This is a genomic window from Saccharopolyspora gloriosae (genome assembly GCF_014203325.1).
GTDB classification, from domain to species: domain Bacteria; phylum Actinomycetota; class Actinomycetes; order Mycobacteriales; family Pseudonocardiaceae; genus Saccharopolyspora_C; species Saccharopolyspora_C gloriosae.
Window position 1 is genome coordinate 980,010 of the sequence record NZ_JACHIV010000001.1, and the last position, 56,228, is coordinate 1,036,237.

A 56,228-nucleotide genomic window follows, 5' to 3' on the forward strand; every position below is an offset into this window, starting at 1 on the left:
GAGCGGGGCGTGACCCCCGAGCAGGTCCGCGAGCTGGTGCTCGGGGTGCCCGCCCCGGTCCTGCGCACCATCGCCGAACCCGCCGAGGAGAAGCGGCATCCGCGTTCCGGCTACCACGCGGCGTTCTCCGGCCCCTACACCGTGGCCGCCGCGCTGATCGGCGGTGGCGGGCTCGGCGTGTTCCACGAGGACTTCACCGACGCCGCCGCGGCCGACCCCCGCCGGTTGGAGCTGGCCGGACGGGTCCGGGTCGTCGCCGACGAGCAGGCCACGGCCGGATTCCCGCGCCAGTTCCCCGCCGTGCTCACCGCCGAGCTCGCCGACGGGACTTCGGTGACCGAGCGGATCACCGAGAACCGCGGCGGACCGCGGCGCCCGCTGTCGTCCGAGGAGCTGGCGGCGAAGTTCACCGGCAACGCGGAACGGGCCGTCGGGCCGGACCGGGCCGCCGGCATCGTCACCTCGGTGTGGGACCTGCGCGACGACCGCGCGGTCGGCGAGGTGATGGCCGGCGTCCAGGACGCGCTCGCCCCCACCGGCTGAGCGGTCGATCGAACCCCGACAGGACAACGACGTCTCGTCCGCTCCGAACGAACGGAGCGAACGATTCCCCATCGGAATCAAGGGATTACGCGCATGAGCACACGGTTTCGCTTCGTGACGCTGGGGCTGGTGGTCGGCCTCATCATCATCAACTACATCGACCGCAGCGCGGTCTCCTACGCGGTGGAACCGCTGGAGCAGGCGTTCGGGATCACCACCGCGCAGTACGGGATCATCAGCTCCGTCTTCTCCATCGGCTACATGGTCGCCGCGTTCGTGTCGGGGCCGCTGGTGGACCGGTACGGGACCCGCCGGGTGCTGCTCACCGCGATCGCGCTGTTCTCGGTGACCACCGCCCTCATCCCGGTCGCCGGATCGTTCGCCGGGCTGCTGGTCATTCGGCTGCTGCTGGGGATCGGCGAGTCGCCCGCTTTCCCCGCCGCGACCCGCACGGTGAGCCGGTGGCTGCCGGTCCGCGAACGCGGCGTCGCGCTCGCGCTGTGCGGCGGGGTCGCGGTCTCCGGCAGCCTGCTGATCTCGGGGCCGCTGCTGACCTGGCTGACCGATCTCGTCGGCTGGCGCGGGATGTTCTGGACCTTGGCGCTGATCGGCGTGGTGTGGGCGATGTTCGCCGTGGTGCTGCTGCGCGACCTGCCGGAGGAGTCCTCTCGGGTCAACGACGCCGAGCGCGCGCTCATCGCGGAGGGGCAGGAGTCGGACTCCGCGTCGGGCCGGTCCTCGGTCCGGTGGCGCCCGCTGCTGACCAACCGGAACCTGTGGGTCGTCGCGGGTGGCTACTTCGCGTGGGGCTTCATGTTCTGGGGCTTCATGTACTGGCTGCCGTCGTTCCTGTCGAACGCCTACGGGCTCTCCGTCGAGGAGGCCGGTTCGTTCTCCATCGCGCCCTGGGCCTGCGGCATCGTCGGCGCGCTGGTCGGCGGGTACGTCGTGGACCGCGTGTACCGGCGCACCCCGCGCATCCGCACCCGGTTCGCCGTGATGGGCGTGGCGCTGCTGCTGGCCGGGTGCTCGCTGATCCCGCTGGCGATCGCCCCGACGCTCACCGTCGCGCTGATCTCCATCTCGCTCGGCGTCGGCTTCGGGTTCATCACCGGCGGGATCTGGTGGGTCGCCGCGATCGACGCGGCCCCCGACCAGCCGGGCAGCGCGGCGGGCTTCGCCGACGCGGCCTTCGCCTCCTCCGGCATCGTCGCCCCGTCGGTGATGGGCTTCATCGTCGCCGGTACCGGCAGCTTCACCAGCGGCTTCGTCGTGATGGCCGGGCTGGCCGTCGCGGGTGCGCTGCTGATGCTGCTGGTCCCGCGCGAACCCGCTCCCGCCGCGGCACCCGCGAACGCCGCCGCGGGCGAGCGGGCATGAGCGGGTCCGAGCGCGCCGACGCGGTCCGGTCCGCCGTCGGCGGGCTCGGCCGGTGGGTCTCCGAGCTGCGCTGGCCGGAGGTCCCCGCCGAGGTCCGAGAGCGGCTGCTGACCGTGCTCGTCGACTCCGTCGCGGTCACCGCGCTCGGGTCGCGGGCGCCCGAGCAGCGGGCGCTGGTCACCGCCTGGGATCCGCCGGAGGGCCCGGCACCGCTGTTCGGGACGGGCCGCACCACCTCGGTCGACGCCGCGGCCTGGCTGAACGCGATCGCCGCGGTGCGCCTCGAACTCGACGACGGTCACCGGCTCGCCGCGGGACATCCGGCCGCGCACGGCTTCCCCGCCGTGCTCGCGCTGGCCGCGCGGCGGGGCGCGAGCGGCGCCGAGCTGTGCGCCGCGCTGCTCGCCGCCTACGAGGTCGCCGCCCGGTTCGGCCGGGCCACCCGGCTGCGGCCGGGCACGCACCCGCACGGCAATTGGGGCGTCACCGGCGCGGCGGCGGGCTGCGCCCGGCTGCTGGGACTGGGCCCGGCGGAGACCGCCGTCGCGATCGACGCGGGCGGCGGGCTCCCCGTCGCCGGGCCGTTCTCCGCCGCGCTCGACGGCAACCCGGTCCGGGACGCGTGGGTCGGCGCCGCCAACCAGTCCGGCCTGGTCGCGGCCCGGCTCGCCGCTTCCGGTGGCGGGCACCTCACGGGTGTCGCCGCGGACGCGCTCGGCGACCTGCTCGGCGAGCTCGACCCGGCGGTGCTCGGCGCCGAGCAGGGGCGGCGCTGGGAGGTGCTCGGCGGCTACTTCAAGCAGCACTCCTCGTGCTCGTTCACCCACGCCGCCATCGACGTCGCGCTGTCCTTGCGGCAGCAGGTCGGGCCCGATCCGGATCAGGTGCTCGTCGAGATCCACTCGCTCGGGGCCGGGCTCGCCCGGACGGACTGGCCGACTCCGCTGGCAGCCCGGTTCTCGCTGCCGTACGTGGTCGCGACCGCGCTGCGCCGCGGGCGGGTCGGTCCGGCCGAGTTCGCGGCGGACGCGCTCGCCGACCCCGCCACGGCGGCGCTGGCCCGCCGCGTGACCGTCCGGGCGGCCCCGGACCTCGACGCCCGGCTGCCCGCCGAGCGACCGGTCCGGCTCACGGTGTCCACATCGGACGGACGCATCGTCGCGGAGGCGCCGAACCCGATCGGCGACGCCGCGCACCACCCGTTCAGCGCCGACGACCGCGTCCGCGTCCTCGGCGACCTGCTCGGCGACACCGACGTGGTGGCCGGGGTCCGGGAGCGCTGCGCGGTGCTGCCGGACGCGGCCGACGCCGCGGCGGACCTGCGCGCGCTCGGCGCGCTCACCCACGCCCGATGAGGAGGAACGCCATGCTCGTCCAGGCCGTCACACCGATCGTCGTCGGACCGCAGGAGGTCGCCCGGCGCCAGGCCCGCTACGACGCGCTGTCCCCGGCGGGGGTGCGCGTGGTGCTGTCCGACCTGCCCCCGCACGGCCCGCGCGCACTCAACACCGAACAGCACGTGCACCGCTCGACGGAGCTGGTCGCCGAGGCCTTGGCCGCGGCACCCGAGTGCGACGCCGTCCTCCCGGACTGCGTCCTCGACCCGGCGGTCCCCGCCGACGGCGGCACGATCGGCGGCCGTCCGGCCCTGGGCCTGCTCCGGCTCACGGTCGGCGCCGCCGTCGCCGCGGGCCACCGCATCGCCGCGGTCACCCGCAACGAGGCCATCGCGGCGGAACTCCACCGGCGCATCGCCGACTACGGCTGGGAGGGCTCGTTCCACGAGGTGGCGGTCCTGGACCTGACGGTCGACGACATCACCGACCCGGCCCGCTGGTCGGACGCGATGCGCGCACCGTTGGAACGAGCGGGCCGAGCAGGCGTCACAGCAGTGATCAACGGCTGCTCAGCCGTCGACACGACCACCCGCCCCGACAACGCCCCCTTGGTCCTGGACCCCATCAAAACCGCCCTGGGAGTACTAGGAGCCCTCGCCTAGGCGCTGTTCGGAGCAGTGCGCCGCCGAGCCCGCTCACCGGCCGTCGTGGCGGTACCCGACCACCGCCGGGTCGCCGGTGTCGGTGCGGCTGGTCCCGAAGGTCCGCGCCAAGGACCGGTGCAGCGGCACGGGGCGCAGGACGACGCCGTCGAGGTAGGCGCGGCTCGCGGTCCGCACCGCCAGCCGGACCGCGGGCCGAGGACGAGGCAGTCCGTGGGTTTCCCGCAGGTTCGCGGGGCTGATCGCGGACAGGGCCTCGCGCCCGAACGGCCGGAGGCGGGCGGGCAGGACCCGGGCGGTGAAGTCCTCGGCCAGGGCGTCGGAGACCGCCCGGCCGGCCGCGCTCGGCGCGAATTCGCGACGCTCGTAGTCGAGTGCCCAGGCCCGCATGTCCTCGCGGGTGACGGGGATGTCGTGGAGGCGTTGCCGCTCGGCGACCGCGCGCCAGAACCGCCAGTGCGCCTCGAGCTCGGTCGGTGAGAAGGGCCGCGCGCCCAGGGCGGCGGCGATGTTCGCGGGGTCGAGGGCCAGGGTGCTCAGCGTGTAGAGCGCGTCGTCGTTGCGGATCGGGAAGTGGGCGTGGATCTCGTTCATCCGCTCGATCCAGGCGATGCCCTCCGGCGAGTCCGGCCCGAAGTCGAGGAAGCGGCCGAAGAAGACGATGGTGTCGTCGTTGCGCAGCGCCGTGTTCCGGACGATGTCGCCGGTGCCGCGGCGCCACAGGATCCGGGCCATCGTCGGTACGGCGACCTGCTTCATGAACGCCACCGTGAACAGGGCGAGGACCAGGCGCCGGTCGCCGTGCAACGTCTGCAGGCTGGACCGGGTGATCTCGGTGTGGTCCGCGACCGGGTCGAGCCGGGCGATGCGCCGCCGCTCCAGGCCGCCGATCCGCCAGCTCCGTCGTGGTGTTCGGGCCGGGCCCGGTGCACTCTTCATCGAGCGGTCTCCGTCCTCGACGCATTGTTGACACGGACTCGTGTCAACTTCACGATGCTATCCGACACGGCCTCGTGTCAAGATGAGGTCATGTCCCGCACCGTGACCCGACCGCACCGCGGCGTCAGCGCCGCGGACCGGACCGCCGCACGCCGTGCGCGCCTGCTCGCCGCGGGGCGCGACCAGATCGCCGAGAACGGCACCGCCGGCGTCTCCGTCGACGCGGTGTGCCGCCGGGCGGAGCTCACGAAGCGCTACTTCTACGAGAGCTTCGACGGCAGGGACGCCCTGCTGGTGGCGCTGTTCGACGAAGCGGTGTCGTCCCTGGGCGCGGCACTCGCCGAGGCCCTCAGCGCCGCCCCCTCGGCGTTCGAGCTGCGGGTGCGCGCAGCGGTGCGCGCCGTGCTCTCGACGCTGTCCGCGGACCGGGGGTGGTCGCGGTTGTGGGCAGAGGCGCATGCGCACCCGGCCCTGCGGGGGCGCCGCAACGCCGCGCTCGACGGGTTCGTCGCGGTCCTGTCCGACGAGCTGGCCGGGCCCGGCGGCGGAGCCCAGGACCCGGCGACCACCCTGCTGGTCCTCGTCGCGGGGGTCACCGAGCTCGTCGAGCGGCGCCTGCGCGACGACCTGGACATCGGCGACGACGCGCTCGTCGACCAGCTCGTCCTGATCGGCGTCGCGGCGTGCGCCCCGCTACGGCCCGATGGCGCCGGACGCGATCAGGACGGGTAGAGCCGCAGCTCGCGACGACCGTCCAGGTCGACCTCGACCACGGCCCGGCCCCGCGCGTCGGCGATGACCTCGTCCGCGCACGCGCCCGCGACCCGGTACGCCGAACCCGGCACGAGCCGGTCCACCGCGAGCGCCGTCCGGACCGGGCCCGCTCCCGGGCGGAGGACGAGGTCGAGCGCACGACCGTCGGTCACCGCCCGGGCGACGAGCACGTCCGGGTAGGCGGCCTCGGCCAGCCGCGGTCCGGTGCGCCACGCCTGCGGGACTCCTCCGTGGCCGAGCAGGTCCCGCAGCGCGTGCTGCCTGCCGAACCGGCCGAGGACCGCGTAGAAGTTGACCATCGGCGACGCGTCGGCGAAGCGGCGGGAACCGCTGCGCTCCTCGACCGGCTCCCGTTCCGCCAGCAGCGCGGCGGCCGCGTCGGCCATCTCGCCGTCGCCGATCTCGCGGGCCGCCATCGTGATCGCGACCTGGGCGAAGGTGTCCCGGCCGAGCCGGTAGGAGCCGACGTCCACCCGGTTCGACGCACGGGGAGGCAGGGCGGGGACCCCGTCGCGCAGGGTGAGCTCGTTGCGCCGCAGCAGCCACCACGCCCGCTGCGCGAGGTCGGGGAAGGCCGCGTGCATCCAGTAGACGGTGTTGAGCTGCACCGCCGTGCCCGACCAGAAGTTCCACGACAGCCCCAGGTGGCGAGCGCGGACGCCCACGATGCGGCCGTCGGGTCGCAAGAACTCGTGCTCGTAGGAATGCCGGAGCCGTTCGCGCAGGTCCTCGACGTGGTCCGTCCCGTGGGCGCGATCGTGGCCGAGCATCGCGTTGATCCCGAAGGCGTTGCAGACGGTGTAGACCCAGTTCGGCTCGCAGGGGATGAGCGCGTAGTCCGACCGGCGCATGCCGTCGTGGATCTGCCGCGCGACGGCGTGGTGGTCGTACGGGTACGCCTCGTCGGCGGACCAGCGATAGGTGAGCGCGCCCGGTTCCGCGTAGCGCAGGTCGTTGAGCAGCGCGTAGAAGCCGAGCATCGTGCCGTGCCAGCCGGTCAGCATGATGTTCTCGTCGGTGGCCAGCGGGTCGCGCGTCGTCGAGAGGTTGCCCCAGAGGTTCTCCGTCCGCCAGTAACCCCACACGCGGCGGTCGAGCATCTTCTCGATCGCGTTGCGCTGGGCCTCGGCCAGGTAGCCGGAGAAGGCGGGGGTGCGGGTGTACTGCGACATCGCCAGGCCGGTGCCGAGCGAGGTCAGCTGGTACCGGAGCGCGCCCTCGCGGTACTGCTCCAGGACGATGAACCCGTCGAACCTGTCGAGCGGCTGCAGGGCGACGTCGAGCGCGTAGCGCAAGTGCGCCAGATCCTCCGGGGAGCTCTCCCGCACCGGCGGGCCCGATTCGAGGTCGGGCGGGCCGCTGACGACGAACGACGTCCGCGCGAGTTCGGCGTTCAGCACCGACCGTCGCCGGTGCCGGCCACGATGCCGCACGAGGTGCGCGGCGAGCGAGAGCGCCAGCGCGGCCACCGGCAGGGCCGGTACCAGGTATGCCGCCGCACCGGCGACCTCCCGCGACGAGACCGTGAGCGCCGCGACCGCCGCGCCCGCCACCCACACCAGCGGCGGCAGCACGACCGGCCCCGCGTACCACCACAGCGCCAGGGACAGCACGAACGCGACGGCGGTCAGCGCCGCCGCCGCGAACGACCCGTCGAGCAGGAAACCCCCACCCGGCAGGGCCAGCCCGTGGCCGAAGGCGACCGCCGCAGGCCCGGCGCCGAGCCACCCCGGCAGAGATCCGGCCAGCCACACCACGGCGTAGGCCGCCAGCGCCCGTCGCATTCGTCGCGCCGTCACCGGGCCGAACGCGGGCACGTCGGGCAGCAGCACGGTGACGGCCCGGTCTCCGTCCCGCGTCGCCGCGGGCTCTCCGGCGGGAATCGGCGCGCTCATCGGCTTCCTCCGGTCTGCAGGCGGGGCATGGGGCGGCGAGCCGGGGGCGCGAAGGGGGTCGGCGGCGGCGCCGCCGAAGGGCGCAGCCGGAACCACAGCTCACGCACGTGAGCGACCACCAGGGCCAGAGCGACGCAGCACGCCATCACGGTCCTCCTCGTCGTCCGGGGAACTTCGACAGCCTGATGTTGAAACGGTGCCGTGTCAACTATGCTCGGCCCATGTACCCAATGGGAGCGCCGGGCGCGGCGCTCGTCGTCGTGCTGGTCGCCGCCGCCGCGGTCGGAGCGGTCCGCCTCATCGCGGGGCGGCGGATCGACACCGTCTGGACCACCCGGGAGGCCGACGCGGCGCACCTGGTGATGAACCTGGCCATGGCCGTGATGTTCACGTCGCTGTGGGGATCGACGGCACGGTCGTGGGTCCTCGCCGTCGTGGTGGCCGGGATGCTCGGCATCGGCGTAGCCCTGGCCCGGCCGCCCGCGGGGCCGGGGCGCCGGGCCGGACTCACCAACCACCTGATCGCCTTCGCCGCCATGGGCCTGGCGGTGCTCGTCGGCCACTCCCCGGGGCACGACCACGGGCACGACGGGGCTCCCGGCGGAGCCGTGTCCGTGGTCGTCGTCCTGCTCGCGGCCTGGTTCGCCGTCGATCTCGTCGCCACGGTCGTCGTCGCCGTCGTGGGGCCGCCGGCCCGGTTGTTCCCGGCCGGCCTCGCGCCTCCGGCCGGCCGAGACCGCACGGCGCTGCGGGTGGCTTCCTTCCCGCACGCGGTGATGGCCGCGGCGATGACCGCGATGCTCCTGGCCGTGCTGTGACCACGGCGATGAGCGGAGTCCGACGCCGGGTCGTCCGGGGTGATCCCGCTCGATCGGCCGCCCGCGCCGTCGTCCTGCACGAGACGTTCGGCGGCGAGTCCGGGCGAAACACTCGTTGGTCGGCGCGAATGCGAAACGGCGCCCCTCCCGAGTTCGGGAATGGGCGCCGCGCTTGCCGGTAGTGCTCGGAGCGGGCGACGGGAATCGAACCCGCGTAGCCAGTTTGGAAGACTGGGGCTCTACCATTGAGCTACGCCCGCATGCCTGGTCAGGACGTTCCTCGATGGTGCACCGAAAGGCATCGAGTTCGATGTCTTCGACGGTGATCGCCGGGGTGTTTCCGACCTTGCGTGCTCTAGCTTAACCGGTCGCGATAGGCTCTCCGCAACGCACCCGTGCGGTCGGGGTGCGTTGCAGGTGGGACGGGGTGTGGCGCAGTTTGGTAGCGCACTCGCTTTGGGTGCGAGGGGTCGTGGGTTCAAATCCCGCCACCCCGACGGTCCTCCGGGAGGCGTGGTCGTGCGGCCGCGCCTCCTTTTTGCGTTCCGGCCGCGGGCGACGGAGATCACGCAACGTGATTCCTGCGGGTGATCCGTTCGGCATTCGGTAACGGCCGGCAGCGGCCGGTCGATTTCGTGGGCGTGCACGTTCACGTTGCTGTGTCGAGGGTCGCGCGACGCGTCCGGCTCCCCGCCTTGCTGGTGGGGGTGCTGTTGATGCTCGCGGTGGTGCTGCTGATCGGGGTGTCGCTGTTCGTCGACGGACCCGGCAGGCAGATCGTCCCGCCGACGGTGGGGATCGGGACGGCGGTGATTCCGACACCGCTGGGCTCGGCGGCCGTGCCGGCGGTGGGCGGTGCGGGTGACGTGGTCGGTGAGGCGGTCTTCTCGGCCCGCGGGGCGCGCTGAGGCAACCCCCGGCCCGGCCTCGGTCTCGCCTGGGCAATAGACTCGGAGGTCAGCCCGGCGTCGCCGGAGTGCACCCGATGTGGGGTCGCGCTCCCGCCGGCACCGCCGGGGTCCGAAGCACGTTCGCACTAGGAGACCACGTGAAGAGCACCGTCGAGCACCTGAGCCCGACGCGCGTACGGATCAACGTCGAGGTGCCGTTCGACGAGCTCAAGCCGAACTTCGACCGCGCGTACAAGGCACTCGCCAACCAGGTCCGCATTCCGGGCTTCCGGCCGGGCAAGGTTCCCGCCCGCGTGCTGGAGAGCCGCATCGGCCGCGGTCCCGTGCTCGACGAGGTCGTCAACGAGGCGGTTCCGGCCAAGTACATGGAGGCCATCAACGGCACCGAGGTCCGCACCCTCGGGCGTCCGGAGATCGAGGTCACCAAGATCGAGGACGGGGACCAGATCGAGTTCACCGCCGAGGTCGATGTGCGCCCGGAGATCACCGTTCCGGCGTTCGGTGAGCTGTCCGTGTCGGTGGACGACGTCGAGACGACCGAGGACGAGGTGCAGGAGCAGCTCGACGAGCTGCGCGCCCGCTTCGGCACGCTGACCGGTGTCGAGCGCCCGGCCGAGCAGGGCGACTTCGTCAGCATCGACCTGTCGGCCACGGTCGACGGCGAGGACGTCGAGGAAGCGCGCACCAGCGGCCTGTCCTACGAGATCGGGTCCGGCCAGCTCATCGAGGGCATCGACGACGCGCTGATCGGTGCGTCCGCGGGTGACACCAACACCTTCACCACCAAGCTGGTGGCCGGCGAGTACGCGGACCGCGACGCCGAGGTGACCGTCACGCTGGACACCGTCAAGGAGCGGCACCTGCCGGAGGCGGACGACGAGTTCGCCCAGATGGCCAGCGAGTTCGACACCGCCGAGGAACTGCTCGCCGACCTGCGGGAGCGCCTGGCCCGCGTCAAGCGGATGCAGCAGGGCATGCAGGCGCGGGACAAGGTCCTCGAAGCGCTGCTGGAGACCGTCGAGGTCCCGCTGCCGGAGAACGTGGTGGCGTCCGAGGTCGAGGTGCGCGAGCACGACGCGATCCACCCGTTCGACCACGACGAGGCCAAGTTCGCCGAGTGGCTGGAGTCGCAGGGCCAGACCCGCGAGCAGTTCGACGCGGAGACCCGCGAGGAGGCGGAGAAGGCGGTCCGCACCCAGCTGGTGCTGGACACGATCGCCGACGCCGAGAACGTGTCGGTCTCTGACAACGAGCTCACCGAGCGGATCATCTACCAGGCCCAGCGCTTCGGCGTCAGCCCGGACCAGTACGTCCAGCAGGCGCAGCAGTCGGGCCAGCTCGGCGCGATCTACGCCGACGTGCGGCGCAGCAAGGCGCTGTTCTCGGTCGTGCGGCAGGCCACTGTGGTCGACGGCTCCGGCAGCGAGCTCGACCTGGACGAGCTGTTCGGCTCGCAGGACGACGACGGTGCTCCGGAGGTCGTGCAGGGCGAGGTCGAGCAGGCCGAGTCCTCCGACGAGACCGCGGGTTCCACCGCGGCCGCGAAGTCGGAGTGACGACTCTTTCGCGGTGATTTCGCTGTGAGCAGAAGGAATCCGCGAGCGGCGAGAGCAATGCACAAGCTCTGAGCGAACGTGGGCGGTACCGGGAAGCTGGTGCCGCCCACGTTCGTTAGGGTCGGTTGCAAGCGGATCACCGGAAACGGAACAAGCCAAGGCATTCCCAGCGGTCCGGCGGCCGGCGAACGGTGTGGCCGGGTCCATTGTGGAAGCCCTCATCGTGGAAGAAGGCAGGGGAGACGTGACGCAGCACCTGACTGTTCCGGCGTCGGACACGACGCCGCACATGCGGTCGACGAACGGGCTCTCGCTCAACGACTCGGTTTACGAGCGCTTGCTGCGGGAGCGGATCATCGTCCTCGGCTCTCAGGTCGAGGACACCATGGCCAACCAGATCTGCTCGCAGCTGCTCCTGCTGGCGGCCGAGGACCCGGAGCGGGACATCTCGCTCTACATCAACTCGCCGGGCGGTTCGGTCACCGCGGGCATGGCGATCTACGACACCATGCAGCTGATCAAGCCGGACGTGGCCACCGTCGCGATGGGCTTCGCGGCGTCGATGGGCCAGTTCCTGCTCTCCGCCGGTGCGCGGGGCAAGCGCTTCACGCTGCCGCACGCGCGGATCATGATGCACCAGCCGTCGGCGGGCCTGGGTGGTACGGCCTCCGACATCGCGATCCAGGCCGAGGTGTTCTCCAAGCACAAGCGGGAGATGGCGGAGCTGATCGCGGCGCAGACCGGGCAGACCGTGGAGAAGATCACGGCCGACTCCGACCGGGACCGCTGGTTCACCGCCGAGGAGGCCCGCGACTACGGCTTCGTGGACCACGTCGCCACCGCAGCCAACCTGCCCAGCTGACCGCGCGCCCGGACCTAGTAACGAGGAGTCACCTGTCGTGAGCTCATTCCAGCTTCCGCAGTCCCGGTACGTGCTGCCCTCCTTCGTCGAGCGCACCGCGTACGGGGTGAAGGAGTCGAACCCGTACAACAAGCTGTTCGAGGAGCGCATCGTCTTCCTCGGCGTCCAGGTCGACGACGCGTCGGCCAACGACGTGATGGCGCAGCTGCTGTTCCTGGAGTCCGACGATCCGGATCGCGAGATCCAGATCTACATCAACTCGCCGGGTGGTTCGTTCACGGCCCTGATGGCCATCTACGACACCATCCAGTACGTCCGCCCGGACGTGCGCACGATCTGCCTGGGCCAGGCGGCGTCGGCCGCGGCCGTCATCCTGGCGGCGGGCACCAAGGGCAAGCGGCTCGCGCTGCCGAACTCGCGGATCCTGATCCACCAGCCGTCGACCGAGGGCATCTACGGCCAGGTCTCCGACTTGGAGATCCAGGCCAACGAGGTGCAGCGGATGCGGGACCTGATGGAGTCCACCCTCGCCACGCACACCGGCAAGGAGAAGGACCAGGTCCGCCAGGACGTGGAGCGCGACAAGATCCTGACCGCCCAGCAGGCCCAGGAGTACGGGATCGTCGACGAGGTCCTGCCCTACCGCAAGCTCTCCGCCCAGTCCTGACCTGCTTCGATCTTGTTCTGCACTGGTGACCGGGCAGCGGAACCTCAGCCGCCTTCTCGCCGCGGGGCCGACGTCCCGAGTGGCTCCGCCACCGGGGAGGTCGCCGTCCTCGCGAGAAGGCGGCTGAGCACCCGCGAAGGTCCCGGTCGCGCGGACGGTCACTGCTCAGCGGCTTCGCCGCGGGCAGGGCGTCGGCGACCGGCGGCGCCGGCGGGTGCGGAACTCGATCTGGGCAACGGGATTGGTGGCAGGCCGTCGCGGGAGCGTTCCGGAGAATGGGATGCTGTGCGGGGCGGCACGCCGGGCGGTCGCGACACGCCGGACGGTGGCCTCGGCGACCACCGCGCCCGGTGCATGCCGGAGACTGGCAGGTAGCGGAGTCTGCGAGTCTCCCCGAATTCGGGGAGCGGCAGGTACCGTCGGTACGAGCACATACGGTCAGGCACGTCACCGGACGGCGTGCCGGAGGGGACGGGGTCAGCGGTCATGGCACGTATCGGTGACGGCGGCGACCTGCTGAAGTGCTCCTTCTGCGGGAAGAGCCAGAAGCAGGTGAAAAAACTCATCGCCGGCCCCGGCGTGTACATCTGCGATGAGTGCATCGATCTCTGCAACGAGATCATCGAAGAGGAACTGGCCGAAGCCGGTGAGGTCAAGCTCGACGAGCTGCCGAAGCCGACGGAGATCCACGAGTTCCTGGACCAGTACGTCATCGGGCAGGACCCGGCGAAGCGCAACCTGTCGGTAGCGGTCTACAACCACTACAAGCGCATCCAGATGGGTGAGCGCACGCGCGACAGCCGCGAGGAGAACGTCGAGCTCGCGAAGTCGAACATCCTGATGCTGGGCCCCACCGGTTGTGGGAAGACCTACCTGGCGCAGACGTTGGCGAAGATGCTCAACGTGCCGTTCGCGATCGCCGACGCCACCGCGCTGACCGAGGCGGGCTACGTCGGCGAGGACGTCGAGAACATCCTGCTCAAGCTCATCCAGGCGGCCGACTACGACGTCAAGCGCGCCGAGACGGGCATCATCTACATCGACGAGGTCGACAAGATCGCCCGCAAGAGCGAGAACCCGTCGATCACCCGCGACGTCTCCGGTGAGGGCGTGCAGCAGGCGCTGCTGAAGATCCTGGAGGGGACGACGGCGAGCGTGCCGCCGCAGGGCGGTCGCAAGCACCCCCACCAGGAGTTCATCCAGATCGACACGACGAACGTGCTGTTCATCGTGGCCGGCGCGTTCGCCGGGCTGGAGAAGATCGTCGAGGACCGGGTCGGCAAGGCCAGCGTCGGCTTCGGCGCGCAGCTGCGCTCGAAGGAGGAGGCGAACTCCGCGGACCGGTTCTCCGAGGTGCTGCCCGAGGACCTCATCAAGTTCGGCCTGATCCCCGAGTTCATCGGCCGGCTGCCCACGGTGGCCAGCGTGACGAACCTGGACAAGCCGTCGCTGGTGCAGATCCTCACCGAGCCGCGCAACGCGCTGATCAAGCAGTACAAGCGCCTGTTCGAGATGGACAACGTCGAGCTGGAGTTCACCCGCACGGCGCTGGAGGCGGTCGCCGACCAGGCGATCCTGCGCGGCACGGGCGCGCGCGGCCTGCGTGCGATCTTGGAGGAGGTGCTGCTGCCGGTGATGTACGACATCCCCAGCCGCACCGACGTCGCGAAGGTCGTCATCACCGAGCAGACGGTGCGGGAGAACGTCAACCCGACGATCGTGGCCAGGCAGAACACCCGGCGGGAGCGCCGCGAGAAGTCCGCCTGATGGCAACGCTGCCGCCGTCCCCCTCGTGGGGCGGCGGCAGTTCTCTTCGCAGGCTCGAGTTCAGGCGGAGTGGCGCGGGTTCGTGCTCGCGGGAAACGTCCGGGTGTCCCGCAAGCGGGTGAGCCGCAGGCGCGCGATCCGCGCATTCCCCAGCGGTGTCCGCGGCCATGCATGATCATGCTCATCGGAGAGTCGTCCGATTCGAGCATGCCCAGGGAGTGGCCCGATGAGCGAGCTGCACGTGCTGCTGGTGCCGGGCGATTCGAGGACCGGTCCGTGGCACTGGCAGCAGTGGCTGGCGGCGCGGCTGCCCGATGCGGGCGCGGTCGTGACCACCTGCCCGCCCGCCGCGGAATCGCACGACCCGATCGCCGCGCTGCGGGTGCGGCTGGCCCGCACACCCCCGGAAGCGGAACTCGCGGTCGTCGCGCACCGCGGCGGTGCCGCGTCGTGGCTGCGGCACGCGGCTACCCTGGGGGCGCGGCGGTCGGCGGCCGAAGGAGTCCGCCGGGCCGATCGGGTGCTGCTGGTCGCGCCGGACGCCCAGGCGCGGACGCCGGGAACGCGGGCGGACGTGCCGGGTGAACCGGACGCGCCGGCGCTGCGCGAAGCGGGCGGCCCGACCCGGATGGTCGTCGGAGCCGACGACCCGGCGTCATCGGTGCGCGCGGCGCACGCGCTGTTTCACCGGTTGCGGGTCGAACTCGACGTGCTCGCCGACGGCCGAGGGCTGGACACGGCCGCGGGTTACGGGCCGTGGCCCGCGCTGCTGCGCTGGGTGCTGTACGGCTCGGTGCCGGTGGCGGACCGGTTCGGCTCCGCGCCGCGCGCGGCGGGTTGGTCGCCGGTGCCGGAGGGCGTCGGCTGACCGGTCCACCGCGGACCGGCGGCGGCCACCGGGCCGGAGCGCTCACAGGTCGCGCGATCACAAGACGGTCCACCCGGGATTCCTGGTTCGGGGTGGTGAGCTCTCCGTGGTGCAGGGGGCTTCCGGTAGCGCCGGTGGCCATTGGCACGATGAACGGTTCGGGGAGAACGAAGCGGAGGTGCCATGCAGCGCGGGGAGCCGCGGAAAGTCCCGATGCCCGACAGGCGGACCTTGCTCACTTCCGGCCTGGTCGGAGCAGGTGCGCTGGGGCTGGGGCTGAGCAGCGACTCCGGGGGCGCGGTGATGCCGCCGCAACCCGTGCCACTGGCGAAGCAGACCAACGTGTCGGTCGAGACCGTGCACTCGCAGGCGCGCAACCGCGAAGTGGACCTGGTCACGATGTACCCGAGCGGAGTGCCCCGCGCCGGGCTGCCCGTGTGCCTGCTGCTGCACGGCCGGTTCGGTGACGCTCGCAGGTCCTCCGGTGGGGTGCCCGCCTGGTTGAGCTCGTCGGTGAAGGCGGGCAAGGTGCCGCCGTTCGCGATCCTCGCCGTCGACGGCGGCGGCAACAGCTACTGGCACCAGCGGTCCGGGGACGATCCGATGTGGATGTTGCTGGACGAGGTGCCCCGCTGGCTGGGGGAGCGCGGACTCGGCGGGCGGGACGGCCAGCCGTTCGCCGTGGCGGGCATCTCGATGGGCGGTTTCGGGGCGCTGCTCTACACCCGCCGCCGCAACGAGCTCGACAGCCCGGTCAACGCGACCGCGGTGGTGTCGCCCGCGCTGATCACCAGCTGGCCGGAGATGGCGCGTCGGCGCGCGTTCCTCGACGAGGCCGAGTGGAGCGCGATCGACCCCATGCGCCACATCGCCGCGCTGGAGGACGTGCCGCTGGGGGTGTGGTGCGGCACGCGGGACAGGTTCATCAGCGGGACGCGCAAGTTCGTGCGGAAGGCCAAGCCCGAAGTGGCGTCGGTGAAGACCCCCGGCGGCCACAACAGCCGCTACTACCGGTTCGCGCTACCGGAGGTCGTCGACTTCATCGGCGGCTACGCCCCGGACACCGCTGATCACGGGTGAAGTCTCGGTCGCGCTGCGTTGGTGTCCGGGTGGCGGAACCTCAGCGTTCTTCTCGCTGCGGGATCTTTTTCCCGAGTGGCTCCGCCACGAGAGAAAAAGCTGTACTCGTGAGAAGACGACTGAGAACCCGCTGCGGTGCCGGTGGGCAGGGTGGTCGCCGCTCAGCGGCTTCGCCGCTGACAGGACACGGATGACAGGAGTGTCGTCCTGCCTGGCGTTTCCTACGAGACCGAGGTCGGGGTTCGTTCGGTGATCCGGTGGGTTCCGGTGTAGACGTTCATGGAGGTTCCGCGCAGGAAGCCGATCAGGGTCATGCCCTGCTCCTCGGCCAGTTCGACCGCCAGCGAGGACGGCGCGGAGACCGCGGCCAGCGCGGGGACTCCGGCCATGGCGGCCTTCTGCACCAGCTCGAACGAGGCGCGGCCGGAGACCATGAGGACGCAGCCTTCGAGCGGCACGCGGCGTTCCAGCACGGCCCAGCCGAGGACCTTGTCCACGGCGTTGTGCCTGCCCACGTCCTCCCGGCACACCAGCAGCCCGCCCTCGGAGTCGAACAGCGCGGCGCCGTGCAGGCCGCCGGTGGAGTCGAACACCTTCTGCGCCGCGCGCAGCCGGTCCGGCAGGTCCGCGAGCGTCTCGGGGCTGATCAGCAGCGGGTCCTGGGCGGGGGAGTGGCGGGTGCTCAGCCGCACCGAGTCCAGCGCGGCCTTCCCGCACACCCCGCAGGACGAGGTGGTGTAGAAGTTGCGCTCGATCGAGGTGTCCGGCGGTTCGACGCCGGGCGCGAGCAGCACGTCGAGCACGTTGTAGGTGTTGCGCCCGTCCGGTCCGGGGCTGTCGCAGTAGCGGGCGCTGCGCACGTCCTCCCGGTCTGCGATGACGCTCTCGGTGAGCAGGAAGCCGTGGGCGAGCTCGATGTCGTTGCCGGGGGTGCGCATCGTGACCGACAGCGCCCGGCCGTCGATGCGGATCTCCAGCGGCTCCTCGGCGGCCAGGGTGTCCGGCCGGGTGCGGGACCCGTTCTCGGTCACGCGGAGCACTGGTCGGCGGACGGTGACTCGTCCCATCGCGGCCTCCTCGGTCGGCGCTGCTCGGATGCCGTGGACCAGTATGCGCCGCCTGCGGTGGCCTCCAGCGGGTGCGGTCCGGGCGTCGGATCGGAGCGGTGGGCTGATCGGGTCGTGCTGCTCCATTCGGGTGTGAGGTGGGTGTGCTCGCGCGGAACCTTCCGGATCGGTCGGTGCGGGTCGCTAGGGTCTCGCCCGGAAAGCCGGATGCGCGCGGTGCGCCCGCGCAACCCCGCCAGCAACAGCAAGGACCTCGATGCCCGACAGCAGTGCACAACCCCGCCTGAGCCTCCGCTTCGTCGAGTCGGACGTGCCCATCCAGGAACCCGTCACGAAGTTCGGCGGCCAACCGGTGTGGCTGCAGGCCCCGGCGTGGCCGATGTCCGCGGCCCTCGGCAGGCCGATGCGCTTCCTCGGGCAGATCCGGCTGCCCGGCGAGCAGGTGCGGCTGGCGTACCTGTTCCTGACCGAGGACTACCCGGAGGACGACGAGGACGTCGTGGACACCTTCGAGCCCGACGGCGGGGAGAACGCGTTCTTCGCGCAGCCCGGTGAGCCCGCGGGGTTCTACCCGGTCGCGACCATCGCGAAGGGGCCGACGTTCGGCCCGGACCACCGGGTGGAGACCGAGCCGTTCGACGGTGAGGTCGACGTGGACGACTTCGCCACCAGGCTTTTCGGCGCTCCCCAGTGGTTGCAGGGCGACGAGTCGCCCGGCGAGCCGTTCCGGTTCATCGGCCAGTTCGACACCGCGGGCGACCTGCCGTTCGACGTGAACTTCGGCGATGCCGGGGTGGGGTACGCGTTCCTCGACGAGTCCACCGGGCAGGGGCGCTTCCTCTGGCAGTGCAGCTGATCGCCGCGGCCGGAGCCGCCGGGTGTGGTCGCTGGCCGCACCGGGTACGGCTCCGGCATGGCACGAGACCGGCTCGACGAGTACCGGGGCAAGCGGGACCTGGCGAAGTCGGGCGAACCGTCCGGTGGGGCCGCGGCAGCGCGCTCGCGCTTCGTGGTGCAGCGCCACGAAGCGTCGACGACGCACTTCGACTTCCGGTTGGAGGTCGGTGACGTCCTCAAGTCGTGGGCGGTGCCGAAGGGGCCGTCGACGGATCCGGGGCAGAAGCGGCTAGCCACCCCCACCGAGGACCATCCGCTGGACTACGCGTCCTTCGAGGGCGTCATCCCGGAGGGATACGGGGCGGGCACCGTCGTCGTGTGGGACACCGGGACGTACCGGAACCTGACCGAGCACCGCGGCACGCCGATCGACGTGGCCGACGCGCTCGAACGCGGGCACGTGAAGGTGCGGCTGGACGGCTCGAAGCTCACCGGCGCCTTCGCGCTGACCCGCACGCCGATGCGCGGCCGGGAGCAGTGGCTGCTGGTGAAGGTCGACGACGAAGGCGCCGACCGCGGCGGCGATCCGGCTCGCCCGGAGTCGGTGCTCAGCGGGCGCACCAACGACGACCTCGCCGCCGACGCCGACCGGGAGCGCTGAGCCCGGCGGACGACGCGCAACCGTGGAGGTCGAGCGCAGGAGCTTCGAACTCGCCCACCCGGACAAGGTGCTGTACCCGACGCGCGCTCCGAGCGGGACGTCGCCGGTACTACCGGCGGATCGCCCCCTCGGACGGCGTGGGTTCGGAGGCCCGGAAAGCCGATCCCTGGGCCGATCTGCGCGAGCACCGCGCCGACTTCGGGCGGCTGCCGGAGTCGGCGGGCTCGGATCACTCGACGTAGGAAGTGCGGTCCGAGTGCAGGGCGTGCTGCGCCCGGCGCAGCCGGTCGTACATGTCGGGCCGCAACAGCGTCCTCGCCTGCACGGCCGGGACGAACCGGAAGCGGGTGATCTCCGGATCCGAGATCCGCAGCGCCTCGACGCTGTCCGGGTGCAGCCGCCCGCCGTCGAAGATGAACAGCAGCTGGTCGTCCCACGGGCCGTGCGGACGGACCCAGTCGATCAGCAGCGGACGGCCGACCGACAGGTCCAGGCCCAGCTCCTCGTTCACCTCGCGCACCGCGGCGCGGCGAGGTGATTCGTTCGCCTCGGCCATCCCGCCGGGCAGGTCCCAGAAGTCCTTGTAGCTCGGGTCGACCAGCAGCACGTGGTCGTGCCGGTCGCGCACCAGCACGTCGGCGGCGACCCGCTTGCGGGCCTGCCGGGCGTTGCCCTGCGCGAGGTGGGCGTCCTGCGCGGAACTCGGTTCCAGACGCCCCCTCCTCAAGCGGAGTCGCGGAGCGGGTACGCGGCGCGGGCGGCGAAGAAGTCGGCCACGCCGGGAACCCGGTGGTGCGGCAGCAAAGAAGTGGCCAGCGCGTCGAGCCTGCCGTGCACGCGCGCCGACGACAGCGCGCTCGCCTCGACGAGCACCGTCGTCCCGGTATCCGCGGCCTCGTCGTGCCTGCCCGCGTCGGAGAGCACCTGCGCCAGCGCCAGCAGGCTCAACGCCCGGCTGCGCACCCGGTCGGACGGCCGCAGCTGCACGGCTTCGCGGGCGTGCAGCTCCCCGCGGCGCAGGTCGCCGAGGCTGCGCCAGCACTCGGTGGTCTCGCTGGCCAGCGAAGCGTGGTCGAACGGGGCGATCCACGGGCAAGTGTCGTCGGTGCGCGTCAGGCGCTCCTGGGCGAAGGCGAGCTGGTGCTCGGTGCCCGTGCGATCGCCCTGCGCCGCTAAAGCCCTCGCGTGCAGCGCGTGCAGCCGCGTCACGAGACGGCCGGTGCCCTCGGTGTTCATGGTGTGGGTGAGCCCGTTGAGCGCGTAATCCGCGGCGACCTTCGCCTGGCGCATCTCCGTCGACAAGTGCGACAGCGACGCGCAGACGTTCGCCACCAGCGCGTGGTTGGCGGCGGCCGAGGCGAGCCGGTACCCGGTGAGGAAGTGCTCCCGCGCGGGCACGTCGTTGCCGCTGTCGTGCGCCATCCACCCGGCGAGCTCGATCATCGAGGCCGCCGCGGACAGCACGTCCGCGTCGTCCTGCTTCTGCTGCACCAGCGGCATCACGACGGTGTTGAAGTAGTGCCGGACGGTCTCGTAGAGGTTGCCGCCACCGACCCGCCGGTCAGCGGACTGGAACGAGGCCGATACGACCCGGATCGCCTCGACGCTGGTGGCGGGCAACCCGTTGCCCGGAGCCGGCGGCGGCGCGGGCGCGCCCCTGGGGCGGAATCCGAGGGTGGCGTCGTCGGCCGCTCCCAGCACCGCGCGCAACGCGGCGCGGTAAGCGGCGGTCGGCCAGCGCACCGCGCCGCGCTCCCACTTGGCCACGTGGTGCGCGTCGAGGTCGTAGCGGTGGCCCGTCGTCTCCAGCAGGTAGCCGTTGACCGCCGCGGCGAGTTCCGCGCGGGACAGCGGTTCGCCGGGAGCCAAGCGCGAGGGCTGCGCTTCCCGGGCGCGGCGGAGCCGTTCGTTGCGCTCCGGCCGACGCCGATCGTGGGGGGTGCGGGACATGTTGATCAGCCTCCCAACGGATACAGAGTGTATCCACTCAATTCCGCACAGTCGCCGATCTTGCCTCAAGTTGCCCTGAACGGCCCCGGCGGGTACGCCAACCGCCGAGGCCACCGGTTGTTTCGGCACGTTCCCCGGGTTGCCCCGCAGTGCTCCCTGTTGTGCCGTCGCGGGCGTGCCGATGCTTGGAGGTATGCGGCGACGAGGTGACCGGCCGGTCCGGGTGACCGATGTCCACGACGGACGTGACCACTTCGTGGGGGATGTCGAAATGGCAGCGGGACTGGCCGGGGGGCGAGGGCAATACCGGGCGCTGTGCGGGCTGGTCGTGCTGACCGCGGAGATGTCGCGGCCATCGGCCCACCCGTGCCCCTGGTGCCTCGCGACGCTTCCGCGTCCCGCTCGCCGCACCACCGGTGTTCTGAGCAATCTGTTGGGACACCGGATGCCGGCCCGATCGTCGTGCCGCGGCACGCTGTCCCCCCGCGGGACGACGATCGGGCCCGATCGGCACAGGCGGTGACCTCACACGCGCGCCCCGCCTGTGCCGATCTCTCCCTTGGGGGTGACGGCTCGTTTTGCTATGGGGTCGGGTGGCGGAACCTCAGCTGCTTCCTCGCTGCGGGATCTTTTTCCCGAGTGGCTCCGCCACGAGGGAAAAAGCTGTCCTCGCGAGGAAGCAGCTGAGAACCCGCGGGTGAGGGCTTTTCGACGTGGGCTATGTGCTTCGCACATACAGGCACGGCCTTCGGCCGCCAGGCAGGCTTGCTTCGCAGCCCACGGCACGGCTTCGCCGCTAGACACGGCCTTCGGCCGTCAGGCAGGCGGGACTTCGTCCGCCCACTGCACGGCTTCGCCGCAAAGGCATGGCATTTGGCAGCAAGGCGGACTTTGCTTCGTTCGTCCGCTGCACGGCCTTTGGCCGTTAGGCGGTGCGTTGTTGTTGTAGGGAGGTCGCGCGGTGGTGGGTGTCGCCGCGCGACCTGCCTGGGTCAGTCGGTGGCTCGTTCGAGGCGGATTGTGATTGCCTTGGAGACGGGGGTGTTGGACTTCTCGGCTACTGAGCCCAGTGGTACCAGCGGGTTCGCTTCCGGGTAGTAGGCGGCGGCGCAGTCGCGGGCCGTGGGGTAGGCGACGATGCGGAACCGCTCCGCGCGTCGTTCCTCCACAATGGACTCACCGTCGGGGCCGGGTTCGCCGGGCCACTCGGAGACGAGGTCCACCAGGTCGCCGTCGGCGAAGCCGAGCGCGGCGATGTCCTTCTCGTTGACCATGACCACGCGGCGGGCGTCCTCGATGCCGCGGTAGCGGTCCGAGAGCCCGTAGATCGTGGTGTTGTACTGGTCGTGGCTGCGCAGCGTCTGCAGCAGCAGCCTGCCCTCCGGCAGCACCAGCGGCTGCGGCTCGTTCACCGTGAAGTTCGCCTTGCCGGTGTCGGTGGTGAACGTGCGGCTGTCCCGCGGCGGGTGCGGCAGCACGAAACCGTCCGGTTCGCGGACCTTCGCGTTGTAGTCGGTGCAACCGGGCACGACCTCGGCGATGTGCCTGCGCACCGCGTCGTAGTCCTTCTCGAACTCCTCCCAGCGCACCGGATGCCCGTCGCCGAGCAGCTTCCGGGCCAGCCGGGAGACGATCGCGACCTCCGAGAGCAGGGTGTCCGACGCCGGTTCCAGCCTGCCCCGGGAGGCGTGCACGACCGACATCGAGTCCTCGACGGTGACGAACTGCGGACCGGACGCCTGCACGTCGCGCTCGGTGCGGCCCAGCGTCGGCAGGATCAGCGCCGTGTCGCCCACGACCGCGTGCGAGCGGTTGAGCTTCGTCGAGACCTGCACGGTGAGCCCGCAGCTGCGCAGCGCCCGCTCGGTGCCCGCCGTGTCCGGGGTGGCGGACACGAAGTTGCCGCCCACGGCGAAGAACGCCTTCACCTCACCGGCCTGCATCGCGTGCAGCGCGTCCACCGTGTCGTAGCCGTGCTTGCGCGGCATGGGGATGCCGAACTCGGCTTCCATCGCGGCCATGAACGGTTCCGGCATCTTCTCCCAGATGCCCATCGTCCGGTCGCCTTGCACGTTGGAGTGGCCGCGGACCGGGCACACGCCCGCGCCAGGCTTGCCGATCATGCCGCGCAGCAGCAGCAGGTTGACGGCCTCGCGGATCGTCGGCACGGCCTTCTTCTGCTGGGTGAGGCCCATCGCCCAGCAGATCACGGTCCGCTCGGACTCGATGAGCATCCGCGCGATCGTCTCGATCTGCTCGCGCGACAGCGCGGTGGCCGTGAGCGTCGCGTCCCAGTCGATGTCGGTGGCCTGCGCGAAGAACTCGTCGAAGCCGTGGGTGTGCTGTTCGATGAACTCGCGGTCCAGCACGGTGCCGGGCGCGTCCCGCTCGGCCTGCGCCAGCAGCGCCGTCAGCGCCTTGAACAGCGCGAGGTCGCCGCCGATGCGGATCTGGGCGAACTCGTCGCACAGCGCGGTGCCCTTGCCCGCGACGCCGCGCACGTTCTGCGGGTTCTTGAACCGCATCAGCCCGGCCTCGGGCAGCGGGTTCACCGCGATGATCTTGCCGCCGTGGCCCTTGACCTTCTCCAGCGTGGAGAGCATCCGCGGGTGGTTGGTGCCCGGGTTCTGCCCCACCACCATGACCAGGTCGGCGTGCTCGACGTCGGCCAGCGACACCGAGCCCTTGCCGATGCCGATGGTCTCGGTCAGCGCCGAACCGGAGGACTCGTGGCACATGTTCGAGCAGTCCGGCAGGTTGTTCGTGCCGAAGCTGCGCACCAGCAGCTGGTACAGGAACGCGGCCTCGTTGCTGGTGCGCCCGGACGTGTAGAAGGCCGCCTCGTCCGGGGAGTCCAGGTCGCGCAGCCCCTCCGCGACGACGTCGAGCGCCCCGTCCCAGCCGATCGGCCGGTAGTGGGTGTCGCCGGACCGCTTGATCATCGGCTGGGTCAGCCGCCCCTGCTGTCCGAGCCAGTACTCCGACTTGCCGGCGAGCTCCTCGATCGAATGCCGCGCGAAGAAGTCCGCGTCGACCCGCCGGGTGGTGGCCTCCTCGGCGACCGCCTTCGCGCCGTTCTCGCAGAACTCGGCGACGCTGCGCTTGTCCCCGTCGGCCTCGCGCGGGTCCGGCCACGCGCAGCCGGGACAGTCGAAACCGGAACGCTGGTTGAGCAGCGGCAACGTCTTGATCGTGCGTCCCGCGCCCATCTGTTCCCAGCTGCGGCGCAGCGACACCATCACCGCCTTGACGCCTGCGGCGTGGTCCTTCGGGTCGTGAGTGGACAGCGCCGACTCGTCGATGTCCTGTTCGGGGGCTTTGCGCGACATGACCACCAGGGTCCTCCTCCAAGGTCGCGGGAGCACTCCCCGCGTGGCGTGGTTCACACGGCCGGCGCAACGCGGGAGGTGAGGCCCGGTAAGTCGGCCGGAGGCGGTTCGTAGAATCGGTGCGTGACACAAACCAGCGCCCCTCTCCCGGAGACCTCCTCCGGGACCGCACAGCCCCGTGAACTTCCGTCGAGCTGGAACCCGGCCGACGTCGAGGCCGAGCTGTACCAGCGCTGGGTAGCCGCCGAGTACTTCACCGCCGACGCGACCAGCGACAAGCCGCCGTTCTCGATCGTGATCCCGCCGCCGAACGTGACCGGCAGCCTGCACATCGGCCACGCGTTCGAGCACACCCTGATGGACGTGCTCACGCGGCGTCGCCGGATGCAGGGCTACGAAGCGCTGTGGCTGCCCGGCATGGACCACGCCAGCATCGCCGTCCAGGCCCTGGTGGAGCGGGAGCTCCGCGAGGAAGGCGTCGACCACCGCGAACTCGGCCGGGAGAAGTTCCTGGAGCGGGTGTGGGAGTGGAAGGAGCAGCACGGCGGCTCGATCCTGTCCCAGATGCGCCGCCTCGGGGACAGCGTCGACTGGAGCCGCGAGCGCTTCACGATGGACTCGGGGCTGTCCCGCGCGGTCCAGACGATCTTCAAGAAGCTCTTCGACGACGGCTTGATCTACCGGGCGGAGCGCCTGGTGAACTGGTCGCCCGCGATGCGCTCGGCGATCTCCGACATCGAAGTGGAGCACCGCGAGGTCGAGGGCGAGCTCGTCTCGATGCGCTACGGCTCCGGCGACGCCGAGATCATCGTGGCCACGACCCGCGTGGAGACGATGCTCGGCGACACCGCCATCGCGGTGCACCCGGACGACGAGCGCTACCGGAACCTGATCGGCACCCTCGTCGAGCTGCCGCTGACCGGCCGCAGCATCCCGGTCGTCGCCGACGAGCACGTGGACCCCGAGTTCGGCACCGGCGCGGTCAAGGTGACCCCCGCGCACGACCCGAACGACTTCGAGATCGGCCGGCGCCACGATCTGCCGATGCTCACCGTCATGGACGAGCAGGGCCGCATCGCCCACACCGGCACCGAGTTCGACGGCATGGACCGCTTCGAGGCCCGCGTCGCCGTCCGCGAGGCGCTGCGCGAGCAGGACCGCATCGTCGCGGAGAAGCGCCCCTACACCCACAGCGTCGGCCACAGCTCGCGCTCCAAGGAGCCGATCGAGCCGCGGCTGTCGCTGCAGTGGTTCGTCAAGGTCGGTCCGCTGGCGCAGGCCGCCGGGGACGCGGTGCGCGACGGCCGCGTCGCGGTGCACCCGCCGGAGATGGCCAAGCGCTACTTCGACTGGGTCGACAACCTGCACGACTGGGCCATTTCGCGGCAGCTGTGGTGGGGCCACCGGATCCCGATCTGGTACGGCCCGAACGGCGAGGTCGTCTGCGTCGGACCCGACGAGGAGCCGCCCTCGGGCGACGGCTGGCGCCAGGACGAGGACGTGCTCGACACGTGGTTCTCCTCGGGTCTGTGGCCGTTCTCCACGATGGGCTGGCCGGAGCAGACCGCCGACCTGGCGAAGTTCTACCCGACGAGCGTGCTCGTCACGGGCTACGACATCTTGTTCTTCTGGGTCGCCCGGATGATGATGTTCGGCCTGTACGCGATGGACGGCGTGGCGCCGTTCAACGTGATCGCGCTGCACGGCATGGTCCGCGACGCGCACGGCAAGAAGATGTCGAAGTCCGCGGGCAACACGGTCGATCCGCTGGAGTGGATGGACACCTACGGCACCGACGCGCTGCGGTTCACCTTGGCGCGCGGCGCGAACCCGGGCGCGGACGCGCCGATCAGCGAGGAGTGGGTCGCGGGTTCGCGCTCCTTCTGCACGAAGCTGTTCAACGCCACCAAGTTCGCGCTGATGAACGGTGCCCGCGTGCCGTCGGCGCTGCCGGACCGCGCGGAGCTCACCGACGCGGACCGCTGGATCCTGGACCGCACCGACCAGCTCACGTCCGATGTGGACGAACTGCTGGAGGACTTCCAGTTCGCCAAGTCCACCGAGGCGCTCTACCACTTCACCTGGGACGAGTTCTGCGACTGGTACGTGGAGTTGTCGAAGGTGCAGCTGGACGGCGGCGGGGAGCGCGCCGAGCGCACCCGCGAGGTCCTCGGCCACGTGCTCGACGTGCTGCTGCGCCTGCTGCACCCGACGATCCCGTTCGTCACCGAGACGCTGTGGACGACGCTGACCGGACGGGAGTCCGTGGTCATCGCGGACTGGCCGAAGGCCGTGGGCACGCCCGCCGACGAGGGCGCCGCGCAGCGCATCGTGTCCGCCCAGAAGCTGATCACCGAGATCCGCCGGTTCCGCTCCGACCAGGGCCTCAAGCCCGGTCAGCGGGTGGCCGCGCGCCTGGGTGGGCTGGACGAGCTGGAGCTGTCCGGGCACCTGCCCGCGGTGCGGTCGCTGGCGAAGCTCAACGAGCCGGGCGAGGACTTCACGTCCTCGGCGTCGTTGGAGATCGGCCTGACCGGCGGCACCGCGACGGTCGAGCTGGACCTCTCCGGCGCGGTCGACATCGCGGCCGAGCGCAAGCGGCTGGAGAAGGACCTCGCGGCGGCCCGCAAGGAGCTGGAGGGCACCGAGAAGAAGCTCGGCAACCCGTCCTTCACCGACAAGGCCCCCGCCGACGTCGTCGAGAAGATCAAGGTCCGCCGCGACACGGCGCAGACCGACATCACCCGCATCGAATCCCGCCTGGCGGCCCTGCCGTCGGCGTGACGCGGTTCTGAACGACCGGCCCGTTCGCCCCATCCCGTTGGGCGAACGGGCCGTTCGCTTCTGGGGGCATCGGCGGGGGAGCGGATCATTCTTCCGAGACGGCAGCAGCGGAGAGCTGCGCCAGCGCTAGCCTTCCCGCCTCGACGACGCACTCGAGTGTTTCGCGGCCGAGCAGCAGGACGAACTCGTCCCGGCCGAAGACCAGCGTGATCCGGTCGTTGAGCTCGTCCACCTCGTGCCGCATCGTCACGCCGGCCTCCATGTCCACAAAGGACTCGACGGACACTTTGGTATCGAAGTACAGGGCCATGCTGCGCCTCCGGGGTCCTGGTCCGATATCGGAGTTAAGGTTAAAGTCCGATATCGGACTTGTATACCAACTGATCGAATGAGATCCTTTGGGTCTCGCGAGGAGGTCGGCTGATGGGCCGAGTTCGACAGACGTTGGAGCGCCGCCAACTGGGACTCGCGTTGCGGAGGCTCAGGTCGGAAGCTCAGCGGACGAGGCAGGAAGCCTCGGAGGTTCTGGGCAAGGTCCGATCGCGGGTTGCTGAGCTGGAGGACGGCAAGAGCACGATCACCCCGGGCGATCTCGACTCACTGCTCGATCTTTACGGCGTAAAGGGCGATGAGCGCTCAGCGGTCCTTGCGCTGGCCGCAGAGGCGCGCAAGCGACAGCCTCGACGGCCCTACACCGACGCATTGCCGCGCTCGTTCCAGCGTTTTGTCGACCTGGAAGCGAGTGCCGTGGGCATGTGCAGCTACGAGGCGGCGATCGTTCCGGGCTTGCTCCAGTGTCCCGACTACATCAGGGCGCTCATGGCGGACGGCGACGGCGTGTGGTGGGACGCGTCAGAGGACGAGGTCGAGCGACGGACTGACGCACGTCTGAACCGGCAAGAGAAGGCGTTCGGTGCTGAAGCTGCGAAGGCCCTGCACTTCATAGTGGCCGAAGAGGCGCTTCGGGCGGTCGTCGGTTCGGAGGACGTCATGCGTGCCCAGCTTCGGCATCTCCGTGAGCTCTTGGAATTGCACGATGACCTCACCGTCCAGGTTCTGCCGTTCGGCACGCGGAATCCGGCACGGGGTGGCGGCTTCACCGTGTTCGAGTTCGGAGACAAGGGCGGGCCGGTCGGGTTCTCCTCCGCCACTTTCGGCCCGTCCACCTACTTCGACGGTGACGCGGACGTCGCTCTGCTGCGACATGCGTTCAAGACTCTCGCTGAACTGGCGGTCACGAGGGACGAAGCGCCGAAGTTGATCGAGCGGCTGGAAGAGGAGCTGTGGCTGTGACGCGTGATGCGGATAGCGGATGGTTCAAGAGCACCCGAAGCTCCGGAGCGAGCGACAACTGCGTGGAGGTCCGGATCTCCGCCTATGCGGTCGGTGTGCGGGACTCCAAGGAGCGTTCAGGCCCGGCGTTCGAGTTCTCGCTATCGAGCTGGGGTGCGTTCCTCGCCGAGGTGAAGGTGGCGCGCTTCGATCGGTGATCATTTCTAGCGGCATTCGAGGAGGCGTGATGGACACGGGTTGGTTCAAGAGCAGCAGGAGTGCGGCTGCCAGTGACAATTGCGTTGAGGTGCGGATTTCCAGCCACCGGGTGGGTGTCCGGGATTCCAAGGAGCGTTCGGGACCGGCGTTCGCGTTCCGGTTACCGGTCTGGAGTGCGTTTCTCTCCGAGGCGAAGGCGGGGCGCTTCGATCGCTGACCTGGGTTCGACGGCGTCCATCCAGGAGGCGTGATGGACACGGGTTGGTTCAAGAGCAGCAGGAGCTCGGGCGGAAGCGACAACTGCGTGGAGGTCCGGATCACGACCGACGAAGTCGGCGTGCGGGACTCCAAGGAGCGTTCGGGTCCGGCGTTCGCGTTCCCGTTAGCGGATTGGAGCGCGTTCCTCTCCGAGGCGAAGGCCGGGCGCTTCGACCTCCCGGCGTGACGCTCGGGGCGGTTGAGGTGAACGGACCGTTCGTCCGACGGGATTGGGCGAACGGTCCGTTCACTCACAACGTCCCGGGGGCGCGGGCCGGGTGCGGGGACCCTTCGACGTAGACTTGAGCTGGACGTTTGTCGTCGGGGTAGGGGAGTGTGCCAGTTGTCCGGCACCGAGTCCGGTGCGCTGCACGAGCTGCGCGTCGTGGAGGCCGAGCTCAACGAGCGCTGGCCGGAGACGAAGATCGAGCCGTCGTTGGACCGGATCAGGGCGCTCACCGACCTGCTGGCCGATCCGCAGCGCAACTACCAGGTCGTGCACGTCGGCGGCACCAACGGGAAGTCGTCCGTCTCGCGGATGGTCGACGCGCTGCTCACCCGCATCGGCCTGCGCGTGGGGCGCTACACGAGCCCGCACCTGCAGCTCGCCACCGAGCGCATCAGCATCGACGGCAAGCCGATCAGCCCGGACGCCTACGTCGAGGCCTACCGCGACATCGCGCCCTACGTCTCCATCGTGGACTCGAACCACGACGTGAAGATGTCGAAGTTCGAGGTGCTGACCGGCATGGCTTTCGCCGCGTTCGCCGACGCCCCGGTCGAAGCCGCCGTCCTGGAAGTCGGCCTCGGCGGCGGCTGGGACGCCACCAACGTCGCCGACGCGCACATCGCGGTGCTGTGCCCGATCGCGCTGGACCACGCCGACTACCTCGGCACCGACCTCGCCGGCATCGCCCGGGAGAAGGCCGGGATCATCAAACCGGAATCGGTCGTGGTGCTCGCCGCGCAGACCGCCGAGGTGCAGACGCCGATCATGGAGCGGATCGCCGAGGTCGACGCCACCGTGGCCCGCGAGGGCAACGAGTTCGGCGTGCTCTCGCGCACCGTCGCCGTCGGCGGGCAGATGCTCAAGCTGCAAGGGCTGGGCGGCACCTACGACGAGATCTTCCTGCCGCTGCACGGGGAGCACCAGGCCCGCAACGCCGCGCTGGCGCTCGCGACCGTGGAGGCGTTCTTCGGTGCCGGTGCCGACCAGCAGCTCGACGTCGAAGCCGTCCAGGAGGCGTTCGCCGGCGTGATCACGCCCGGTCGCCTGGAACGGGTCCGCGCCGCCCCGGCCGTGCTCGTCGACGCCGCGCACAACCCGCACGGCGCCCGCGCGCTCGCGGACGCGCTGAGCTCCGAGTTCTCCTTCCGCCGCCTCGTCGCCGTGATCGCCGTGCTGGCCGACAAGGACGTGCGCGGAGTGCTGCGGGAACTCGAACCCGTCGTGGAAGAAGTCGTGCTCACCAAGAACTCCTCGCCGCGCGCGATGGATCCCGACGAGCTCGCGGCCCTGGCCAAGGACATCTTCGGCCCGGACCGCATCGTCGTGGAGCAGCGCTTGGACGACGCCGTGGAGACCGCCATCCAGATGGCGGAGGAGACCACCGACGACTCCGACACCGTCTCCGGTGGCGGCGTGGTGATCACCGGGTCCGTGGTGACCGCCGGTGAGGGGCGAGCACTGTTCGGCAAGGAGCCACTGTGACCGAGTCCGGATCTGAGCCCCGTTCCTTCTGGGCGCTGCCCACCGCGCCCGAAGGCGTGCGCGACCCCTGGAAGGGGCTGCGCGGCATCATGGCGGGCACCCTGGTGATGGAGTTCATCACCTTCGGGCTCGCGCTCCCCGTCGTGTGGCAGTTCGGCGGCGGCGTCACCGGCCCCGGCTTCGCCGTGGTCGGCGCGCTCACCGTGCTCATGCTGATCGCCGGGTTCACCCAGCGGAAGCCGTGGGGGCTCGGGTTCGCGCTGGTGCTGCAGGTCGCGATGATCGCCTGCTACCTGGTGCACCCCGCCGTGGGCATCATGGGACTGCTGTTCGCGGCGGTGTGGGGCTACATGCTGTACCTGCGCCACGACGTCGCGAAGCGGATGCGCGAAGGCCGCCTGTACGACCAGCTCGGCCACCCCGAGGGCTACCCGCCGGAGCAGTGATCCGGCACCCGATCGAGCCATGGTGCATCACGATGCAGGCGACGTATTCTTGGGTGCATGAGAACCACCATTACGATCGATGATGCACTCTTGGACCAGCTCAAGGTCAGGGCTGCCCAGGAAAACACGACGGTGAGCGCACTGATCGAGGACGATGTTCGGGTTGGAGAGCTGCGACGCACCCAGCAGGCTGCCCCCGAGCGCGCACGATTCCGGCTGCGCACCTACGACTTGGGTAAGCCCAATCCTGGCGTGGACCTCAACGATAACGCCGCGTTGCTTGAATTCATGGAGAAGCAGGCGTGATCGCATGCGATGTCAACATCTTGATCAATGCGCATAACGCCTCTGTGCCTCGTCACGAAGAGTACGCAGCGTGGCTGGAGGATGCGCTCAACGGGATGACTCCGCTCGGAATTCCGTCCCTTGTTTGCAGCGGATACCTGCGGATCATCACGAACCCCAGGCTGTTTCCTCGGCGTTTCACCCCGGAGGAGGCCTTGGAAGAGATCGCCATAATCCGGACAGCCCCGGCCTTCGTAGCGCTGGAGCCCGGACCGCGACATTGGGAGATCTTCACCGAGTTGTGCCGCAAGGCGGAAGCGTCGGGAAATCAGGTGCCCGACGCCTACCTTGCTGCGATCGCGATCGAGCACGGTGCGGAGTGGATCACTGCCGACCGGGGTTTCGCGCGTTACCCGGGCCTGCGCTGGCGCCATCCGCTGGACTGAGCGCCGTTCGGCGACGGCACCTGATCGTGTCCTTGGCAGTCGTGTTGATCATCGGTATCCATGGCGTATGGAGATCAACAACGATGCGGTGGCGAATCAGATTCCTCAACTGGTGACAAGGAAATTCCAGCTCTCGACGTTCGAACTGGGCGAGCCGCGCGCCGGGATCGACATCAACGACAACGCCGCGCTGCTGGAATGCCTCGATACCGAGCAGTGGAGCTGATCACGCGATGTCGATGACCGCCCGCCCCTGGATCTCGCGGCGGTTCAGCGCGTCGTAGGCGTCCTGCACCTCGTCGAATCCGAAGCGGCGGCTCACCGCGTCCTGCGGGCGCAGCTGCCCGCGGGCCACCATGTCCAGCAGCACCGGCATGTCCCGCTGCGGCTTCGCGCCGTAGGAGCCCTTGATCTGCAGTTTCCGGCGGGCGATGGTGGCCAGGTCGAACTCGCCGACGCTGCCCTTCGGGGCGATGCCGACGACCACCACTTGGCCGCCCTCCACCACGGAATCGCGGGCCACGCGGAACGTGGCCGTGCTCCCCAGCGCTTCGAAGGCCACGTCGACGCCGCGCCCGCCGGTCAGCTCGCGGATCGCCTCCGGAGCGTCCACATCGGACGAATTCACGGTGTGCGTGGCGCCCAGTTTCCGGGCCGCTTCGAGCTTGTCGTCGGCGATGTCCACCGCGACGATCATCGAGGCGCCGAACCGGGCCGCCAGCTGGATCAGCGAACTGCCCACGCCCCCGGCCGCGACGACCGCCACCGCGTCGCCCACCCGCACGTCCGCGGCGTGCCGCAGCGCGCCGTACGCGGTCATCGTCGAGCAGCCGACCGAAGCCACATCGGCCAATTCCACCTCGTCCGGCACCCGGTACACCGAAGTCGCCGGAGTGACCGAACGCTCCGCGAGGCCGCCCATCGAGTACATCCACACCGGCTCGCCGCCCGGCCGGAACAACCGGGTCTGCCCGTCGTAGAGCAGGCCCTTCGCCCGGTTGTGCGCGAAGAACTCCAAGCAGATCTCCGAATTCCCGCGCGTGCACTGGGCGCAACGGCCGCACGGCATGATGAAGCTGGTCACCACCCGGTCGCCGACGCGCACCCCGCTCACTTCCGGGCCGACCTCGGAGATCACCCCGGCCACCTCGTGCCCGAGCACCGCCGGAGTGGGGAACGGCAGCTCTCCCTTGAGCACGTGCAGATCCGAGTGGCAGGCGCCGCACGAGAGCACGTCGATGGCGACCTCGCCCGCCTTCGGATGCGGGTCGGCGATCTCCTCGATGGTCATCGGCTCGTTCACGGCGGTGTGCACGGCTGCTCGCATCCGGACCTCCTCGTTCGGACCGGCCGGTCGGTACGGCCGCAGCCGAACCTAGTCGGCGAGTCCGGGCCGCACCAGGGACCGGAGGTTCAACTGTTCGTCGCCCGCACGTCGCCGGCCGGCCGCCGGACTCGGATAAAACCGGCGCATGAGTGCGATGAATCGACGTGACCTGCTGCGACGGGCGATCACCGGAACCGGCTTGGCGGGCGCCGGACTGCTGCTGCCGTCGGCTGCCGGTTCCACCCCGGCGTTCGTGCGCGGCGGACGGCCGGTGCTCACCCACGGCGTGCAGCTGGGCGATCCGCGCCCGGACGGGGTCGTGGTGTGGACCCGCGCGGACCGGCCCTCCCGGATGGTCGTGGAGGTCGCGCGGGACGCGGGCTTCCGCGACGCGCGGCGGGTCCGCGGGCCGCTGCTCACCCCGGACACCGACGGCACGGGGAAGCTGCTGCTCGACCGGCTCGCCCCGGGGCAGCGGTTCCACTACCGCGTCAGCGCCGAAGACCTCGACGGCCGCGTCACCGGCGAACCCCTCACCGGGCGGTTCCGCACCGCCGCGCGCGGACGCGAGGACGTGCGGTTCCTGTGGTCCGGCGACGTCGTCGGCCAAGGCTGGGGCATCAACCCCGACGTGGGCGGCATGACCATCTACTCGGCGATGGCCCGCCGCGACCCGGACTTCTTCCTGCACAGCGGCGACACCGTCTACGCCGACGGCCCGCTGCAGGAGACCGTGGCGCTGCCCGACGGCGGGACGTGGCGCAACCTCGTCACGCCCGAGAAGTCCAAGGTCGCCGAAACGCTCGACGAGTACCGCGGGCAGTTCGCCTACAACCTGCTCGACGAGAACGTGCGCCGCTTCGCCGCCGACGTCCCCCAGCTCGTCCAGTGGGATGACCACGAGGTCACCAACAACTGGTACCCCGGTGAGGTCCTCGACTCCGAGGAGTACGAGGAAAAGCGCGTCGACGTGCTCGCGGAGCGCGCGTTCCGGGCGTTCCACGAGTGGCAGCCCGCCCGCCGCGTCGACGCCGTGGACGGGCGGGTGTACCGGAAGGTCTCGCACGGGCCGCTGCTCGACGTGTTCGTGCTGGACATGCGCAGCTACCGGGACGCGAACTCGCCCGGCACCACGCCGGAGCGGATCCTCGGCGAGCAGCAGGCCCGGTGGTTCGTCGACGAGCTCGCCCGCTCCCGCGCCACCTGGAAGGTCGTCGCCGCGGACATGCCCCTCGGGATCGTGGTGCCCGACGGCGAAATCGACGTGGAGGCCATCGCCAACGGGAGGCCCGGGGCGCCCGGCGGTCGGGAGTCCGAGATCGCTCGGGTGCTGCGGGAGATCAGCCGCCGCCAGGTGCGCAACGTGGTCTGGCTGACCGCGGACGTGCACTACAGCGCCGCCAACCACTACTCGCCGGAACGCGCCGCGTTCACCGGGTTCGACCCGTTCTGGGAGTTCGTCTCCGGGCCGCTGCACGCCGGGGCGGGCCCGCCGAACGACCTCGACCCGACGTTCGGGCCGGAAACGGTGTTCGTCCACGCGCCCGCGGCCACCGGCGGATCACCGCTGGACGGGTTCCAGCACTTCGGCGAAGTCAACATCGACGGCGGCAGCGGCAGGCTCACCGTGGACCTGCGCGACTCCTCCGGCGCGTCGCTGTGGTCGACGGCGCTGGACCCGCAGCGCTGACCCCCGGCGCGGCGTCCGGTTCGCCGGACTCGGCACGAAGTGGTGCCGGTGATCACCACCGCCGAGGTCACCGGCCCTGCCGACGCCGCTCGGCCGCCCCGGGACCGAGCGGTTCACCTGCGCCGATACCCTTTTGCGCAACACGGGCGCGGCGACTCGGGACAGGCCCGCGCCCCCATCCGAAGGAGAGAATCGTGAGCGAGCGCACCCTGGTCCTGGTCAAGCCCGACGGGGTCGAGCGCGGCCTGGTCGGCGAGGTCATCGGCCGGATCGAACGCAAGGGGCTCAAGCTGGTCGCGCTGGAGCTGCGCGAGGTCGGCGAGGAGCTCGCCAAGCAGCACTACGCCGAGCACGACGGCAAGCCGTTCTTCGGTTCGCTGCTGGAGTTCATCACCTCCGGCAAGGTGCTGGCCGCCGTCGTCGAAGGCCCCCGCGCCATCTCGGCGTTCCGCCAGCTCGCCGGCGGCACCGACCCGGTGGACAAGGCCGCCCCGGGCAGCATCCGCGGCGACTTCGGCCTGGAAGTCCAGTTCAACCTCGTGCACGGCTCCGACTCGCCCGAGTCCGCCGAGCGCGAGATCAAGCTCTGGTTCCCGGAGGTCTGATCACCCCGGTAGGTGCGGCCCGGCCTCACCCCGGGCCGCACCACCGCGCGGGAAACCGCCTCCCGAATCGCGCCACACCTGATCCGAGTCCGCGGGATTTCGCGAGGAATTGAAACACCCCCGAATCGCGATCAGTGGTTATCGGGCCAGTTGAAGAAGGTTTTCCCGGTGCCCGCCTCGGATCGCGGGTGAACGATTCCTCGCGAAATCTCGGACGGGCTCCGAGGGCGTGGCGCGCCGTGCCGTCCTCGTTCCGGGCGGCGAGGCGGCGGGCCGAGGCCGCGCCGCATCCGCCGCCACCGGGACCTCTACCCTGGGCGGTGTGAGTGTGGAGTCCGTGTTCGACCGCCTGGAGCCGCTGCTGCCGCGCGTCTCCAAACCCGTGCAATACGTGGGCGGGGAACTCAACGCGACCGTCAAGGAGTGGGACGCCACCTCCGTGCGGTGGGCGTTGATGTACCCCGACGCCTACGAGGTCGGTCTGCCCAACCAGGGCGTCATGATCCTCTACGAGATCCTCAACGAGCTCGCCGACGTGCTCGCCGAACGCACCTACGCGGTGTGGCCGGACCTCGAAGAACTCATGCGGGAGAACGGGATTCCCCAGTTCACCGTGGACGGGCACCGCCCGGTCGGCGCGTTCGACGTGCTCGGCGTCAGCTTCGCCACCGAACTCGGCTACACGAACCTGCTCAGCGCGCTCGACCTCGCGGGAATCCCGCTGCACGCCGTCGACCGCACCGAGCAGAACCCCGTGGTGCTCGCGGGCGGGCACGCGGCGTTCAACCCGGAACCCATCGCCGACTTCATCGACGCCGCGGTCCTCGGCGACGGCGAGGAATCCGTCCTGGAGATCACCGATGCCATCCGGCGCTGGAAGGACGAAGGCCGCCCGGGCGGACGCGACGAACTGCTGCTGCGCCTCGCCGAGAGCGGCGGCGTGTACGTGCCGAAGTTCTACGACGTGAGCTACGCCGAAGACGGCACCATCGCCGAAGTCGTGCCGAACCACGAGCGCGTGCCCTACCGGGTCTTCAAGCGCACCACCATGGAACTCGACGAGTGGCCGTACCCCAAGCAGCCGCTGGTGCCGCTCGCCGAGAGCGTGCACGAGCGGATGAGCGTCGAGATCTTCCGCGGCTGCACCCGCGGCTGCCGCTTCTGCCAAGCCGGGATGATCACCCGCCCGGTGCGGGAGCGCTCCCCGCAGGGCATCGGCGAAATGGTGCAGAAGGGCTTGGAAGCGACCGGATTCGAAGAGGTCGGGCTGCTCTCGCTGAGCTCCGCGGACCACTCCGAGATCGCCGACGTCACCAAGGGCCTCGCCGACCGCTACGAAGGCTCCAACACGAGCCTGTCGCTGCCCTCCACCCGCGTCGACGCGTTCAACGTGGACCTCGCCAACGAGCTGTCCCGCAACGGCCGCCGCTCCGGGCTCACCTTCGCGCCCGAAGGCGGCAGCGAACGGATCCGCCGCGTCATCAACAAGATGGTGTCCGAAGAGGACTTGATCCGGACCGTGTCCGCCGCGTTCGCCAACGGCTGGCGGCAGGTCAAGCTCTACTTCATGTGCGGCCTGCCCACCGAAGAGGACGAGGACGTCCTGCAGATCGCCGAGATGGCCAAGGAGGTCATCCGCGCCGGACGGCAGGTCAGCGGGCGCAAGGACATCCGCTGCACCATCTCCATCGGCGGATTCGTGCCCAAACCGCACACCCCGTTCCAATGGGCCTCGCAGTGCGACCCGGACACCGTGGACGAACGGCTGCGCAAGCTGCGGCAAGCCGTCAACTCCGACCGCAGCCTCGGCCGCAACATCGGCATGCGCTACCACGACGGCAAGCCCTCGCTGGTCGAAGGACTGCTCTCCCGCGGAGACCGCCGCCTCGGCAAGGTCATCGAACGGGTGTGGCGCGAAGGCGGCCGGTTCGACGGCTGGAACGAGTACTTCTCCTACGAGCGCTGGACGACCTGCGCGGCCGACGAGCTCGCCGCACTCGGCATCGACGTCGCCTGGTACACCACCCGCGAACGCACCGAGCACGAGATCCTGCCCTGGGACCACCTCGACTCCGGGCTGGACAAGGAATGGCTCTGGGCGGACTGGCAGGACGCGCTCGAAGCGCGCGAACAAGACGACTGCCGGTGGACGCCGTGCTTCGACTGCGGCGTGTGCCCGACCATGGGGACCGATATCGAGGTCGGGCCTTCCGGGCGGGTTCTGCTGCCGATCAGCCCCGTAGGACAAGGCTCCCCGATCCAGAACCCTGCTCTGTAGTTTCACGGCTCGTTTTGCTTTGGTGATCGGGTAGCGGAACCTCAGCGGCTTCCTCGCTGCGGGATCTTTTTTCCAAGTGGCTCCGCCACGAGGAAAAAAGCTGTCCTCGCGAGGAAGCCGCTGAGAACCCGCCGGTGAGCGGCTATGTGCTTCGCACATACAGGCACGGCCTTCGGCCGCGAGGCAGACTTCGCTTCGCTCGTCCGAGGCACGGCTTCGCCGTTTTAGGGCGGGGTCAGTTGGTCACTGCGGTTAGGGCGTCTATTCGGCCGTGGCCGTAGAAGCCGTTGTAGGTGGCGTAGCCGCGGCAGAGGGCGTCTTGGGCGCCGTCGGTGTTGAGGTCGTAGTCGCGCGGGCAGGTCAGGGGGCGTGCCGCTGCTCGGAGCATGCGGCTCAGGTCCGCCGCGCCCGCCTCCGGATGTCGTGCCGCCAGCAACGCCGCCACCCCGGCCACGTGCGGGGCCGCCATCGAAGTGCCGCAGGTCGAGCGGTACCCGCCCGGGACCGTGGAACGCACGCAGCCGCCGATGTGCTGCTCGCCGCCCGGTGCGGCGACGTCCACCGCGCCTAAGCCGTACGAGCTGTAACCGGCCTTCACCGAGTCCGGGCCGACCGCGGCGACCGACACCACCCCGTCCAGGTCCGTCGGCACCGCGTCGCACACCGCGCGCTGCTGCACGGGGACCGCGGTGAGGTCGGTCCGCTCGTTGCCCACCGCCGCAACGGTGAGCACGTCCTGTTCCGTCGCGTGGGCCACCGCCCGGCGCACCGCCTCCCGCGGCACCGGCGACCCGGCGCGGGTGCAGCCCAGCTGCGCGGACTCCACCAGGAAGCTGCTGTTGACCACGTCGATGTCGTGCTCGGCGGCCCACATGAACCCGCACACCGCCGACTCCGGGTGCACGTAGCCGCCACCGTTGACCACGCGGACCGACGCGATCCGCGACGCCGGAGCCACCCCGGTGACGCCGTGGCCGTCGTCGGCGGCGGCGATGATGCCCGCGACGTGCGTGCCGTGCGCATCGCCCTCCGGCAGGGCGGTCAGCTCCGGGTCCTCCGGGGTGAGGCAGTTCGCCGACCGCTCCGGGTCCAGCGCCGCCGCCAGCTCCGGGTGCGCCGCGTCGACCCCGGAATCCAGCACGCCGACGACCACGTCCGCACTGCCGCGGGTGATCGCGTGCGCCTCCTGCGCCCGGATCTGGCGCAGGTTCCACTGATCGTCCTGAGCGGGCCGCTCCTCGGACTCGGCGTTCTGGCTCTCACCGGCCGCGATCCGGTCGGCGCGCACCTGCCGCTCGGCGCTGTAGGCGCGGTCCGGACCCATCCGGAGCCCGAAACCGGGATCCGCCGAGTCGACGACGCCGACCCCGATCTGCCCGTAGTACGCCGCCATCGAGCCGCACTGCGCCGCCGTCTCACCAGCGGCCGAAGCACGCGGGAGCCCGGGTTCGAACAGCACGACGTAGCGCGTGTCGAGACCGTCCTCAGCGCAGGACCCGGCGGGGTCCGCGACGGCTGAAGAGCCGGAACCCGCCAGCAAGCCAGCGATCAAGAGGCTCGTGGCCGCGGCGCCGGCCCGCCGGACGAAGGGCACGTCCAACCTCCCACGTGGCCGGGCGAACGCCCGATGCTCGCGACGGTAGCCACCGCGCACCGGGAGGAACAAGGGCCGGAAGAACATACCGCGCGGTGCTCGACGGTCGGAGCGGAACCAGGCGGTACCGTCGTGGCACGGCTGGTCCCGCCGGATCGGGGGCGGATCCCGGCCGGTGCGGATCAACGATCGGCCGACTCGTGCGGCCACCTCCGGGAGGAGCCTGGTGAGTCGTCGCGACCACCCCAACCCGTCGGCTGCGCCGGTGCAGAAGCTGCGCCTGCGCTACACCAAGCGGGGACGTCTGCGGTTCAGCTCGCATCGCGACCTTGCTCGGGTCTTCGAGCGGGCGCTGCGCCGCGCCGGTGTGCCGATGGCGTACTCGCAGGGCTTCAGCCCGCACCCGAAGGTCTCCTGGGCCGGTGCGGTACCGACCGGCGTGGGCAGCGAAGCCGAGTACGTCGAGCTGCAACTGGTGCGGCAGGTGGACCCGGAAGTGCTGCGCGAGGAGCTCAACCGCGTGCTGCCGCCCGGCATGGAACTGGTCGAGGTCGTGCAAGCGGGGCCGGGAGCGCTGGCGGAACGGCTCGAAGCGAGCCGCTGGGGGATCGAACTGCCCGGTGTCGCCGTGGAGCCGCTGCGCGCCGCGGTGGCGAACCTGCTCGCCGCGGACTCGGTGGAAGTGGAACGGATGACCAAGGACGGGCGCCGCACGCTGGACGCCCGTGCGGCCATCGTGTCGGCGGAAGTCCTGGACAGTGCAGACCCGGATGCGCTGCGTGACCGATTTCCTGCTTGCGTCGCCCAAGTGGACGATTGGCCCGAGGGCCGTGCACCGTATGGGATACTCGTAACGGTCGTGCGGCAGACAACACCCGTCGTTCGACCCGACGATGTGCTGAACGCCTTGCGCGTCGTCGCCGATCTGGACCCGTCGACGGCCGCGCGAGCGACCCGGTGGGAACAAGGTCGGCTCGACGACGAGGGAGGGCTCGCCGACCCGTTGACCCTGGACAGGGCGACGGCCGGAGCTCACCGGGGGACACTCCCGGCCGGGTGACGGGCGAAGGCGCGGACACCGTCGGACCCGCCGTGGGACTTCCCGGTTCACCCAGAGCCGGGACGGAGGGGACCAACAGAATTGCCGTCGCCCACGGGCGACGGAGACCGCAGAACGCACATGCTCCTGTGCGGCCGCGTCCACGGACGCGCCCGGGGGCGGAGGAGTTGAATGTCGAACAGGGAAACGCCCGCTGGGAACACCAGCGGGCCATCGTCCACATCCACGCAGGAAAGCGGCTCGGGCACTTTCGAGTTGCCCGCCAAGCTGCGGGTGCACGCGCTGGCGAAGTTGCTGGGGGCGAGCAGCAGGGAGGTCATCACCACCCTGGACGCGCTCGGCGAACCGGTGCGCAGCGCCCAATCCAACATCACGCGCGAGGTCGCGCTGCAGGTGGTGCAGGGCCTGCGCCCGGAGCAGATCGCCGACGGCGAACCGGCTGACTCGGACGCGGCGGCGCCGCAGGCCGAGCGGCCCGAGCCCGCCGCGGCCGAACCCGCCGCCGAGCCCGAACGCCGGGAGAGCGCCGAGATCGCCGGGCTGAACCCGGTGTTCGCGGCTCCGCAGGCGATGTTCCTCGCCCCGGAGCCCGTCGCCGCCCGCCCGGCGCCCGCCGCGGCGAAGCCCGCCGTCGAGCAGCCCGCCGAGGCGCCGGCCGAGCAGCAGCACGACACCGGCTCGGAAGCCGCCGACGCCGACGAGTCCTCCGACGCCGACACCGACGGTGACGACGACGACCAGGGCGGCAGGCGCCGCCGCCGCCGCGGCCGTCGTGGCCGGGGCCGCGGCAAGGGCGGCGACGGCGACCAGTCCGACTCCGGCGACGAGCAGGACGACGAAGGCGGTCGCGACAGCGCCGACAAGCAGGGCAAGCAGGACAAGCCCGGCAAGCAGTCCCGCAAGGAGGCGCGCAAGGAAGCCGGTCGCAAGGGCTCCGGCGACGACTCCGCCGAGACCACCGACGGCAACCAGGACGCGAAGCCCGCCGACGCGCCCGCCGGCGACTCCGACGGGGATTCCGGCGACGACGGCAACCGCCGTCGCCGCCGTCGCCGTCGCCGCAAGGGCTCCGGGGACGACGACGGCCAGAACCGGGACGACGACCCGCCGAACACCGTCGTGCACGTCCGCGAAGAGCGCCAGGACAACGGTCGCCAGGAGAGCAGCGACGACGAGGTCCGCGCGATCAAGGGCTCCACCCGGCTGGAGGCCAAGCGCCAGCGCCGCCGGGACGGCCGCGAAGCCGGTCGCCGCCGCGCGCCGGTGCTGTCCGAGTCGGAGTTCTTGGCCCGCCGCGAGTCGGTGGACCGCCGCATGGTGGTGCGCGAGAACGGCGACCAGACGCAGATCGCAGTGCTCGAGGACAACGTCCTCGTCGAGAACTTCGTGACCGCCTCCGGTTCCGGTTCGCTCGTCGGCAACGTGTACCTCGGCCGCGTGCAGAACGTGCTGCCCAGCATGGAGGCCGCGTTCGTCGACATCGGCCGCGGCCGCAACGCCGTGCTCTACGCCGGTGAGGTCGACTGGGACGCCGCTGGGCTCGCGGGCAAGGCGCGCCGCATCGAGCAGGCGCTGTCCACCGGTGACAGCGTGCTCGTGCAGGTCACCAAGGACCCCGTCGGGCACAAGGGCGCGCGGCTGACCACGCAGATCAGCCTGCCGGGCCGGTTCCTGGTGTACGTGCCGGGCGGCGGCGCCACCGGCATCAGCCGGAAGCTGCCGGACAACGAGCGCAAGCGGCTCAAGGAGATCCTCAAGCGGATCGTCCCGGACAACGCGGGCGTGATCATCCGCACCGCGTCCGAGGGCACCTCCGAAGAGGCATTGGACCGCGACGTGCGCCGCCTGCAGGCGCAGTGGGAGATCATCAAGGAGAAGGCGGACACGCCGAAGGCCCAGGCCCCGCAGCTGCTCTACGAAGAGCCGGATCTGCTGATCAAGGTCGTGCGGGACCTGTTCACCGAGGACTTCTCGTCGCTGGTCGTCCAGGGCGGCGACGCCTGGGACACCATCGAGGCCTACGTGCAGCACGTGGCGCCGGACCTGATGAGCAGGCTCACCAGGCACGTCGGCAAGAACGACGTGTTCACCGAGCAGCGGATCAGCGAGCAGATCGCCAAGGCGCTGGACCGCAAGGTGTGGCTGCCCTCCGGCGGTTACCTGGTGATCGACCGCACCGAGGCGATGACCGTCATCGACGTCAACACCGGCAAGTTCACCGGGTCGGGCGGCAACCTCGAGGAGACGGTCACCCGGAACAACCTGGAAGCGGCCGAGGAGATCGTGCGCCAGCTGCGGCTGCGCGACATCGGCGGCATCATCGTGATCGACTTCATCGACATGGTGCTGGAGTCGAACCGGGACCTGGTGCTGCGTCGCCTCACCGAGTGCCTCGGGCGGGACCGCACCCGGCACCAGGTGGCCGAGGTGACCTCGCTCGGGCTGGTGCAGATGACGCGCAAGCGGGTCGGCACCGGTTTGCTGGAGGCCTACAGCAGCACCTGCGAGCACTGCCGCGGCCGGGGCCTGCTGGTCTCGACGGACCCGGTCGTGCACCAGCACGGCCAGGGCGGCGGCAACTCCGGTTCCGGCAACGGCGGCGGTGGTGGTGGCGGTTCGCGCCGGAACCGCAACCGCGGCAAGCAGGAGACGGCCGAGTCGGACGGCTCGCAGCACGCCGAGCGCAACGGCGTCGTGCAGGACCAGGCGGCGAAGGACTCGCAGTCGGGCAAGCAGGACTCGGAGAAGTCGGACTCCGGCAAGCAAGAGTCCGCGAAGCAGGACGCTGGCAAGCAGGAGCCCGGTAAGCAGGACTCCGCGAAGCAGGACGCTGGCAAGCAGGACTCCGGTAAGCAGGAGTCGGGCAAGCAGGACTCCGCGAAGCAGGACTCCGGTAAGCAGGACGCTGGCAAGCCGCAGGAATCCGGCAAGCAGGACGCCGACAAGCGCGGCTCCGGCAAGCCGGAGCGGGAGGCTCAGCCGTCCGTTCCCGCTGCGGAGCCCGCGGACCGCGCTGCGGAGCCGCAACCGGCCGCTCCCGCGAAGCCCGAGACCACGCCCGCTCCGCAGTCGGCACCCGTGCAGCCCGCGGCGTCCGCGGAGCCGGACTCCGGCGCCACGACCGGCGAGACCAACGGCCGCTCCCGGCGGCGCAAGGTCAGCCGCCCGGCCGGTAGCGCGGGCACCCCGGTGGAACCGGTGGTGATGACGGTGGCGGAGAAGCCGAGCGAGCCCGCGACGAACGGGGTTCCGGAGGTGCCCGCTTCGGCGACCGCCTCGGTCACCCGGCGTCCGCGCCGTCGTGCCGCGTCGCGTCCCGCGGGTCCGCCGCCGGACGAGGCCGCCCCCGGCAACGTCGAGGACGCCACCGCAGGAGCGAACTCCGAGAGCTGAGCACCACCCACACCGCGGGCGGGCCGGGTAATTCCCCGGCCCGCCCGCGGTCGTTTCGGCCGGGTGACCGGAACCGCCCGCCTCCGCGTCCCGGCGGCCGATTCGTTCAAGACAGGTGGCCACGACCGGTTTAGCGTCCGGGTATGACTGATGGCGCAACGGACACACATCGGCTCGCGGCGGCGGAGCGGTTCATCTGGCTGACGGCCCGAGTGCTGGAGCAGCGCCGCTTCGAGTACCTGTTCGGCGCGGGCACCGCGGAGCGGGTGGCGGCGGCGCTGGAGCCCTACCGCTGCTCCGACGGCGGCTTCGGCTACGCCCTGGACCCGGACATGCGGGGGCCGGTGAGCCAGCCGCTCGGCGCGCACGCCGCGCTGAGCGTGCTCGGCGAGATCGGCCGCTGCACCCCGGAGCACGCCGCGGGCATCGTCGACCAGCTGGTCTCCATCACCGGCGCGGACGGTGGCGTGCCCGTCGTCGACCCGTCGCTGCGCGACCACCCGCACCCGCCGTTCATGCCGATCGACGACGAGCCGTCGAGCGAGCTGCTCTCCACCGCGCTGCTCGCGGGCGAACTGCACCGGCACTCCTTCGACCACCCCTGGCTGCCGGGCGCGACCGAGTTCTGCTGGCGGCGGATCGACGCGCTCACCGAGACGCACCCGTACGAGGCGCACGCCGCGGTCGCGTTCCTCGACCACGTGCCGGACCGCGACCGCGCCGTCGCGGCGGCGGCCCGGCTCGGCGAGCTGGTGCGGGAGCAGCGCATCGTGGCGCTCGACCCGGAGAACCCCGATCGGTCCCGCCTGATGCCGGGTTACGCGCCCGGCGAGTGGCACTTCGCGCACGACTACGCGCCGCACCCGAGCCTGTGGCGCGCTCGTGGTTCTCCGACGAGGAGATCGCGGCGAGCCTCGACGCGCTGGCGGCGGCGCAGCTGGAGGACGGCGGCTGGCAGATCCGCTGGCGCCGGTGGGCGCCCGGCACCGAGCTGGAAGCCCGCCCGCGGGTCACGATCGACGCGCTGCGCACCCTGCGCGCGTACGGCCGCTGAGCAGTTCGGCTGCGGTGAGCCCGGACAACCGCCGCACCTGCCTGCTCAGGTGGGCTTGGTCGGCGTACCCGGCGGTGGCGGCGAGCTCCGCGAGGTGGGCGGCGTCGAGGGAACGGGCGCGCTGGAACCGGAGCACGTTCACCAGGGTGCTCGGCCCGTAGCCGACGGCCGCGGTGAACCGCCGCCGGAGTTGCCGGACGGAAAGGCCGAGGTGTTCGGACAGCGCCGCCGCGCTCGGTGGTCGGGGAGCGCCGAGCAGCCGCACCGCCTCCGCGACGGCCGCGTCGTGCCGGTACTCGGGCAGCAGCGCGCGGGCGAGGTCCACCAGCAGGGCGGAGGCTTCGGCCGGCCGCGCGCTCGTCGCGAGCCGGTCCAGCACCGGCCGAGCTCGCGGGCCCCACAGCTCGCCGAGCTCGACCTGCCGGTCGCGGAGTTCAGCGGCGGGCACGTCGCCGAGCAGCAGCCGCGCCGTGCCGGGACGCATCCGGAGCCCGGCGACACCGCCCGGAGCCAGCGGCACGAGCCGTGGCCCGGTGTCGGGTCCGGCCATCTCCAGCACGCCGTCGCGCCAGATCAGGTCGAGGCAGCCGTCGGGCAGGACGCGCTGCACGTGGCCCTGGGCGGACACTTCCTGCACCCAGCCGCAGCTGACCGCGTCGCGCAGGCCCACCGGAACCGGTTGCTCGACGTAGGTGGACACGCCCTCATGCTGCCCCAGGCGTTTCCCGCACCGGACCTCGACCTGGTCGCCAGGAGCGGTTGCTCACCCGGTCGTTTCGAACCGCACGAGGTCGAGTTCCGTGGACTCGGCCAGGCCCGGGTAGTGCGCGTCGAGCGCCGCGCGCAGCTCGGCCAGGTCGGCGAAGCCGTCGAGCACGGCGTCCTGATCGGTGAGCTCGGCGGCGGTCCTGCGCTCGACCGCGGTGACCTCGGCCGCCACCGTGGTCGCCGAGCCGTCGTCGTGCTCGAAGACCAGCCGGATCGGCCCGGGGGAGACGGGGTCGTGCACCCGGACCGTGCTGCGCTTGGTGCCGTCGCGGACCGCGTCCAGGTAGCCGTGCCACAGGTGCAGCGCGGTCGGCGGGGCATCCGGCCGGTAGTCCTGGTAGTCGTACGGGAAGGGGAGGAGATCGGTGATCGGCACCGATTCCAGCCCGTTCTTGCCGCGGATGATCGCCCGCGCGTCCGGGTAGTAGTCGAACAGCTGCTGCCTGCACCGGCCGCAGGGCGGGATGACCCGCATGCCGCGTGCCAGCACCGCGACGATCGTCGTCAGCGGTGCCGCGCCGGAAGCCGCGGCCTGCCCGATCACCACCGGTTCCGCGCACGGGCCTCCGGTGAAGTGCGAGACGTTCATCCCCGTGAACACCGCGCCCGTCGCGTCGTAGGCGGCGGCCGAGACCTGGTGGTTCTCGTTCAGCGTGGCGCCGTCGAGCACCGCCGTCGCCCGCCGCACCAGTTCGAGCTCCTGATCGGTCAGCATGGTCCGGATACTAGGTCGATCGCGGAGGGCTGTCCGCTCGTTTTCCGGTGCGCGGCGGGGAATCGGCGGACGGCGTCGAGCCGATCAGGCCGCGGAGCGCACGGCCGTCGTGCTGTCCGCGACGAGGTCGGTGACGTCCTCATCGCGCCCGGTGCGGTGCAGCACGAGCTCGGCGAGCAGCCCGGTGGAGATCATCTGAACCGAGAAGATCTCCAGCAGGATGCCCAGGGTCAGCAGCGGCCGGGTGCCGATCGAGTTCTCGGTGAACACCCACACCCCGGTCAGGTACAGCAGGATCAGCGTGCCGAGCGAGCCCGCGACCACGCCCAGCCCGCCGAACAGGTGCGCGGGCCGCCGCCCGTAGCGGGTCAGCGCCACCACCGTCAGCAGGTCCAGCGCGCCGCGCACGTAGCGCTCCAGCCCGTACTTCGACGTGCCGTGCTCGCGCGCCCGGTGGTGCACCGGCAGCTCCCGCACCCGGTACCCCAGCTGGTGGGCCAGCGCCGGGATGTAGCGGTGCAGCTCGCCGTACAGCGGCACCCGCCGGTACACCTCGGTCCGGGCCGCCTTGAGCCCGCAGTTGTGGTCGGACAACCGCAGGCCGGTGATCACGCCGGTCATCCAGTTGAAGAACTTCGACGGCAACCGCTTGCCCAGCGGATCCTTGCGCTGCGCCTTGTGCCCGCTGACCAGGTCGGCTCCCGCGTCGAGCTCGGCGAGCAGCCGCGGCACCTCCGCCGGGTCGTCCTGCAGGTCCGCGTCGAGGGTGACCAGCAGCCGCCCGCGCACCTCGGCCACCCCGGCGGCCAGCGCGGCGGCCTTGCCGAAGTTGCGCCGCAGCCGCAGCCCCCGCACCCGCGGATCCACCGCGGCGTGCTCGGTGATGACGCGCCAGCTGTCGTCGGTGCTGCCGTCGTCGACGACCAGCAGTTCCCAGCAGCGCGGCTGGGCGTCCATCGCCGCGGTGATCTCGGCGAACAGCTTCGGCAGGCTCTCGCCCTCGTTCTTCGCCGGGGCCAGCAACGACACCTCGACGTCCGCAGTGCGGTCGCTCATGACGCCACCTTCGGGTTCTCGGTGAGGGGACGGGCCCACCAGCCGTCCGGGAAGCGGAACGCGACGCGCAGCGGACCGGTGGTCGCCGCCGGGGCCACCGCGCGGTAGCCGAGGCCGATCTCGATGCCGACGGTCTGGCTCTCGGCGTCGGACCGCGGGATGTCCACGACACCACCGCCGACGACCTCGCCGTTCTGGTCCAGCACCGCGACGCACTCGGCCCGTTCGATGCCGGAGATCGCCCAGCCCTTGAGCATCCGCGCGCCGCCCTGGATCTGGTCGGTCTCCACGTTGAGGATCACGTCCCACCCGGCCGGGCGGGGTTCGCGGTAGCTGCCGACGCTCGGCACCCGCCAGCCGGAGGTGTCCACCCGCGCGCCGATCTCGGTGCCGTCGCCGCAGCCCAGGGTGAACTCGTCGGAGAACGGGTAGTGCCCCAGCGCTCGCATCCGCGGCAGCAACCGGTCGGGGGAGGGGAAGCGATCGGTGAACGCGTCGGTGGCGCCGACCTTCGCGGCGACCGCGAGCAACTGCTGGTTCGGCGCGTCCTCGCGCACGGTCTGCGCCATCGGGGCGCCCAGCGCCACGGTGCTCAGGACGGTCGTGAACACCGCCACCGACCGCACCGCGGGCCAGCGGGCCCACGCCACGGTGATCACGAGCACCGCGATCCACAGCGCGGCGGTCATGCTGTTGTAGCGGCTCTGCAGGCCGGCGGACTCGCCGAACGCCGCTCGCGAACCGGAGATCATCACCGCGCAGCCGACGGCGTACACGGCCAGGCCCCACCAGGGAGCGCTCGCCGAGCGGTGTTCGGGGCGCAGGCACCCCGGCAGGTGCACGGCCAGCAGCGCCAGCCCGGCGACCCCGGCGACCAGCGCCAGCGAGGGCTCGGTGCCCGTCCACACCATGCCGAGCATGCTCAGCCCGGCCAGCAGCGCCTGCGCCGGGTCATCGGTCGGGGAGGCGCCCCCGCCGCCCTGCGGGCCGCGCAGCACCAGCCAGGTCGCGACCACGACCACTCCGACGATCATCGGAGTGGCGACGCGCGCCCGCCGTTCGCCGCGCAACCACGCCACCAGCGACAACGCCGGCCACACCGCGAACGAGGTGCCGTAGCTGATCGAGGCCAGCAGCCCCAGCACCACCGCGATCGACAGCCGCCCCCGCTGCATCGCCAGCAGCGCGCCGAGCACCAGCAGCATCGCCAGGATCCACGAGGCGCCGCTCATCGAGCGCACGAAGTTGTGGATGCCGTGCGGGTTGAACACCAGCGTCGAGGTCGCCACCACCAGCGCCGCGCGCTGCCAGCGGCCGAGCGAAGCGGGCAGCATCGCCCACACCAGCAGCACGCAGCCCACGCCGAAGGCCAGCACCACCAGCCCCAGCGGATGGTTCAGGCCGTGCCCGAACCGGGCGCTGAGCCAGAACAGCAGGCTCGGCAGCACGAACGGGTGCTCGTTGCGGAACCCGAACAGCGCCTCCGGGCGCAGCGAGCCGTCCTCGCCGGTGATGTCCAGCAGGACCCACCAGTAGTCGTAGAAGTGCAGCTGAGGTGAGCGCAGCACTTCCCGGAGCATCATCAACGGCGGTACCAGGGCCGACAGCAGCAGCAGCCGAGGGCCGAGCGGTCCTGCGCGGAGCCGCTGTGAGCGGTCGCGCGGCAGGTCGTCGAGGTCCCCGGACGATGCGTGCTCGTCCCGCCCCGAAATGGACTCGGATGCGATCTCGGTCACGCGCTTTTCCCCATGTCACGGTCGAACGGCGACTCACCGTAGCAAGCGGCGTGCGCGGGTTCGGGCGTTTGTCGGGACATCGCCGGTGACGGTGTTCACCCGCGCTTTCCGGCTGGTGCGCGGCCCTCCGGAGGAGCCGCGAGGCGCCGATGCCCACCCGGTTCTCCGGTGCCGCGGCGGTGTGGAATAAGCTGCCGTCCTGCCCGCTCCCGGCGGCTCGGACCCCTAGCGGCCGGGTGCCATCGGGCGGTCTGTATGCTGTGTGAGCACTTCTCGCCGCCGGACGGGCGGAGAGGCAAAACGCCTGTGGAACCCGGTGTGCCCCTCGTGGGGACGAGGGTCGCGACACAGGAACCCCCCGAAGCCCGGCCTGGCCGGGTGGTAGGAACTCCGGCTCGCCGGAGAGGGCGTCAACGGGTGAACCAAGCGAACCGAGTAGCAGGAGACTTCCGACTCATGTACGCGATCGTCAAGACCGGCGGCAAGCAGTACAAAGTGGCGGTCGGGGACGTCGTCGAGGTCGAGAAGCTCGAAGGCGACGCCGGCACCGAGGTCACCTTCCCGGCTGTTCTGGTCGTCGACGGCACCGACGTCACCGCCGACGCCAACGCACTGGCGAAGGTCTCGGTGACCGGGAAGCTGGTCGAGCAGACCAAGGGCCCCAAGATCCGCATCCACAAGTTCAAGAACAAGACCGGATACCAGAAGCGCCAGGGTCACCGTCAGAAGTTGACCCGCGTTGAGGTCACCGGCATCACCAAGTGAGGACCTGAGTAGTCATGGCACATAAGAAGGGCGCATCCAGCTCTCGTAACGGCCGCGACTCGAACGCTCAGTATCTGGGCGTGAAGCGCTACGGCGGCCAGGTCGTCAAGGCCGGCGAGATCCTGCTTCGGCAGCGCGGCACGAAGTTCCACCCCGGCCTGAACGTGGGCCGCGGCAAGGACGACACGCTGTTCGCTCTCTCGGCCGGTGAGGTCGAGTTCGGCAGCAAGCGCGGTCGCAAGACCGTGAACATCGTGCCGGCCGAGGTCGTCTGACCCGGCTCTCGGCACAGCACTTCCCGACGAGGGGCGGGTCCGGTTCGCAAACCGGTCCCGCCCCTCGTTCGCGTTCGCGCTCGCGGACGCTGTGATGTCAGCACTTTCTTTACCTGGAGGGACTCGTGTCGCGGTTCGTTGACCGCGTGACCATCCACATCGCCGCGGGCGATGGGGGCAATGGCTGCGCCTCGGTCCACCGGGAGAAGTTCAAGCCGCTCGGCGGCCCCGACGGCGGCAACGGCGGCCGCGGCGGTGACGTGCGGCTCGTCGTGGATTCGGGCGTGCACACGCTGCTCGACTTCCACCACCGGCCGCACGCCGCCGCGGCCAACGGCAAACCGGGCAAGGGCGGGCACCGCAACGGCGCGATCGGCGAGGACCTGATCCTGCCGGTGCCGGACGGGACCGTCGTGCTCACCGAGGACGGCGAGGTGCTGGCGGACCTGATCGGCCCCGGCACCACGTTCGTCGCCGCCGAAGGCGGCCGGGGCGGGCTCGGCAACGCCGCGCTGGCCTCGAAGGCCCGCAAGGCGCCCGGTTTCGCGTTGCTCGGGGAGCCGGGTGACCAGCTCGACCTGGTGCTGGAGCTGAAGTCCGTCGCCGACGCAGGCCTGCTCGGATTCCCCTCGGCGGGCAAGTCGTCGCTGATCTCGGTCGTGTCCGCCGCGAAGCCGAAGATCGCGGACTACCCGTTCACCACGCTGGCGCCGAACCTCGGTGTGGTCACCGCGGGCGAGACGGTGTTCACCTTGGCCGACGTGCCCGGTCTGATCCCCGGAGCGAGCGAAGGCCGCGGGCTGGGCCTGGACTTCCTGCGCCACATCGAGCGGTGCGCGGTGCTGGTGCACGTCGTGGACTGCGCGACGATGGAGCCGGGACGCGATCCGCTGTCCGACGTGGACGCGTTGGAATCGGAACTGGCCCGCTACACGCCCGCGCTGCAGGGCGAGCACGGCGACCTCGGCGAACGCCCGCGGCTGGTGGTGCTGAACAAGGTCGACGTGCCGGAGGCGCGCGAGCTCGCCGACCTGATCCGGCCCGACCTGGAAGCCCGCGGACTGCGCGTGTTCGAGGTCTCCGCGGCCAGCCACGAAGGCCTCCGCGAGCTCACCTTCGCGCTGGCCGAGGAGGTCGAGCGCTACCGGGCGTCGCTGCCCGAACCCGAACCGGCGCGGGTCGTGGTGCGCCCGCACGCCATCGGCGACTCCGGGTTCACCATCGAGACCGACCCGGAGGACGACGCCGCGTTCGTCGTGCGCGGCGAGAAGCCGGAGCGGTGGGTGCGCCAGACCCAGTTCGACAACGACGAGGCGGTGGGCTTCCTCGCCGACCGGCTCGCGAAGCTCGGGGTGGAGGAAGCGCTGGGCCGCGCCGGTGCGGAGCCGGGCAGTCAGGTCACCATCGGCAGCGTGACCTTCGATTGGGAGCCGTCCACCCCGGCCGGTGTCGCCGCGATGCTCAGCGGGCGCGGCACCGACAACCGCTTGGACTCGACCGACCGCGTGGGCGCCTCCGAGCGCAAGGCGGCGAAGAAGGCGCGCCGTTCGCACCTCGACGAGCAGGGCGGCTACATCGGCGGTGACGAGGAGGACGAATGACCGACGCGGTGGAGCTGTCGCCGACCCGCAAGTCGATCGCGGCGGCGCACCGCCTCGTCGTCAAAGTCGGTTCGTCCTCGCTGACCACGTCGAAGGGCGCGCTGGACCAGGCGCGGCTCGCCGCGCTGGTGGACGCCGTCGCAGCCCGCGTCGACGCGGGCTGCCAGGTCGTCGTGGTGTCCTCCGGTGCCATCGCGGCCGGGATCGCGCCGCTGGGACTGCGCCGCAGGCCGCGTGACCTCGCCACGAAGCAGGCCGCGGCCAGCGTGGGGCAGCAGGCGTTGGCGCACGCCTACGCCGAGTCCTTCGCCCGCTACCGCCGCACCGTCGGGCAGGTGCTGCTCACCGCCGACGACGTGGTGCGGCGGGCGCACTACCGCAACGCGCAGCGCACGCTGAACCGCCTGCTCACGCTGGGTGTGGTGCCGGTGGTCAACGAGAACGACACGGTCGCCACCGCGGAGATCAGGTTCGGGGACAACGACCGGCTCGCCGCGCTCGTCTCGCACCTCGTCGGCGCGGACGCGCTGCTGCTGCTGTCCGATGTGGACGCCCTCTACGACGGTGATCCGCGCGGTGGGGGTGCGTCGGTGATCCGCGAGGTCACCGGTGCGGGCGACCTCGACGGCGTGGACGCGAGCGGAGCGGGGTCGGGGGTCGGCACCGGCGGCATGGCCTCCAAGGTCGAGGCCGCCCGGGTGGCGTGCACCGCGGGCATCCCGGTGCTGCTGACCTCCGCCGCGCAGGCCGGGCGGGCGCTCGGCGACGCCGACGTGGGCACCGCGTTCGCGGCCACCGGCACCCGGCTCTCGGCCCGCCGGTTCTGGCTCGCGCACGCCGCGGGCGCCCGCGGCCGGTTGTGGCTGGACGACGGGGCGGTCGCGGCCGTGGTCCGGCGGCGGCGTTCGCTGCTGGCGGCCGGGATCACCTCGGTCGAAGGCACCTTCGACGGCGGCGACGTCGTCGAACTGCTCGATCCGTCCGGGATCGTGGTGGCACGTGGTGTGGTCGCCTACGACGCGGGTGAGCTGCCCGACCTCATCGGCCGCTCCAGCCACGAACTGCCCGCGGAGCAGCGCCGCGAGGTCGTCCACGCCGACGACCTGGTCGCACTGCGCTGACGGCGTTCGCGCTCAGCGGAGTTCGGTGCCCTTGGTCTCCGGGAGGGTGCGGATGACCAGGAACGCGACCACGGCGCTCCCGGCGATGTACCAGAAGAACGCGGTGGACGCGTCGACCGCGGCCAAGCCCTGGATCACCAGCGGAGCGGTGCCGCCGAACACGGCGACCGTCAGGTTGTACCAAGCCCCGATGCCCAGACCGCGCAGCTCCGTCGGGAACAGCTCCGACATGATCGCCGGGGCGATCGACGTCATCGCCGTGTAGAGGCCGACGCCGACGCAGAAGACGACCAGCAGGCTGCCGAGCCCCGGGCGGACCAGGGCCGACAGCGGCACGATCAGCACCGCCGTCGCCGCCGACCACGCCAGCAGCTGCGGTTTGCGCCCGAAGCGGTCCGACAGCACGCCCATCGGGTACTGCAAGGCGATGAACAGCGCGGTGGCCACCGACAGCGCCAAGAAGACGTCCGTGGCGTCGGCACCGCGGGTCTTCACCGCGAACGGGGTCAGCGCGCTGAAGAACGTGTAGTAGCACAGCGTCGAGAGCATGCTGAACCCGATCAGCTGGCCCACCGCCTTGGGGTGCAGCCGCAACGTCGTCCGCAGCGGTTTCGCGAGGGCGCGGGCCTTCTCCCGGTTGTCCTCGAACTGCTCGGTCTCCTCCAGCGAGCGGCGCAGCCACACGCCGATCAGCCCCAGCACGCCGCCGATCACGAACGGGATGCGCCAGCCGAAGTCGGTGAGCTGCTGCTCGCTGAGCACCGAGGTCAGCAGGAAACCCAGCAGCGAGGCGATGAGCAGCGCGGTGCCGGTGGAGATGTAGAAGAAGGCGGAGTAGCGCCCGCGCCTGCTCGCCGGGGCGATCTCGGCCAGGTAGGCCGACGCGTTCGACACCTCGCCGCCCAGCGACAGGCCCTGCCCGATCCGGGCCAGCACGAGCAGCGCGGGCGCCGCCCAGCCGATCAGGTCGAAGGTCGGCAGCACCCCGATCAGCAGCGAACCGCCCGCCATCAGCGCGATCGTCAGCAGCATCGCCGTCTTCCGGCCGCGCAGGTCGGCGAACCGGCCGAGCAGCCAGCCGCCGAGCGGGCGGAAGAAGAACGCGAGCGCGAACGTGGCGAGCGTGTTCACCAGCGCCAGCTCACCGGGGAAGAAGCGGCTCGCGAAGTACACGCTGAACGCGCTGTAGATCGTCCAGTCGTACCACTCGATCGCATTGCCGATGCTTGCCGCGACGAGCTTGCGCATCGGCAGCCGATGCCGCTCGGGCACGGATGTAGCCGTCACCGTCCGCCCCTCCCCGAATCGGTCCCCCACACGGGCTAGTGGGTCGGATCACACTAGAGCTCCTGGCACCCGCCTGGAAACCCTTCCCAGCCACCGGACCCACCGTTTCGCGTGAAACACCCCGATCACCACCCCACCCTCAGCGACCCGCCCGGCCCCTCAACCCCGAACCACCCCACGTCCGAGCGACACCGCCCACCCGCAATTTCTCGCGAAATTGACGAGGGGAAACGCCGTGATCAGCGGAAACGTGAGCGGTGGGATTCAATTTCTCGCGAAATTGCAGGGGTGGGTGACATTCGTGCGGGTGGAATCGGTGTCGACGCTGGGGAGCGTGCGGTAAGAGACGGCTCAGCCGGTGGAGGCGAGGGTGAACGGCAGCACCGCCGGGGCACCGGCGAGCCGCAAGGTGCGGGCGACGATCGCCGAGGTCCAGCCGGTGTCGGTGTAGTCGTCCATCAGCAGCACCGGACCGTCCAGCTCGGCGACCTTCGCCGCGAGGTCCTCCGGCACCTTGAACTGCCCGCGCAGCGAACCGACGCGCTGCGCGCTGTTGCCGCGCTTCGGCGACGTCGACGGATTCGTCGCCACCTCGCCCAGCAGCGGCAACCGGCCGATCGTGGCGATGCGCTGCGCGAGGGTGCGCACCAGCAGCGGCCTGCTGTTCGAGCCGATCGAGATGACGCCCACCGGCCGCTGCTCCCAGTCCCAGGAGGCCAGCACCTGCACGCACGCCTGGAACAGGTCCTCCGGCAGCTCCTGGTCCGCGACACCGGTGCCGAGCAGTTCGCGCAGCCGATTGCCCCAGCCGATGTCGGTCAACCGGCCCACGGCGCGGCCCGGTTCGGCGCGCTCTCCGGCGGGCAGCCTGCCGGAGACGGCGAGCCCCAGCGCATCCATGCCGCTCGGCCACATCTTGCGCGGTTCGAACACGACGCCCGGCCGGTGCAGCCGCTCCTGCGCCTGCTGGACCACCTGCTCGTCGACGTCGGTGGAGCGGTTCTCCCCGGTGCAGTTGTCGCAGCGCCCGCACGGCTCGGCGTACGGGTCGTCGAGCTGGCGGCGCAGGAACTCCATCCGGCATTCGGTGGTGCCCAGGTAGTCCAGCATCGCCTGCTGCTCGGCGGCCCGTTCCGCGGCGATGCGCCCGTAGCGTTCGGCGTCGTAGCTCCAGGGTTCGCCGGTCGCTTCCCAACCGCCCTTGACCCGGCGCACGGCGCCGTCCACGTCGAGGACCTTGAGCACCATCTCCAGCCGGGACCGGCCCAGTTCGACGCGGGGTTCCAAACCGGCCGTGGACACGGTGCCGCTTTCGGCGAGGGCGGCCAGGATCGAGCGGACGGTGCCCTCCGGCGGGAACGCGAGCGACGCGAAGTAGCGCCAGATCTCCTGGTCCTCCGGTCCGGGCAGCAGCAGCGCCTCCGCGCGCCGCACACCACGACCGGCGCGGCCGATCTGCTGGTAGTAGGCGATCGGCGAGGACGGCGCACCCAGGTGCACCACAAAACCGAGGTCGGGCTTGTCGAAGCCCATGCCCAGCGCGGAGGTCGCCACCAGCGCCTTCACCCGGTTCGCCAGCAGGTCCTCCTCCGCGCGCTGCCGCTCCTCCGGGTCGGTGCGCCCCGAGTAGGAGGCGACCTCGAAGCCCTGGTCGCGCAGGTACCCGGCGACCTCGTCGGTGGCCGCGACGGTGAGCGTGTAGATGATCCCGGAGCCGGTCATGTCGCCGAGGTTGCTCGCCAGCCACGCGAGCCGCGCCTGCGCCGTCGGCAGCCGCAGCACGCCGAGCCGCAGGCTCTCCCGGTCCAGGGTGCCGCGCAGCACCAGCGTCTCCTGCGGGTCGCTGAACTCGCCGCCGACGCCGAGCTGGTCGGACACGTCCTGCACGACGCGGTCGTTGGCGGTGGCCGTCGTCGCCAGCACCGGGACGCCTTCGGGCAGCTCGCCCAGCAGCGTGCGCAGCCGGCGGTAGTCGGGCCGGAAGTCGTGGCCCCAGTCGGAGATGCAGTGCGCCTCGTCGACCACCAGCAGGCCCGCGCTGTGGGTGAGCTCCGGCAGCACCGTGTCCCGGAAGTCGGGATTGTTCAGCCGTTCGGGGCTCACCAGCAGCACGTCCACGTCGCCGACGGCGACCTGCTCCTCGATGGACTGCCAGGCCTGCGGATTGGCCGAGTTGATCGTGGCGGCGCGCACGCCCGCGGCTTCGGCGGCTTCGACCTGGTTGCGCATCAGCGCCAGCAGCGGCGAGACGATCACCGTGGGGCCTTCGCCGAGTTCCCGCAGCAGCGCGGTGGCCAGGAAGTACACCGCGGACTTGCCCCAGCCGGTGCGCTGCACCACGAGCGCGCGCCGACGATGCAGCACCAGGGCCTGGATGGCGCGCCACTGATCTTCGCGCAGTTCCGCATCCGGACCGGCCAGCGCACGGAGCCGTTCATCGGCGAGTTCCCGCAGGGCTTGTTCGTCCACGCCCCGATTCCTACCGGATGGCGCCGACGTGCCCGGCACCGCCCATCGCTTCGTCACCAGCGGAACTCGGTTGCGGGCGCCCACTAGGCTGGTCGCGTGACGACGAGCAT

52 protein-coding genes and 2 tRNA genes (2 of these 54 cut by a window edge) are annotated in these 56,228 nt (G+C 71.1%); 37 read left to right on the forward strand and 17 right to left on the reverse strand.

What is annotated here, in order from left to right; genetic code table 11:
• From BJ969_RS04615 to BJ969_RS04630, 4 genes are all read left to right on the forward strand, one after another.
• A protein-coding gene (locus BJ969_RS04615; protein WP_184477611.1) for an MmgE/PrpD family protein crosses the window boundary here: on the forward strand, positions 1–543 show its 3' end. Its footprint begins 876 nt before the window's first position; 543 of the gene's 1,419 nt are visible here — the last part of the coding sequence; the start codon falls outside the window, past its left edge; its stop codon occupies positions 541–543.
• A gap of 93 nt (positions 544–636) precedes the next feature.
• A complete protein-coding gene (locus BJ969_RS04620; RefSeq protein WP_184477613.1) occupies positions 637–1,923 on the forward strand; it encodes an MFS transporter in 1,287 nt (428 codons plus the stop codon).
• The gene (locus tag BJ969_RS04625) at positions 1,920–3,278 is read left to right on the forward strand and encodes an MmgE/PrpD family protein (protein WP_184477615.1); all 1,359 of its coding nucleotides are present in this window, start codon (positions 1,920–1,922) and stop codon (positions 3,276–3,278) included. The genes BJ969_RS04620 and BJ969_RS04625 overlap by 4 nt, the downstream gene beginning before the upstream one ends.
• A gap of 11 nt (positions 3,279–3,289) precedes the next feature.
• A complete protein-coding gene (locus BJ969_RS04630; protein ID WP_184477617.1) occupies positions 3,290–3,922 on the forward strand; it encodes an aspartate/glutamate racemase family protein in 633 nt (210 codons plus the stop codon).
• Positions 3,923–3,955: 33 nt separating this feature from the next.
• On the opposite strand, the gene BJ969_RS04635 is transcribed toward BJ969_RS04630, so the two are convergent.
• Complete coding sequence (locus BJ969_RS04635) at positions 3,956–4,861, reverse strand: oxygenase MpaB family protein (protein ID WP_184477619.1); 906 nt, start codon at positions 4,859–4,861, stop codon at positions 3,956–3,958.
• A gap of 90 nt (positions 4,862–4,951) precedes the next feature.
• On the opposite strand from BJ969_RS04635, the gene BJ969_RS04640 reads away from it, so the two are divergent.
• Positions 4,952–5,593, forward strand: coding sequence for a TetR/AcrR family transcriptional regulator (locus BJ969_RS04640; protein WP_184477621.1), 642 nt, complete (start codon positions 4,952–4,954; stop codon positions 5,591–5,593).
• Here BJ969_RS04640 and BJ969_RS04645 read toward each other — a convergent pair.
• Positions 5,581–7,530, reverse strand: coding sequence for a linalool dehydratase/isomerase domain-containing protein (locus BJ969_RS04645; RefSeq protein WP_184477623.1), 1,950 nt, complete (start codon positions 7,528–7,530; stop codon positions 5,581–5,583). The two genes, BJ969_RS04640 and BJ969_RS04645, sit on opposite strands and share 13 nt — an antisense overlap.
• Positions 7,531–7,751: 221 nt before the next feature.
• Here BJ969_RS04645 and BJ969_RS04650 point away from each other — a divergent pair, with 221 nt between their 5' ends.
• Positions 7,752–8,348, forward strand: coding sequence for a DUF5134 domain-containing protein (locus BJ969_RS04650; protein WP_184477625.1), 597 nt, complete (start codon positions 7,752–7,754; stop codon positions 8,346–8,348).
• Between the two features lie 189 nt (positions 8,349–8,537).
• Here BJ969_RS04650 and BJ969_RS04655 read toward each other — a convergent pair.
• Positions 8,538–8,608 (reverse strand) — tRNA-Gly (locus BJ969_RS04655).
• A 163-nt stretch (positions 8,609–8,771) separates the two neighbouring features.
• On the opposite strand from BJ969_RS04655, the gene BJ969_RS04660 reads away from it, so the two are divergent.
• The 8 genes from BJ969_RS04660 (at position 8,772) to BJ969_RS04695 (ending at position 16,059) form a co-directional block, all read left to right on the forward strand.
• A tRNA-Pro gene (locus tag BJ969_RS04660) sits at positions 8,772–8,845 on the forward strand.
• A 219-nt stretch (positions 8,846–9,064) separates the two neighbouring features.
• Entirely contained in the window at positions 9,065–9,256 is a 192-nt protein-coding gene (locus BJ969_RS04665; RefSeq protein ID WP_184477627.1) for a hypothetical protein, read from the forward strand.
• 140 nt (positions 9,257–9,396) lie between these two features.
• Complete coding sequence (gene tig / locus BJ969_RS04670; protein ID WP_184477629.1) at positions 9,397–10,815, forward strand: trigger factor; 1,419 nt, start codon at positions 9,397–9,399, stop codon at positions 10,813–10,815.
• 289 nt (positions 10,816–11,104) lie between these two features.
• Positions 11,105–11,677 carry an ATP-dependent Clp protease proteolytic subunit gene (locus BJ969_RS04675; protein ID WP_184477631.1) on the forward strand — a complete coding sequence of 191 codons (573 nt, stop codon included), beginning with the start codon at positions 11,105–11,107 and terminating at the stop codon, positions 11,675–11,677.
• Positions 11,678–11,714: 37 nt separating this feature from the next.
• Entirely contained in the window at positions 11,715–12,344 is a 630-nt protein-coding gene (locus tag BJ969_RS04680) for an ATP-dependent Clp protease proteolytic subunit (protein ID WP_184477633.1), read from the forward strand.
• Positions 12,345–12,830: 486 nt separating this feature from the next.
• Positions 12,831–14,111 (forward strand): ATP-dependent Clp protease ATP-binding subunit ClpX, encoded by a 1,281-nt coding sequence (gene clpX, locus BJ969_RS04685; RefSeq protein WP_184477635.1) that lies wholly within the window; start codon positions 12,831–12,833, stop codon positions 14,109–14,111.
• 226 nt (positions 14,112–14,337) lie between these two features.
• Positions 14,338–14,979, forward strand: a complete 642-nt coding sequence (locus BJ969_RS04690; RefSeq protein ID WP_184477637.1) for an RBBP9/YdeN family alpha/beta hydrolase — start codon at positions 14,338–14,340, stop codon at positions 14,977–14,979.
• 213 nt (positions 14,980–15,192) lie between these two features.
• Positions 15,193–16,059: an alpha/beta hydrolase gene (locus BJ969_RS04695; protein WP_246456678.1), complete on the forward strand. Its 867-nt coding sequence runs from the start codon at positions 15,193–15,195 to the stop codon at positions 16,057–16,059.
• Positions 16,060–16,280: 221 nt separating this feature from the next.
• On the opposite strand, the gene fdhD is transcribed toward BJ969_RS04695, so the two are convergent.
• Positions 16,281–17,126 carry a formate dehydrogenase accessory sulfurtransferase FdhD gene (gene fdhD, locus BJ969_RS04700; RefSeq protein WP_184477641.1) on the reverse strand — a complete coding sequence of 282 codons (846 nt, stop codon included), beginning with the start codon at positions 17,124–17,126 and terminating at the stop codon, positions 16,281–16,283.
• A gap of 256 nt (positions 17,127–17,382) precedes the next feature.
• Here fdhD and BJ969_RS04705 point away from each other — a divergent pair, with 256 nt between their 5' ends.
• Both BJ969_RS04705 and BJ969_RS04710 read left to right on the forward strand, forming a co-directional pair.
• Positions 17,383–17,982, forward strand: coding sequence for a YwqG family protein (locus BJ969_RS04705; protein ID WP_184477643.1), 600 nt, complete (start codon positions 17,383–17,385; stop codon positions 17,980–17,982).
• 57 nt (positions 17,983–18,039) lie between these two features.
• Positions 18,040–18,624, forward strand: coding sequence for a DNA polymerase ligase N-terminal domain-containing protein (locus BJ969_RS04710; protein ID WP_184477645.1), 585 nt, complete (start codon positions 18,040–18,042; stop codon positions 18,622–18,624).
• 229 nt (positions 18,625–18,853) lie between these two features.
• Here BJ969_RS04710 and BJ969_RS04715 read toward each other — a convergent pair whose 3' ends face one another.
• From BJ969_RS04715 to BJ969_RS04725, 3 genes are all read right to left on the reverse strand, one after another.
• Positions 18,854–19,351: an NUDIX domain-containing protein gene (locus BJ969_RS04715; RefSeq protein WP_184477646.1), complete on the reverse strand. Its 498-nt coding sequence runs from the start codon at positions 19,349–19,351 to the stop codon at positions 18,854–18,856.
• The gene (locus tag BJ969_RS04720; protein WP_184477647.1) at positions 19,348–20,574 is read right to left on the reverse strand and encodes an NsdA family TPR-like regulatory protein; all 1,227 of its coding nucleotides are present in this window, start codon (positions 20,572–20,574) and stop codon (positions 19,348–19,350) included. The genes BJ969_RS04715 and BJ969_RS04720 overlap by 4 nt, the downstream gene beginning before the upstream one ends.
• Positions 20,575–21,566: 992 nt before the next feature.
• The gene (locus BJ969_RS04725) at positions 21,567–23,903 is read right to left on the reverse strand and encodes an FdhF/YdeP family oxidoreductase (protein WP_184477648.1); all 2,337 of its coding nucleotides are present in this window, start codon (positions 23,901–23,903) and stop codon (positions 21,567–21,569) included.
• 123 nt (positions 23,904–24,026) lie between these two features.
• Between BJ969_RS04725 and BJ969_RS04730 the strand changes: the two genes are divergently transcribed.
• Positions 24,027–26,687, forward strand: coding sequence for a valine--tRNA ligase (locus BJ969_RS04730; protein ID WP_184477649.1), 2,661 nt, complete (start codon positions 24,027–24,029; stop codon positions 26,685–26,687).
• Positions 26,688–26,772: 85 nt separating this feature from the next.
• On the opposite strand, the gene BJ969_RS04735 is transcribed toward BJ969_RS04730, so the two are convergent.
• Positions 26,773–26,997, reverse strand: coding sequence for a hypothetical protein (locus BJ969_RS04735; RefSeq protein WP_184477650.1), 225 nt, complete (start codon positions 26,995–26,997; stop codon positions 26,773–26,775).
• 113 nt (positions 26,998–27,110) lie between these two features.
• On the opposite strand from BJ969_RS04735, the gene BJ969_RS04740 reads away from it, so the two are divergent.
• From BJ969_RS04740 to BJ969_RS04780, 9 genes are all read left to right on the forward strand, one after another.
• Positions 27,111–27,980, forward strand: a complete 870-nt coding sequence (locus BJ969_RS04740; RefSeq protein ID WP_184477651.1) for a helix-turn-helix domain-containing protein — start codon at positions 27,111–27,113, stop codon at positions 27,978–27,980.
• Complete coding sequence (locus BJ969_RS30005) at positions 27,977–28,177, forward strand: DUF397 domain-containing protein (RefSeq protein ID WP_184477652.1); 201 nt, start codon at positions 27,977–27,979, stop codon at positions 28,175–28,177. Before BJ969_RS04740 ends, BJ969_RS30005 begins: the two co-directional genes overlap by 4 nt.
• Before the next feature lie 29 nt (positions 28,178–28,206).
• A complete protein-coding gene (locus BJ969_RS04750) occupies positions 28,207–28,395 on the forward strand; it encodes a DUF397 domain-containing protein (RefSeq protein WP_184477653.1) in 189 nt (62 codons plus the stop codon).
• Positions 28,396–28,428: 33 nt separating this feature from the next.
• Positions 28,429–28,623, forward strand: coding sequence for a DUF397 domain-containing protein (locus tag BJ969_RS04755; RefSeq protein WP_184477654.1), 195 nt, complete (start codon positions 28,429–28,431; stop codon positions 28,621–28,623).
• Positions 28,624–28,779: 156 nt separating this feature from the next.
• Entirely contained in the window at positions 28,780–30,147 is a 1,368-nt protein-coding gene (folC, locus tag BJ969_RS04760; RefSeq protein WP_184477655.1) for a bifunctional tetrahydrofolate synthase/dihydrofolate synthase, read from the forward strand.
• Positions 30,144–30,593 (forward strand): DUF4233 domain-containing protein, encoded by a 450-nt coding sequence (locus BJ969_RS04765; protein WP_343071229.1) that lies wholly within the window; start codon positions 30,144–30,146, stop codon positions 30,591–30,593. The genes folC and BJ969_RS04765 overlap by 4 nt, the downstream gene beginning before the upstream one ends.
• A gap of 57 nt (positions 30,594–30,650) precedes the next feature.
• Positions 30,651–30,899, forward strand: coding sequence for a ribbon-helix-helix protein, CopG family (locus BJ969_RS04770; protein WP_184477656.1), 249 nt, complete (start codon positions 30,651–30,653; stop codon positions 30,897–30,899).
• Complete coding sequence (locus BJ969_RS04775) at positions 30,896–31,324, forward strand: TA system VapC family ribonuclease toxin (protein WP_184477657.1); 429 nt, start codon at positions 30,896–30,898, stop codon at positions 31,322–31,324. The genes BJ969_RS04770 and BJ969_RS04775 overlap by 4 nt, the downstream gene beginning before the upstream one ends.
• Positions 31,325–31,391: 67 nt before the next feature.
• Positions 31,392–31,550, forward strand: a complete 159-nt coding sequence (locus BJ969_RS04780) for a hypothetical protein (protein ID WP_184477658.1) — start codon at positions 31,392–31,394, stop codon at positions 31,548–31,550.
• On the opposite strand, the gene BJ969_RS04785 is transcribed toward BJ969_RS04780, so the two are convergent.
• A complete protein-coding gene (locus BJ969_RS04785) occupies positions 31,551–32,651 on the reverse strand; it encodes a zinc-binding dehydrogenase (RefSeq protein ID WP_184477659.1) in 1,101 nt (366 codons plus the stop codon).
• A 145-nt stretch (positions 32,652–32,796) separates the two neighbouring features.
• Between BJ969_RS04785 and BJ969_RS04790 the strand changes: the two genes are divergently transcribed.
• From BJ969_RS04790 to BJ969_RS04800, 3 genes are all read left to right on the forward strand, one after another.
• Positions 32,797–34,341, forward strand: coding sequence for an alkaline phosphatase D family protein (locus BJ969_RS04790; protein ID WP_184477660.1), 1,545 nt, complete (start codon positions 32,797–32,799; stop codon positions 34,339–34,341).
• A 194-nt stretch (positions 34,342–34,535) separates the two neighbouring features.
• Complete coding sequence (gene ndk / locus BJ969_RS04795; RefSeq protein ID WP_184477661.1) at positions 34,536–34,946, forward strand: nucleoside-diphosphate kinase; 411 nt, start codon at positions 34,536–34,538, stop codon at positions 34,944–34,946.
• A gap of 322 nt (positions 34,947–35,268) precedes the next feature.
• A complete protein-coding gene (locus tag BJ969_RS04800) occupies positions 35,269–37,224 on the forward strand; it encodes a TIGR03960 family B12-binding radical SAM protein (protein ID WP_184477662.1) in 1,956 nt (651 codons plus the stop codon).
• A gap of 235 nt (positions 37,225–37,459) precedes the next feature.
• Here BJ969_RS04800 and BJ969_RS04805 read toward each other — a convergent pair whose 3' ends face one another.
• The gene (locus tag BJ969_RS04805) at positions 37,460–38,776 is read right to left on the reverse strand and encodes a S8 family peptidase (RefSeq protein ID WP_246456679.1); all 1,317 of its coding nucleotides are present in this window, start codon (positions 38,774–38,776) and stop codon (positions 37,460–37,462) included.
• A 307-nt stretch (positions 38,777–39,083) separates the two neighbouring features.
• Here BJ969_RS04805 and BJ969_RS04810 point away from each other — a divergent pair, with 307 nt between their 5' ends.
• Positions 39,084–39,878, forward strand: a complete 795-nt coding sequence (locus BJ969_RS04810) for a TIGR03936 family radical SAM-associated protein (protein WP_184484803.1) — start codon at positions 39,084–39,086, stop codon at positions 39,876–39,878.
• A gap of 171 nt (positions 39,879–40,049) precedes the next feature.
• Positions 40,050–43,271 carry a translation initiation factor IF-2 N-terminal domain-containing protein gene (locus BJ969_RS04815; protein ID WP_184477664.1) on the forward strand — a complete coding sequence of 1,074 codons (3,222 nt, stop codon included), beginning with the start codon at positions 40,050–40,052 and terminating at the stop codon, positions 43,269–43,271.
• 313 nt (positions 43,272–43,584) lie between these two features.
• On the opposite strand, the gene BJ969_RS30010 is transcribed toward BJ969_RS04815, so the two are convergent.
• On the reverse strand, positions 43,585–43,923 hold the full coding sequence (locus BJ969_RS30010) for a hypothetical protein (RefSeq protein WP_246456680.1): 339 nt from the start codon (positions 43,921–43,923) through the stop codon (positions 43,585–43,587).
• Between the two features lie 219 nt (positions 43,924–44,142).
• On the opposite strand from BJ969_RS30010, the gene BJ969_RS30015 reads away from it, so the two are divergent.
• A complete protein-coding gene (locus tag BJ969_RS30015) occupies positions 44,143–44,325 on the forward strand; it encodes a hypothetical protein (RefSeq protein ID WP_246456681.1) in 183 nt (60 codons plus the stop codon).
• Here BJ969_RS30015 and BJ969_RS04825 read toward each other — a convergent pair.
• The 4 genes from BJ969_RS04825 to BJ969_RS04840 form a co-directional block, all read right to left on the reverse strand.
• On the reverse strand, positions 44,282–45,025 hold the full coding sequence (locus tag BJ969_RS04825) for a DUF6597 domain-containing transcriptional factor (RefSeq protein ID WP_184477665.1): 744 nt from the start codon (positions 45,023–45,025) through the stop codon (positions 44,282–44,284). The two genes, BJ969_RS30015 and BJ969_RS04825, sit on opposite strands and share 44 nt — an antisense overlap.
• A 63-nt stretch (positions 45,026–45,088) precedes the next feature.
• Entirely contained in the window at positions 45,089–45,808 is a 720-nt protein-coding gene (locus BJ969_RS04830; RefSeq protein ID WP_184477666.1) for an ASCH domain-containing protein, read from the reverse strand.
• Between the two features lie 84 nt (positions 45,809–45,892).
• On the reverse strand, positions 45,893–46,864 hold the full coding sequence (locus BJ969_RS04835; protein ID WP_184477667.1) for a glycosyltransferase family 2 protein: 972 nt from the start codon (positions 46,862–46,864) through the stop codon (positions 45,893–45,895).
• Positions 46,861–48,600: a DUF2339 domain-containing protein gene (locus tag BJ969_RS04840; RefSeq protein ID WP_343071230.1), complete on the reverse strand. Its 1,740-nt coding sequence runs from the start codon at positions 48,598–48,600 to the stop codon at positions 46,861–46,863. The genes BJ969_RS04835 and BJ969_RS04840 overlap by 4 nt, the downstream gene beginning before the upstream one ends.
• Before the next feature lie 456 nt (positions 48,601–49,056).
• On the opposite strand from BJ969_RS04840, the gene rplU reads away from it, so the two are divergent.
• From rplU to proB, 4 genes are all read left to right on the forward strand, one after another.
• Complete coding sequence (gene rplU / locus BJ969_RS04845; protein WP_184477668.1) at positions 49,057–49,365, forward strand: 50S ribosomal protein L21; 309 nt, start codon at positions 49,057–49,059, stop codon at positions 49,363–49,365.
• Between the two features lie 14 nt (positions 49,366–49,379).
• Positions 49,380–49,640 carry a 50S ribosomal protein L27 gene (rpmA, locus tag BJ969_RS04850; protein WP_184477669.1) on the forward strand — a complete coding sequence of 87 codons (261 nt, stop codon included), beginning with the start codon at positions 49,380–49,382 and terminating at the stop codon, positions 49,638–49,640.
• A 113-nt stretch (positions 49,641–49,753) separates the two neighbouring features.
• On the forward strand, positions 49,754–51,241 hold the full coding sequence (gene obgE / locus BJ969_RS04855) for a GTPase ObgE (RefSeq protein ID WP_184484806.1): 1,488 nt from the start codon (positions 49,754–49,756) through the stop codon (positions 51,239–51,241).
• Positions 51,238–52,362 (forward strand): glutamate 5-kinase, encoded by a 1,125-nt coding sequence (proB, locus tag BJ969_RS04860; RefSeq protein WP_184477670.1) that lies wholly within the window; start codon positions 51,238–51,240, stop codon positions 52,360–52,362. Before obgE ends, proB begins: the two co-directional genes overlap by 4 nt.
• 12 nt (positions 52,363–52,374) lie before the next feature.
• Here the strand turns inward: proB and BJ969_RS04865 are convergent, their stop codons facing one another.
• Together BJ969_RS04865 and BJ969_RS04870 are read right to left on the reverse strand one after the other, a co-directional pair.
• Positions 52,375–53,610: an MFS transporter gene (locus BJ969_RS04865; protein WP_184484808.1), complete on the reverse strand. Its 1,236-nt coding sequence runs from the start codon at positions 53,608–53,610 to the stop codon at positions 52,375–52,377.
• 390 nt (positions 53,611–54,000) lie between these two features.
• Positions 54,001–56,118: a RecQ family ATP-dependent DNA helicase gene (locus tag BJ969_RS04870; RefSeq protein WP_184477671.1), complete on the reverse strand. Its 2,118-nt coding sequence runs from the start codon at positions 56,116–56,118 to the stop codon at positions 54,001–54,003.
• 96 nt (positions 56,119–56,214) lie between these two features.
• Between BJ969_RS04870 and BJ969_RS04875 the strand changes: the two genes are divergently transcribed.
• A protein-coding gene (locus BJ969_RS04875) for a glutamate-5-semialdehyde dehydrogenase (protein WP_425503523.1) crosses the window boundary here: on the forward strand, positions 56,215–56,228 show its 5' portion. It continues 1,303 nt past the right edge of the window; only the first 14 of its 1,317 coding nucleotides appear in the window; it begins with the start codon at positions 56,215–56,217; the stop codon falls past the right edge of the window.

Bases quoted from the DNA above. Each gene is read 5' to 3' on its own strand.
- BJ969_RS04720 (WP_184477647.1), bottom strand. From the start codon at position 20,574: ATGTCCCGCACCCCCCACGATCGGCGTCGGCCGGAGCGCAACGAACGG.
- rplU (WP_184477668.1), top strand. From the start codon at position 49,057: ATGTACGCGATCGTCAAGACCGGCGGCAAGCAGTACAAAGTGGCGGTC.
- BJ969_RS04675 (WP_184477631.1), top strand. From the start codon at position 11,105: ATGCGGTCGACGAACGGGCTCTCGCTCAACGACTCGGTTTACGAGCGC.
- BJ969_RS04735 (WP_184477650.1), bottom strand. From the start codon at position 26,997: ATGGCCCTGTACTTCGATACCAAAGTGTCCGTCGAGTCCTTTGTGGAC.
- BJ969_RS04705 (WP_184477643.1), top strand. From the start codon at position 17,383: ATGCCCGACAGCAGTGCACAACCCCGCCTGAGCCTCCGCTTCGTCGAG.
- BJ969_RS04835 (WP_184477667.1), bottom strand. From the start codon at position 46,864: ATGAGCGACCGCACTGCGGACGTCGAGGTGTCGTTGCTGGCCCCGGCG.
- BJ969_RS04785 (WP_184477659.1), bottom strand. From the start codon at position 32,651: ATGCGAGCAGCCGTGCACACCGCCGTGAACGAGCCGATGACCATCGAG.
- fdhD (WP_184477641.1), bottom strand. From the start codon at position 17,126: ATGGGACGAGTCACCGTCCGCCGACCAGTGCTCCGCGTGACCGAGAAC.
- BJ969_RS04625 (WP_184477615.1), top strand. From the start codon at position 1,920: ATGAGCGGGTCCGAGCGCGCCGACGCGGTCCGGTCCGCCGTCGGCGGG.
- BJ969_RS04725 (WP_184477648.1), bottom strand. From the start codon at position 23,903: ATGTCGCGCAAAGCCCCCGAACAGGACATCGACGAGTCGGCGCTGTCC.
- BJ969_RS04710 (WP_184477645.1), top strand. From the start codon at position 18,040: ATGGCACGAGACCGGCTCGACGAGTACCGGGGCAAGCGGGACCTGGCG.
- BJ969_RS04665 (WP_184477627.1), top strand. From the start codon at position 9,065: ATGCTCGCGGTGGTGCTGCTGATCGGGGTGTCGCTGTTCGTCGACGGA.
- BJ969_RS04620 (WP_184477613.1), top strand. From the start codon at position 637: ATGAGCACACGGTTTCGCTTCGTGACGCTGGGGCTGGTGGTCGGCCTC.
- BJ969_RS04780 (WP_184477658.1), top strand. From the start codon at position 31,392: ATGGAGATCAACAACGATGCGGTGGCGAATCAGATTCCTCAACTGGTG.
- BJ969_RS04740 (WP_184477651.1), top strand. From the start codon at position 27,111: ATGGGCCGAGTTCGACAGACGTTGGAGCGCCGCCAACTGGGACTCGCG.
- BJ969_RS04695 (WP_246456678.1), top strand. From the start codon at position 15,193: ATGCCCGACAGGCGGACCTTGCTCACTTCCGGCCTGGTCGGAGCAGGT.
- BJ969_RS04640 (WP_184477621.1), top strand. From the start codon at position 4,952: ATGTCCCGCACCGTGACCCGACCGCACCGCGGCGTCAGCGCCGCGGAC.
- BJ969_RS04690 (WP_184477637.1), top strand. From the start codon at position 14,338: ATGAGCGAGCTGCACGTGCTGCTGGTGCCGGGCGATTCGAGGACCGGT.
- BJ969_RS04650 (WP_184477625.1), top strand. From the start codon at position 7,752: ATGTACCCAATGGGAGCGCCGGGCGCGGCGCTCGTCGTCGTGCTGGTC.
- BJ969_RS04865 (WP_184484808.1), bottom strand. From the start codon at position 53,610: ATGCGCAAGCTCGTCGCGGCAAGCATCGGCAATGCGATCGAGTGGTAC.
- rpmA (WP_184477669.1), top strand. From the start codon at position 49,380: ATGGCACATAAGAAGGGCGCATCCAGCTCTCGTAACGGCCGCGACTCG.
- BJ969_RS04635 (WP_184477619.1), bottom strand. From the start codon at position 4,861: ATGAAGAGTGCACCGGGCCCGGCCCGAACACCACGACGGAGCTGGCGG.
- BJ969_RS04770 (WP_184477656.1), top strand. From the start codon at position 30,651: ATGAGAACCACCATTACGATCGATGATGCACTCTTGGACCAGCTCAAG.
- BJ969_RS04815 (WP_184477664.1), top strand. From the start codon at position 40,050: ATGTCGAACAGGGAAACGCCCGCTGGGAACACCAGCGGGCCATCGTCC.
- BJ969_RS04790 (WP_184477660.1), top strand. From the start codon at position 32,797: ATGAGTGCGATGAATCGACGTGACCTGCTGCGACGGGCGATCACCGGA.
- clpX (WP_184477635.1), top strand. From the start codon at position 12,831: ATGGCACGTATCGGTGACGGCGGCGACCTGCTGAAGTGCTCCTTCTGC.
- BJ969_RS04830 (WP_184477666.1), bottom strand. From the start codon at position 45,808: ATGCTGACCGATCAGGAGCTCGAACTGGTGCGGCGGGCGACGGCGGTG.
- BJ969_RS04630 (WP_184477617.1), top strand. From the start codon at position 3,290: ATGCTCGTCCAGGCCGTCACACCGATCGTCGTCGGACCGCAGGAGGTC.
- BJ969_RS04755 (WP_184477654.1), top strand. From the start codon at position 28,429: ATGGACACGGGTTGGTTCAAGAGCAGCAGGAGCTCGGGCGGAAGCGAC.
- proB (WP_184477670.1), top strand. From the start codon at position 51,238: ATGACCGACGCGGTGGAGCTGTCGCCGACCCGCAAGTCGATCGCGGCG.
- BJ969_RS04750 (WP_184477653.1), top strand. From the start codon at position 28,207: ATGGACACGGGTTGGTTCAAGAGCAGCAGGAGTGCGGCTGCCAGTGAC.
- BJ969_RS04645 (WP_184477623.1), bottom strand. From the start codon at position 7,530: ATGAGCGCGCCGATTCCCGCCGGAGAGCCCGCGGCGACGCGGGACGGA.